Origin of the sequence: Yersinia vastinensis, assembly GCF_902726565.1 — a bacterium.
Lineage (GTDB): Bacteria > Pseudomonadota > Gammaproteobacteria > Enterobacterales > Enterobacteriaceae > Yersinia > Yersinia vastinensis.
Map to the genome: position 1 here is coordinate 173,014 of NZ_CACVAF010000008.1, position 49,957 is coordinate 222,970.

Below are 49,957 nucleotides of genomic sequence, written 5' to 3' on the forward strand. Positions count from 1 at the left end.
AGGGCAGGCGGTGAATAACCGCATTGATAGGATCACTTGCCATGATGTTATTCGAACAACTGAGTGTTCTGGGGTGAGTATGTCTGTTCAAGGTATCGAAGGGGTTTTACAGCAATTGCAAGTCACGGCATTGCAAGCATCTAACTCTGCGAAGGCATTACCCGCAGAGGCCGGCTTTGCTAGCGAATTAAAAGCGGCTATCGGTAAAATCAGTGAAAACCAGCAAACTGCTCGCACTCTGGCGCAGAACTTTGAATTGGGTGTTCCCGGCGTTGGTCTGAATGATGTAATGGTGAATATGCAAAAGTCATCTGTCTCTTTACAACTCGGTATTCAGGTGCGTAATAAGCTGGTTGCGGCTTATCAGGATGTAATGAATATGGGTGTGTGAGTTGGTAAGGTTATTGAATTATATAGTAAAAAACACTATCCGATTTTCTTATGGGGCATGAGTGGGGCATTTCTAGAAAATTTAGCATTGATTAATGTCATTTGTTCATCATTACTGTCTGGCATCCACTCCCCATAAACAGAGAAAACCATCTGTGCTGATGCGTGACCCATCTGTGATGCAATGAATGATGGGTTTGCCCCAGCAGATAACAACCAGCATGCGAAAGTATGACGCGATTGATATGGTTTTCTGGATCTTATTCCTGACCTCCTTAATGCATTGTTCCATATTTGCCCTAATGATTCCGTCGAGTAGTAATCGCCGCATATTTGATTTGAAGATGTAACCTTGGGAATAAAGACGAAAGTGCAACTGTCTTTCCTTGTTTTCCTTGCCTCTCTTGTATGGACCAGTATTTCATATTGAGGCCCCATCCTGGTGTATAGCATTTGACTGCGCAGAGTTTCTTTTGCATGGTCCGTCAACTGAATAATGCGATCTGTTCCTGCGTCAGTTTTTGGCAAAGTAAACTGCTTAACCCGAGTGAGATTTCGTCTTACCATAATTGTGCCAGCTTCTAGGTCTACGTCCTCCCACGCCAACGCACATAGTTCTCCGTGGCGCATCCCGGTATACACCGCCAGTGTCCATAAATTTTTTATTTGTTGATGGGTGCAACCATCAAGCATTCTAAAAAATTCATCCCTTGTTAGCGGATCTGGCTGGGGTTTACTTTTCCTTAATCTAGTTAGTGTGGATGTGGGGTCTGAATTGGCGTACCCATTACTAGCAGCAAACATAAAAGCAGACTTAACACATGCCAGACAGTAATTCACTGTTGGGACTGCCCTGCCTTTAACGGGATTGATCTGATGCCTTCTTGGTAGTTGCATACCATTAAGCAGCTCATTCCTCAATTTAAGGATGTCTTCATTCCTAATGGATGAAGCTTGACGATCAGGTCCAAGCAGAGTGGCTGCGGTTTTAAGCGTTGATGTATACCTGTCATGAGTATTTAGTGAAACCTCTGGCTCCTTCAATGACAGCCATTTGTTAAACAACTCTTGAATAGTGATATTCCGTACCTGTGTTGTTACATACTGAGCCGCACCAATCGAGCCAGGGAATTGCTTTGCATAGTCAAAGTTTCCAGTCTTAATTGCATAACCAATCGACTGTCGCAAATCTGCTGCAGCCTTTCTATTTTTGGGTGTGTCAGGGATCCCGAGGGACTCCCTGCAACGCTTCTTTTGATACATAAACCAAATGCGTAAATATCCTCCATGATGTTCTACGCCAGTTGGATACTGAGTTTTACTCATAAAGTTAACCTCAATGTAATAGGAGACGGTAGGTTAAGCGGTTTTCTTGAGCTTTGCAGCACCAGGTTGTCGTTTTGACTGCCGCTCTATCCACTTATCTATAGCCTCTCTGTTATACATACATTCACTATTGGGCTTTGGATCATCAACAGGAGAGAACAATAAATACTCCCTCCCTTGTAACCATGAATTTTCTCTAGCTCTCTTAATAGTTCCTGGTCGCAATCCGGTAACAGCAATAAGCAAATCCTCTGATACCCATTTGTTAGGCTCGATCTGAATAACATTAGTCATAGCTGGCCTCTTATCTCTTTATCAATCTCATCACCGGCTCCACTTAAACTGACCATTCAGTACTCCGATGGCGAAAAGAAGCCAAGCCAGCTTGTAGCCAAGTGGCTTTATCTTCTCGTAATGGCGCAGAATGATAGGGCGGGTGATGGAGTCTTTGTTTGTGTTAGCCGGCAGAGCGGCTAAGGTGGTTTTAATTTCGTTGTTACAGTTCTTTGCAGCCGATTGGAGAGCGTTCTGTTTTTCTTCAGGAGTCACAACTCACCCCGCACCACTAAACGTATAAATCGTTGCTGCTATTGCGTATCCGATTATGCAAATCCAGAACAGGGTGCCGCTTGATATTTTTGGTAGTTTCATGCTGCTTTACTCCCGGTCAATATTTCCTGCCCAATCGCCTTTAGCTCATCGCGCTTAACCGTGGTGAACATGCAGCGAGGCTTGATGAATGGTCGCCAGATGAATAACAGCGAGCCCTTGTTATTGCCGTTGATTGGTTTGCCAGTGTCAGAGCGAATAAACGATATACGGCCATCGGTAATGAATCGCACCTCATCGACTGATTGCAGTGCTTGGCTAAACCAGCCGACAGATGAATCGGCCGGCACAAGCATCACAATTGGCTGGAGTTGTGCTTTGCATTGCTCGGCGGCCTTGCTTACCCAAGGTGAAATATCGGAATAGGGTGGATTGCACCAGATAGCCCCACAACTCTCCCATGCACTATTCAGTGCATCGCCTTGCTCTGTGATATATCGAGCGCACAGGGCGCTTTTCTGACTGGCTGCCGCATCAAGGTAAAAGCCAAACTCGATGTCTAGTGCGGTGAATATATCGGCGGGGGTCATCCATAAATCTTTCAGGTTGTCCGGTGTGTGGCTGCCGCCAAAGTCACTCATGCCGCCTCCATATATGCTTCTATAAAGACCTTTGCCGCTTCAGCATTGATAGCGTTTCCGTAGGCGCGCAGTCGTCCCACGCGACTGGTAATCCCATCAGCCAGCGGGAATGTGCCGGGTTCAACTGGCCGCCACTTTCCATCTCTGCACAGGAGCCAATCAGCATCTCGCCAGAAGCCGTTAACCGCGCCGCCTGATGCAACTGAAGATGGTCTCGGCTCCCAATTGAATTGATCACTACTGTTGTGAGACTTTCCTGAGTTCCCTTTTTGCCCGTGTTCCGGTTCTGATACCCCAGTCGGGCCTCTGTTGCTAACGGTGTCGGCCATCCCGCTAATGATGCCGCCCACCCCAACTTGTTTGGTGTTGTTCGCCCATCTGAGGACATCTGCACCGAAGTGTCGTTGTTTATCGCTGATACCAGAGGTGTCGGCCACCCAGAAAAGGCGCTGCCTGATGTTCGGCGCACCGAAGCCCGCAGCGCAAAGATCGACCGCTGTTGGGGTGTAGTTCGCACCTTCCAGATCAGCTTGTACAAGGTCGAGCCATGTAAGTCCGTCTTTGCTTGCAACCTGCTCACCAAAAATTGTTGGAGGCCGGCGCTGCTGGATGAGATGAAAGAATGCGGGCCATAGGTGCCGCTCATCATCAAACCCATCTCCTTTGCCTGCCGCGCTGAAAGGTTGGCATGGGCAACTTCCTGTCCAGACTGGCTTATCATCGGGCCATCCTGCTTGTCGCAATGCGTATGACCAAACTCCAACGCCGGCGAAGAAGTGGCACTGTGTGAATTCTCGTAAATCATCGGGTCTGACATCTTCAATGCTCCGCTCGTCAACATAGCCAGGTGCGATGTGACCGGCTTTAATAAGGTTTCTCAGCCATTGGGCCGCGTAAGGGTCAATCTCGTTGTACCAAGCTGTCATGCCGCCTCCATTATCTTTCTCACTTTCGCTTTCACTGACTTCACCGTTTTAACTGGAGTAGGCGGGACAACTTGCCGTGGCACCGGTCTATTTGACTTATCGCCGGTTCGTAGCCGCTGCTTTATTTTCATATCCCACAGGTAGCAGTCTTTATGGTCGCGCCCGTCATCCGGAGCGCGGGACACGGTTAGAATGAGTTCGCTGATATCGTCCATCACGCGGCCTCCGCTAATTTAGTTGGAATGCGCCAGCACTTAATTGAATAGTTGCCGCTGGGCTTTTCAGTACATTCAGCGCCAAAGAATGAATTACTTATTGCGCCGCTTGGATTGGGAAATTCACCATTCCCACGACCTTTAATAAATGCATTTAGTGCGCGTGTGGCGAATTCAACGCAGCCGGGGTCCGGCGCTGATATAGTTACTCGCATAGGGAATCTCCAGTTTATTTAGATGAAGTCCGTTTCCCTTTGATTGCTTTCTCGCAATCTGTCCATACTGATTTAGCGAAGTGTTGACGGGGTATACTGAGGACGTAGCGGCGTTGCTCACCGTTAGGGCCAATAGGCTCGTTGAGCCACTTTTCGAATGAGTCGCTCATGATTTACTCCGAATTATTTACTGCCGATAGACTTCGCTACACATAAGCACAGCATCAGGCCGCCGCTCATGTATCAGCGTTGATATTTGTTGGCATTCAGATTGAGTAGGGTAGATATCTTCGGTTACTGGCTGGGCGGTGCAGGTAAGGCATGAACTGACGAGCAGAACGAAACCTATGAGCATGGTTCCCCCTTAATTGCTGCCAGTTCTGCGCGGAGCTTTCTATTTTCTGCACTAACAGCCGCCAACTCGTTAGTACACATGACAGCCGTTTTTTTCCAACTGCGTAAATCCAATAACTCAGCCGCCATTTGTGTAACGATAGGGCTTTGAGTGCCGCCGATATCGTTTTCACCCGGATTAGCTATTTTCTGTAGTTGCTGCTCAGTTAGCTTGTTCATTGTTCACTCCAATAATCTTCAATCGCGGCGCCCATACGTTGCAGCCATTCCGCAAGTTTTAGCGCAGCCTCCCGTTCCGAACCGAAATCTTTAGGAAACCCGCCCATATCCATACGGGCCGTGAAATGTTGATAGGATAAATCGCCGGTTATAATTAATTCTTGGTCAAGTATCGAATAGCTATTTTTACCCACAATCTTAACGCTATTAGAGGCGTGCTGAGTGAAATACACCGCCTCAGTTTTTCTTGTCTTTCTGTCCAGCGAATAGGATATTAATTGAGAAAAGCTCACTACTCACCCCCTTCAACCGGATTACTGGCTTGACGGTCTAACCTTTCCAGTTCAGCAACTATTAGTGCTGCTGCTCTGATTAAATCACGGCGCGGGTTCTTAGGTTTCCACCACTTATAATCCCAAGGCCAACCGCTAGGCTCTGGTTCGCTTTGGTAATCACCGGGGTTATTTTTGAAAACCCACTGACGGGCATTAACGTGTTTTGCGTAACATGCCGCTGCGCCAGCTAGTTCACCGCTTGAATGTTGATCATCATGGCAAGGTGTCCAGCCTTCAGTGTTAACTTGCCGAAACCTCTCATCTGCGATTTCTTGCAGAACCGGCACAAGTAGCCGCGCCTCTGCTGCCTCTGCGCGTTGTTTCAATTCGGCGTTTTCAGCCTCCAGCGCTTTACGCTTCCTGAATTGAGCCTTTCGACTGGCCTTGATGTTATGAATGGCTAAATCCTTCATATAAAGCTGATGTTCTGCATTCTCTAAACGCTGCTGGAATTCCTGATTATGAAGGTCAAAAAGCTCTTTCTGTGCCGCTTCCAGTTTGGCTATCAGTGCGAGAACTACGCTAGGGTTAGCAGCAGCGATAAATTTCGATACCGCTTCGCTATAGCCGTCGGCGTTTAACGCATCCTCAAATCCCGTCCATCCGTGAAGATTTGCTCCTAACGCTACTTTCTTCAACTCTTCGATGTTATTCATCAGCTCTTACCCCTCAGGCTGGCGGCGAAACTCAATGCTTCTTTGCTAGCCACTGCCCAATGCCGTTCGGCCTCGTAATCACCATTGCTGTCATCTGCCCACGATTTAAATGCTTCCGCCAATTCATCCACACCCTGAGCCTTTATCTCGTTAAGCGTCTGAGTGGTGGTAGTGGTCTTAATTTCATCTTCGAGTTGGTAATCACAGGTTTGATAAGTGTGACCTGCTTCTGATTCGTGAATGCCCTGCGCATCACGCCCCTGCGCAGACTGAATGATGATCCCCCACGCTGTTCTTCCTACTCCATCATCCCATCCATCCCCATCAAGGTAGCCCTCTCGATGAAGTTCAATTTCTTGAAGGCAGACGTCAATGGCGGCTTGCTTATCTCTGAATAAGTCGAACCCATATTCAGAACCGCAGGCAAAGTATGTAGCACCAGACTTCATCACTGCATTCTCAGCAACCAGCGATTGACACTTTTTCTCTAGAACCGCGTAATCACTGAATCTCACAACATCAACGACAAAGCCGTCTTTCGGACTGGCGTCATGAATAAGACTGCTATCGAGTCCGTATACTTTTGCAGACATAGAAAGTCCTCAGCAGATTGACTGCCGGTTAAATGGGGGGGTTAGGCTGCCGAAAGCAGTCGTAGGCATTCTTGACGCCGCGCCACTAACTCTTCCTGAGTTGAGCAGTACGGCGTAGGGTTGGCTGACATAAACTCTGGTTTAAGCCGGTATATAATCCCTTTAGCTGAGAACTCTTTAGCTTCCCAACACTCTTCCGTGAGCAGGTGACGCATATTCATTACATACGTCAGTCCGATATGTATTGATACTGCCTCAAATCCATCACCCAATCCTTTATAGAATGAGTCTTTGTAATTCAACGTACACCCGCCAGTAGCGCCACCAGACAAATAATTCCCGCCACCCACGCTGCCAATTGACCGGTGGAATGAGGTTATATATGCATCAGGGTGGGCGCGGAGGCAGGCCAGTATTTGTTCTGGCTGCATGATGGTTACCTATGAATTTAGAACTGAGGGCCATCACTAAAGAATTGGTCATCACCCTGATAGTTTCCGGAGTGTGTTGGTGCGCTATTTACTTGCTTGCGCTCATCCTTGTCTTTCAGGGTGGTTAACATCTTAGCTATTGTTTCGGCTGGAGCGTTGGCTACATGTTCCTGTAGTGTTCTCTGACTTTGTGCAAAGTAAGGAATGCGAATATCAAAGTTGTAAGTCTCACGACCATCATCTTTTGTTTTCAGCGTTTTTTGCAGCACCAACCCCAGCTTGCGACCTACAAACTCAGGGGCTACATAAACACCTACCTCATTCTTAATCATGGTGAGCTGTTTAACGCCGGAACAACCCATCATTGCATTTATCATGTTTACGCCATGCGTATTGGAGCTTCCATCTTTCTTGACGGTATAAACATTCAGGTAATTAGCTTTTCTGCCGTCATCAGTTTCAACAGAGAATTCAATTGATTTAGCACCACCGGAACTAATCACATATTTAGCTTCTGAGATAGTGAAGATGTAAGCCCCAGACTCATTAATGAAACCGCTTAATCCTGCTGATAAACCCGAATCTTGGTCATAGACGAAAGTTACATTGCTCATGCTGCGTTTCCTTTAATTTGGTGAATATTACTGATGCCGTAGTAATCGCAAATATCCCGATCTACAGTCAGAAGGTCATTTTCAATTTCGTTGGTTTCAAATAGGCCCATCGGTGATTTAACGGTGTCGTACCCGTTGTTTTGAGTGGTAAAAAAGTATTGCCCATCGTGAACGGTGGTTCTCAGAACGATAGTGAACATTCCTTCTACCGTTACTTTCTCATCCAACATCTTGCCAATAGTTTTCATTTTTACTCGACCAAGGTTTGTTTCCTCGGTGTGGGCCATAAAGTAAATTCTCAGATCATCTGGCGCATCCTGTGCCGCTTTGATTATTTCCCACATGTGAAGTCCCATTTTCGCGAACTTATCAAATCCCTTATCGTTCACTGTTTCCATGAACTCAGTGCACATCACATACTGGAAGTCATCAATGATGACTATTTTCTTCCCGTACTTTGTCGCGCCATTAATAACAGCCTTAATCAGTGACCAGTCATGCGTTGCAACAATACTCCCTGTTTTATTCACGCCATCCCATGGCTGCCAGTTAGTAGATTTGAACGGTAGCCGCTTCCTTACGACTTGGATCAGCAAGCAATCATCAGGGTTAAGATTGCGCAAACTGGTAGACTTCCCTGTACCAGATTCACCAAGGATTAATGTTGCGGTACCCACAACTCACCTCCATAAATGATTTACGCTTTTTGGCTGCCGATTCCCTTACTTGCTCAACCAATTCGCCTTTAATCCCCATTGCGTCTAGTGCAATAATTGCCAACTGTTCTGCTGATACTCGACCGCACTCCAATTCATTTTTTACAAATGCCAGAGTATCCATGCTCTTTAGTGATTCGCGTCTGGTTGTTATTAGCACCTTAAATTGCTCTTCCGTCATGCTGCCTCCTGATGCTCAATTGATACCGATACATCCCATTGGTAAATGCGACGCTTGGCAGAGGCGCAGGTTAGCTCTCTGGCTGCTGCGCCATTACTTCCAGCAAGACGGCAAGATTTCGCACTTTCCAGCCAGTGCTTATGCCACCACTTGAGTTCCTTTTTGGTCATAGCGGATTCCCCTTACTGCGTAGAAACTCGACTATCTTGTCCAGCAAGCTCTTGCGAGGTGGTGGGGTGAAGCTTGCTGATGTGAGGCGGTAAGCCGGTGAATGCTGAATTTTGGTCAAATAGTTAGTAGAGCAGCCCAATGCGGTCTGCCCAGCAAATGCATGTTGCATGGGTTACTCCAGTTTAATTAGTAAGTGATACGAACTGAGGAAATGAGGTTCTTAGCGATAGCGGCTACACATTTCTGTGCGCAATCTTCTGGCAGCCCGTTTGCAATTAAGTCGGCTACCGCTTGGCGGTTGATGGTGCGACGGTGTTCGACGTCAGCCGAGCGTTTAGCAGCTTCATCAGCAACGCGCTTTTCTTCTGCTAGCCGGGCATCTTCTTTCTGTTGAGCTTCACGCTTAATGCGATCTGCTTCTTCCTGCGCTTTACGTTGCTCGGCTGCGATAGCTTCCTGTTTCTCGCGCTCGACACGTTCAGCTAATTCCTTGGCGTCACGTTCGGCTTTGGCGGCGGCATCCTTTACGGCCTGTTCAGCTCGTTCCTGAGCCAGCTTTGCATCACGTTCACGCTGTTCTGCTGATTCAATGTCACGCTTGGCTTTTTCTTCAGCTTCGCGTTTCGCTTTCTCTGCTGCCTGTTGAGCAATGAATTCCTCATGAGCCTTACGCAGCCGCTCAACTTCTTCAGCTTTCTCTTTAGCGTCACGGTCGAAAGCGTCATTCATCAGCAATGCCATTTCGTGAGCCACTTCAATTTCTGCCGCTAACTCTTCAGCTTTCTTCTTGGCTTCAGCTTCCTGCTTTAATCGTTCCTGTTCAGCCTCGTATTCAGTGACTGGTTTTCTGATATCAACTGCAATTTTGTCCATCTCATCACGAAACTTTTTGCGGTTGGCATCTATCAGGGCGGGGCGCGCTTTTAGTTCAGCAACCAACTCTTTGGCGCGAACCTCAAATGCTGCTTTTGATTTGCGCACTTGGTCAGCCATCGTGATGTAAACGCCGCGGCCTTTTGTCGTCTTCAGGTCGCCAACTACCGAACCGGCTGTTTTGCGAACGTTATCAATCAGCTCATCAATGAATTTGTCATTGAGCAACGCGACTTCTAAATCTATTTTCTCGACCGGCAGTGTGACGAGTGCCAGTTCCTTTTTTTCTTCTGCCATGCTGATTTCCTTGTGCTACTCCCACGGCAAAATACCCGACTATGCTTTGTCAGTTATTCAGTGGTGGGAGTGGGGAGTTAGTGGGGGAGGGTTATTCGGTTTCTGTTACGGTGCAGCCTTCACTTTCTAACCAAGCAATGACATCTGTTTTACCAATTTCTTCTAACAGGTCAGTGGCACCGTATTCGATAACTATTTCTTTTATTTCTACTGCTTCAACGAGTTCTGCATCACTCAATTCAAGAGTAAGGCCGTCATATCTACCGCGCTCTGTGCTGACAGTCTTGGCTGTTATTGTAAAATCTAAACTCATATCTCACCTACTTAGTTGGAGGGGTTGGCTGTTGATGCTTTTTCTTTTTCCCAAGCTATTTTTTTTGCATGAGAGTCTTCTATCATGCTGATAACCTTTTCCCGCTTATCTCGAGGAAGAGCTAAAAATAACTGGTCAATGCATCCAATAATTCCACCACTGCACTCTCCAGTTATTCCATCGCTCCAATATTTAACCTTAGCGCTGTAATTCGGTTTTTTAGTGCTTGCCATCGTCTTACCCTCTATCAGTGAATTTAGGGAATAAAAAAGGCCGCTTATGCGACCTGTATAATTTGTGCTGGGATATTTACCCACGCCCAGCCGTGGTTTCCCTGCTTTCCACAGTCAAAGGAAATTGATATGTTGGTTATTCCACAGTCAAAATAAGGAAATAGAAATGTCAGATAAATTAAGTCCGCTTAAATATCCAGATTATGCAGCTCACGAAGTGGTTATTGAGATGATAAAAGCAGGAAAAATTTCATACGCTAAAGATGCGATGGATATTTTTACTCACGTTCTTGACCATTATCGTTCTGAACAGAAGCGGATTCTGGCTGAAAATACATCTCGATAAATGCTTCTCTTACCTCTCGGGCCAGTGTCTTAACTGGCTCTGTTCGCTCTTTCACTCCTGCGCCCAACGTAGAAAGCCTGTTTGAAAGTGTCTGAGCTGCTATTAACTGTACTTCACGTGGTAATTCTTCGAATTTCATTCTCTTACCCCTTAACAATGTGAACAGCTTCTTTACGGTTGGTGCGGTTAAACTTATTGAGATGCTTATCAAGCAGGGTTAGTGCTTCATCGAAGTATGCTTTCTGCTCTTCGCTGTAGCCTTTGATATGCCTTTTCTCTTCATAGAGGCACCCACCCGGTGACCATGCAGTAATAGCGCCGAACACCATCACCCTCTGCTTACATAGGCTCTCTTCTGAGTGCGCATTGTTATTAATTGATGTCAGCAATACTGAGTTAGGTTTGTCTGCCATATCTCACCCCTTAATAACGTGATAGCAATCTTCACGAACGTTACGGAAGCCTGCTGCAAACTTAGCTACTTCAGGCAAACATAATCCGCCTTCAATTACCGGCTTACGCTTGAACTCATATTCGAAGAGATACGAAGCGCGAATAATTTGCATCTTGTATGCCTTCACTCGACCAAATGCTGCTTTAGCAATCATCCGTAGCGGAGCAGGTGAGTAACCAGCGCGTCTAACCAGTGATACTGACTGAGCGTTAACCTGATACTTGCGACCGACTGACATAGGGTTAGCGCTGGCATATGCCTGTTGCTTCGCTTTACGCAGCGCATCACGACGGCTGCGGCAATTTTCTTTGATAGTGTGCGGCTTAATCATGTTGTTCTCCTGAGATAGCTTTGGTGGTGTGTGCTGGGGAGGGTTACCCGTATCGACTCGCTTCTGGCTACTCTTATTCGCCCAATTTCTGCAAGCCTCGCCGCTTCACATGCGACACATTCCAGTCCATTGACCTCTGGTCACACACCCCAAACCTATCTCGTTTGGTTATTTGCACTTTTCAGCGCTCGATTGAGTTTTAACTTCCTGTCGTGCTTTTGGCGTCCTGCCGTTTCGATGGAATGATTATCACCATTAGTAATTCGATAGTCAACACTAATGGTGATAATAAATTACTAGTGGTGATTTTGATTTTGATTTTTAAGGTAATTTAATTTAAAAATAATTCAGACGTGACCCTTCGCGCCGGCTATCAGGCGTGAAAAGTGTGCTAAATTGGGTGAAATTTATTCTTTGATGGGTGAGATATGGATAGCGAACAAGAGTTTTTCGAGCAGCAGCGGCCGGAAGTGGCGCAGGTTATCGGTACTGCTGTGATGCAGCTACTAATAGAGAGTGGGGAAGTGTCGAAGGATTCTATAGCAGAGATGATAGAGGTGCTGTATCAGGAGGAACAGGTAACTTTAGCCGTCGAGTTAGCTATTGATATTCTGAGATTACCGCCAGAAGGCTGATTACAGGCATAAAAAAGCCCACACGGGACGCGGTGGGCAAAGGTAAAGACTAAGTTTATATATTTGTAATCCCTGATGTTGTGCTCTTAGCGTAGATGAGTTTCTTTACATTGCAAGATTACAGGCACAAAAAACCCGGCAGCGGGGCCGGGTTAGGTATTATTTTTTAGGCCTAGACCAAGGAAGTTCAATTGATTTTATTGAAGTATGTTTTAGAGTTGATTCAACAGTTAACTTCGTGGCTATTGATACGAAATTATCGAAGAACCAAGAATTTTTAGAGCACTCATCCTCAGTCATGTCTCTATCTGATTCAAAGTCAAAATACAACCGAAGGGCTATTTTAACTTTGAATGCCAAATCGTCTTCATCTTCCCCGTCTTCACTGTAGCCATTTATTGAGGGCGCTGCTTCTATTATAATTTCCCTGTTACCATCATCATCTGCATCTTGCAGTAACTTATAATGGTCGAATAAAACCCTAAACTTCCCACCCTCAGCATCTTTATACTCATTATATTCTGATGAGGTAACCTCGAAGCCTTTGAATATGATTTTATCAAGCATTAGTGATGCGTCCCTTTTTCTACTGTGCCAACCCATTTGGCTGATTCACTTGATCTTTTAACATAGCCAAATGCATCTCTAGACTCTTCAGAGCGTCGCTCAATATGAAAATGAAATTCTTTCTTACCAACCAACTTCTCTTCTATTGAGTTTTTAACTATTTCATTCAGCGAAATACCCGCATCTTTAGCCGCTAGATATGCTTTTTTATGAAGATCTTCACCAATTCTTATATTAAAAGAACCACTCATTGGCTTTTCTGGGGTTTTTCCCACAATAGCGCAAGTTTCAATGTAATCATCCACAGCCTCCTCAAAAGCAGATTTCAACCCAGGCAAATCAGCAGCTTCATATGTTACTAAGTCATTGATACATTCAATCTTTCCATAAAGAACCATATCTTCAATGGAAAATTCAATGCTACCATAGAATCCTTTATATTTCAGCATGTTACTCATGAGCTTCTAACTCTTCTAGCAAAATTTTAACTTCTTTGAGGACATAGGCCTTCACAATGTTACCTGGATGTGGACAGTGAAGAGCCACTATGCGTTTATTTTCATTTATAAATTTTCTTTTTGAACCAGAGCCATTTAGTGTGCTGAACCCATACTGTTTCATTAGGGTGACTAACTCATCCCACGTAAAGTCTTTAGGTAGAGAGAAAAGCCTATCCCTAAGTTTTTTGCTCCTACTCATGCAAAGTATATCCTTCAGACACAGTATAGCAACTGGAAAACAGGTGCAATATGTTAAACATTTTATATACGACGATCAAATTTATTTATCGCTGTATATAACTATTTGTATTAAATTAATTATTTACTTACTTTTACCCACCCCTCTATGGGCTAGCAGTGGGTTAGCTGAATGTCTCTTCGGGCCACTGAGCCTTAACTACCTTCCCGATGATCCGGCAGTTATCATTGCACTCAATGCTTTGGTAGCGAGGATTGGGGTTTAGAGGTTCCAGCCATGGCTTGCCATCCTCCCAAACGAATTTCTTGAATGTTACTTCGGTATCTCCATAGATACCGGCGACACAGAAGTCACCAGGGTCAACATCTTCTGCTGGGTCAACTAAGATCAACATACCTTCTGGAAAGCTCGGTTTGCTTCCTGGTGGTGCCGTCATGGAATGCCCAGAAACCTCCAGCCAAAATGAATCATTGCTCGCCTTTCTGGTCGTATCAACCCAGCATTTTGCGTCAGCCTCACGAAACGATCCTACCGCAGCGAATGCCCCCGCCTGAACTTCAGTAAGAAGCGGGTACGTATAACGCCTTACCTGATTTCCATTTTGGTCTACAGCCTCAAACATTCCGGCTATTTCTCTAGCTAACGAAGGGCTGAACTCATCAACTTTGATTCCTAGTGCCTTTGCAAATTGAGCTGCATGCGTCGCGTTTATAGCGTTAGAACCATTCAATAGTTGAGACACTCCGCTTTGGCCCATGCCCAACTGCTCGGCCAGCGTTTCCTGCGAAAGGCCGAGGTCATTTTTTTTAGCTTCAAAGATTAACTTTAATCTTTCAGCGTCAGCTAACTGCTCGTTTGTTAAAGGCTTCTTTTTCATAGGCTAAATTTATCACCAATAGGAATATCCACCAATCACCATTAGTGTTGACAGTATCATTACTAACAGTGATAATTGATATTGATTCACAAGGAGACCTTTATGGAACGAATCCCGTTAGAAGAGTTTGTGTCCAGTAAAGGCCAAGAGAAGACGGCTGAAATTTTTGGCATTCGACAGAGTGCGATCAGCAAGGCTTTGGCCTTCGGACGGAATATTACGGTCATCATTCATGATGATGGTCGCGTGGAGGCTGAAGAATTGAAGCCATTCCCAAATAACAAACATTTAGCAGCTTAATCACCACCCGCATTAAACACTTCAATCGAGCGCTGAAAAGTGCAAACCAAAAAACTAATCACCAGTGGCATTAGCTCACAGCTTTGTCACGTAACAACATCTAACAAGGGAAGAGTACGCAATGGAACGTGCAAGTAACAGCAAGAGAATTATGGAAGTTGAATCTGAGCTACGAAGCCGAATGGCTATCAAGGGCCAGAGCAAGTTTGCGCGGGATGCTGGCTGGGCCGAATCAAAGGTAAGCCGGTTGAACGTACATGATATGGCAGTGACGTTTGTTCTTCTTGAGAAGATATGGGAGACGAGCGTGATAAGGGAAATCGCAAGGCAGGCTGTGATTGCGGTGACAGGAAAGCAAAAAGCCCCACCTGCACGAACAGGAGAGGCTTCTCAAATAACGCTCAATTTCTGAGGTAACTATACATGAGTTTATCTACGGTAGTAAACCCGACTATGACCAGTCAGGAAATAGCTGATCTCGTTGAGTCTCGTCATGACAAAGTTAAGCAATCAATAGAAAGACTGGCACTTCGTGGAACAATTCAACTCCCCCCATTGGGGGAAGTTAAGAATCATCTTGGGCAATCGGTAGCTGTGTACCAAGTTGGCAAGCGAGACAGCTACATTGTAGTTGCCCAGCTTTCCCCTGAGTTCACGGCTCGATTAGTTGATCGCTGGCAGGAGTTGGAAAATCAGGCGCGCATTCCTCAAAACTTGCCAGATGCTTTACGGCTGGCGGCAGACCTCGCAGAAGAAAAACAGAAACTGGAAAATCAACTTGCTATTGCAGCTCCGAAAGCTCAGTTCGTTGACAGCTACGTCACAGCGACCGGATCTCTTGGTTTTCGCGAAACGTGCAAGCTTCTTCACATCAAAGAACCAGCCTTCCGTAAGTTCCTGCTCGATAGCGAGATCATGTATCTGCTGGCTGGGAAGCTAACGCCTTACGCTCAACACATCGATGCAGGTCGCTTCACTGTTAAAACAGGCGAGAACCTAACAAACGGTCACGCCTTCATCCAAAACAAGTTCACCCCTAAAGGCATCCAATGGATCGCCGGATTACTGGCTGCTCATCAAGTCAAGGATATTGCCGCATGAGTACAGCCAAAGTATTTGATATCAGCGCCGAACGTGAGCGCAGGAGCAACAGGATGGAGAACCAGAAGCTTGGTTATGTCCCGTTGTACCGAAGCATCAAGAAGAAACCTTGGGCCAAAGACGTTTTCCTGCGAACACTGTGGGATAACCTTTTACTGGATGCCGCCAGAAAGCCATTCACGGCGAATTTCAAAGGTCACCAATGGAATCTTCAACCCGGTCAACTGGTCGTTACCTCGGACGATTTAGGGCTTGCGATGTGCGACAGGAAAGGAGTTCCAACAAGTCGTCATGCAGTCGAAAGGATGCTGGCATTTTTCGAGAAAGAGGGAATGATTTCAGTGGTCGGAGAACGTCGAAAAGGGACGTTAATCACCATCATAAATTACGCCGAATATGCCGAAAAAATAGACGATTTACCCGCGCATAACTCCGCGCATATCAGCGAGCATAACAAACCCAGTAATGGCGTGGCTTTGAGTGGTGGTGCCGCGCATATCAGCGAGCAAAGAAGCGCGCATCATGAACAAGAAGGTAATAACAATAATATAAAACCCTTTACGTCAGAGAATTCTAACGAATCCCCTGACACCCCACCTAAGAAGCTTCCTGTAGTTCGTCCTGATGCTGCAATCCAAAGTGGTAAAAATTGGGGGACTGCTGATGACCTTCGGGCAGCGGAGTGGATGTTCAGCGCCGTGCTGATGATTGCCCCCGATGCTAAGAAGCCGTCTTTTGCTGGCTGGGCCAATAGCATCCGCTTGATGCGTGAACGGGATGGAAGGAATCACCGAGACATGTGTGTTCTCTTCAAATGGGCCACGCAGGATAGTTTCTGGTGTGGCAACGTGCTTTGCCCGTCAACGCTACGCGAGAAATGGGACAAACTGGACATCAAGCGCAAGAAGCATCAATCAGGCACCGCCACTGGTAAGCCTGTTATTGATTTTGATAACACTGACTGGATAAACGGGGTATCGGTATGAGAAATGTCGTCACAGCCATCCAGAACCGTGATGGTCAATCATTGCAGCAGATGTACGCCGCTGATAAGCCAAAGCAGCAGGTGCCAGAGCAGGCCGCGCAGATATTCAACGAGCTATTTCGCCAGTTGAAGGCTGCATTTCCAGCGCTGATGACCAGCATCAAAGACCAAAGCGACCTGAACGAGCTACGTCGCCAGTGGGTTTTGGCATTCATCGAAAACGGGATTACCAGTATCGACCAAGTTAACGCTGGAATGAAGATCGCCCGCCAGCAGGCAACGCCGTTCCTCCCGTCGCCGGGCCAATTCATCGCATGGTGTAAGCAGGGTGCCACCCGCGCCGCTGGACTGCCCGATGCGGATGAGCTTTATGACATGGTGATGGACTATGCCAAGCGTCGTGACATGTTCAGCAGTGCCGAAGCATTCCCATGGCCCAGCAATCCGGCCTACTGGATGGTCACAAAGCTTTATTCACAACAGCGAGTGCAGGGGTTATCTGAGCAGGACTTACGGAAACGGTGCGGCAAAGAGCTGGCTGACATGTCGAAGCGCATTGAATCTGGTGAGCCAATCCCCGCGCCGGTGGTGCAAATCCCTAAGCTTCACATCCCGGCCAGCAACGAGAAAGCACTGGATCACATTGCCGAACTACGCGCCAAGCTGAACATGACGAGGAAATCATGAGCGCATTAGGTGCATTTATCAAACAGCAGATAGAGCAGCAAGAACGCCATGAGCAAGCCCTCCGCATTAAATTCCTAAGCAAGTTACCTGAAAACACCTTCCAAGCAATTTACGAAGAGTGCTTTGGCACTGATGAAGACGTTGATTGCTCAGGTGCAAGGTACAACGGAATTTACTACAGCGAGTGGGATATCTATTTCGCATCACATGAGCGTGACAGTGACGCGGAAGTGCTGCTGTAAATCAATTCGAGGAAATCATGATGGACATAACTAAATCGCGGGAAGAGTTTGAGAAGTGGCTTGAAGAGGTTCATGGGCTATATGGCGAAGATATTGATTGGGAGCCAGAGAGAAACTGCTATCGAATTTTTGGCATCCATTTGGCGTGGTGTGCATGGCAAGCATCCAGAGAAAGCATTGTGGTGGATATTCCTGAAGAAATGACCTGTCGTGAGGCGCTTGAACAAGGCCATACGAGTGATTATGCCAACGGGTTTACGGCCGCAATTATTCAATGCTATGCCGTTGTGCGCACTGCCGGTATTCGAATCAAGGGAGAGAGTGAATAAAATGAATATTGAAAATTTCGCCGTACTGGTGAGGCATGAAGGGGTAACCAAGCAGATCCTAATGACCGCAGGTGAGCAGCAGCTATTTAGTCGCATTGTGCTTGGAACGCTGGCTGATACTCACGGAAAGGTTGCGGCAGCGACGATAGAAAGCATTGAACTTCCTGCAAACGAAAAAGCATTCCCGACCACCAAGGGAGAGAGTGAATGAAAAAGCTTAAAGAGGAAATCATCGAGCGATTGAAAGCAGAGCAAGATAGTGGCGACCCAGAAAGCGCCCACAGTAACGCTGATGACGCTCTATGCGACCTGCTAATTAATCTCGGTTACTCAGATGTCGTTGCTGAGTACAACAAAGTCGAAAAATGGTATGCGTGAGGTAAAACCATGAAAGATCTTGATAGTTTTACTGTAGAGAGACTGGAAGAGATTATCGCTGAGGAAGGATATTCAGCAATGATAACGCCAAAAAACGATGAAGTCCGAGCGTTGGCCCGAATCGCGTTAGCTGCAAAGAGGGCTGAGCCTGTTGGTTATCTTTGTGAGTGGGATAACGGTAATCAAGTAATTTATTATGGTGAAGCTGGGGACGCTCTAGATGACGACTGGTCTTCTCAGCCATCTGTGCATAAAAATCTACCCATCTACACCACCCCACAGTTGAACTCTCCGGAGATACCGGAAGGTTGGATTAAGTGCAGTGAACGTAGGCCGGAGCGGGGAACTGATGTTCAGGTTTATTGTTCAGACACTCGCGAACAGTTTGTTGCTTTCCATATTGGAAATGGTGAATTTCAGTATGCGCAACACGAAGATACTTCGATAGCTTGTCGTCCATCTCACTGGATGCCACTACCCGCCGCGCCGGAGAAGCCACTATGACTAATGACATCACCATTTGGTTAATAGCTGGATTATCTTTTCTTGGATACCTCTACATCCTATTTAAAACAGGCGAATGGCTGGCTAGCATCATCTGGAAACAATGGGATAAAAGCCGAAAAGAAGAGCGAAAGCAAAAGGCCATTAACGAACTGTATGACGCTTTCAATCTGAGTGATTTAACCGATGGCGACACGATGAAGGTGGCAACCAAAGGTGGACTAACCATCATGATGATTCGGAAGTGACCAATGCAAATCGATATGGTCAAGAATGCCGGTGGCGTTTTTGTTCCAGCCTTCGATCATGACTTACCAAGGTTAACCAAGTTCAAAAACGGCGAGATTTACACCGCCGACATTAAGTTAACTCGCAACCCCGCCTTCCATCGAAAGATGTTTGCCTTCTTCAACTTCTGCTTTGCTCACTGGGCAGCAGAGAATGCCGGTTATGAATTCACAGATGAATATACCCAGAAAGAGGAATTCAGGAAGGACCTGACTATTCTGGCTGGATTTTTTGACGTCGTGACAACCATCAAAGGCGAGACAAAGGTGAGAGCAAAGAGCTTGGCTTACGCGAACATGGAGCCTGACGAGTTCGAACGCTGCTACAACGCAATGGTTAACGCCGCAATAAAACACCTGTTCGGGCGCACGACTGACAAGAACGTTATCAACCAACTTTACAGTTACTTTTAACCCCAACTTACCGCCAGCCAGATACCCACATATGACCCGGTACCTGTATTGCTGCGCGCCAAATTCGACAGAGTAAGGAGAACGCGATGAATGATATTTACCAAAAAATAAACGGGGCCGACTACCGACGAATATTTGTCGTTGGCGATTTACACGGCTGCCTGAATAAGCTTAATGAGAAATTACTCTCAGTAGATTTCGATGAGAGCAAAGATTTGCTGATATCCGTAGGCGACCTGATTGACCGTGGTGAGCAGAACGTCGAATGTCTGGACTTGATAACTCAGCCTTGGTTCCGTGCGGTTCGTGGCAACCATGAGCAAATGGCGATTGATGCACTGGCCAGCGAAGAATACTCACACTGGCTGGCAAACGGCGGTATTTGGTATTTCCATCTCGATACCGACGAAAAACTACTGATCACCAGTTTGATTAAACAGGTTGCAAATCTTCCGTTAATTATCGAAGTCACCACAGACTCCGGAAAATACGTAATAGCCCACGCTGATTACCCATCTGACAGTTATCACTTCGGCAAGCCGGTAAGTGAGCAGCATGTTATTTGGAATCGTGAGCGGGTGAGTTATGCGATGGACGGAGAAGGGGAAGAAATAGCGGGGGCCAAACAATTCATATTCGGTCACACACCAATGAGTAAAGCCAGCCAGTTTAAAAATCAACTCTACATCGACACCGGTGCAGTGTTTGGGTTTGGGCGTGAATTGACGATGATCCAAATTCAAGGGGAATAGCCATGCCTGAGCTCCCCCAATCAATCTGCGTGTATTGCCTTGGCGAGCTAAAGCCTGATGAGGTTTACGCATGTGAGAAGTGCGCTGAAGAGAATGCACCTCCGGAATTGAAGGAGACCGCCGATGATAACCGGCAAGCCGAAGAATAAACCGGCAAAGCTAAAGAAGTGCAAGGTCTGTCCCACCAAGTTCACCCCTAGAAACTCCCTCCAAATAGTCTGCTGTGGTCACTGTGCTTACCTCTACCAAAAGCGTCAATCTGAAAAGAAAGCGGCTGATAAGGCATTGGAAGAAAGAAAAGCATGGAGAGAGCGCAAGGCTAAGTTGAAGCCATTGAAGCATTGGGAGGATATGACTCAGCGAGCGGTGAATGACTACATCACCAAGGGCCGAGACGTTGACGAACCGTGTATTAGTTGCGGAACTTATCAGGCATTTGAATGGCACGCAGGGCACTTCAGGACGATAGCTAAAGCATCCCAAATTCGATATGACGAGGACAACATAAATAAACAATGCAGTGCGTGTAATACCCATCAGTCAGGAAATATCACGCCGTACCGCATCAATCTTGTAAAGAAAATCGGCCCTCAGCGCGTTGAGGCGCTCGAAAACAACAATACCCCTCACCGATATACCCGCGAAGAACTCGACGGCATCAGAAGTCTGTACCGAGCGAAATTGCGTGAGCTTAAAAAACTTCAGGAGGCCGCATAGATGAATCTTTCCGAAGCAATATCAAAAGCCAGGGAATGGAAGAATAAGCGCCTATTGGATGGCAAATACGATAACTACTCAGTTGTTCAGTTTACTTCAGGGTTGCGAGTGATCCGCGACGACCGGCTTAGAAGTATGCATCGGGTTGTATTTTGCACTGACCGCGACAAGTTCGGCGGTACGGTTAACACTGACGAGCAGAGGGTAGCATGAACGTAACGCAATTAAAGCTCACCAAGGATCAGCATGATTGGGTTAACGGCTGGCTTGAATTATGGGGTTCATGGGTTTACTCGGGGAGATTAGAGAAGCGCATGAGCAGCGTTATAGCGCAGTACATGGCGACAGTTGAACCGCAGGGCAGCCCATCAAGGCCGATGTGTAATGACGATGACGGAATGTTGATTTCTCAGGTCGTAGATTCCGTTATGTGCATTAACACAAAGGCCCTTGGTATTCTGATTAGTTATTACTCTCATGGGGCATCAAAGCGATCAATTGCATCGTACTACTTCGCGACCGCAAAACCCCGCAAGATGTCAACGCGAGGTGGGGATAGGTTGAAAAAACCGTCATTGGGTACGTGTAGAAATGAAGTTGACCAAATACTGGAGGCTGCACTCTGGTTATTGTATCAACCACTGCAAAAAGCATTTATCTCCCGCAAACGTGTAGCTAAAATAAAGAAAGTTGCATAAACGTGTTGACATCTTGTAGCCAATTAGCCACTATTAGAGGGTAAGGTGCCGTATCTGTCTTAAGTCGGTGCCGCAAGCACAAAGAAGGCTCAGTTTAACGACTGGGCCTTTTTGCTTTTCTGCATTCGCATGGGTACTGGATTGGTTAATCCAATCGTTGTGAAACAGTATCCAGCCGAATGTCTGGAATATCACGCCGTGGGGCGTATAACTTATTTGCCACAACAATCCATTCGCCTTTAATCCATACTTGGACTTTTTGTCTGTCAACGCCCATGTGTCGAGCGAATTCGGATTGATTTCCTGAAAAGGTCAGTCTGATGTATTCGATTAGAGGCATATCAAACAGCCTTAATTTCTGGATTAACGATTAAGTACGAAGTGCCATGTTCGTCATCCATTTCTACTGCATCGAAACCGAGATATGCAGCAGCGCGTCCACGAAGGCGTTGCATTTCCCAACTACATGCTCCGCGACGAATGACGCATGAACGCGGGTAAAAAATTTCATCGAATTCATCCGTTTCTTCACCGTCTGCTAGTGCATAAGCTAAGGCTTTGATAGTTTCATCATCAACGTCGCAAGCGTAGACTTCAGAGCCAAGGAATTTAATGATTTCTTCAATGCGTTCGTTCAGGGCTGCATTGTCGGCTATCTTTTCGTCATCAACTTCATAAGCGTGAACTGTTTCACCGTCACCGTGAGCTTTTGCAACACTGGCGTATGTACTGGCAAATAAACCATCAAATACATTATCGCCATCACCCAAGGCAAGGGCGCCCACCTTGATGACTGGTGCTGTAGTGTCCCAAGAGCCGTGGAATAATTTCATTTCGCTTACCTCGTTTCGTTGTCTATGTGATTAATGTAATCGAAAAAAGACTACATGACAAGTGATGAGAATCACAAATATTAAACAGGGCTGCGCTAATGCGTGGCCTTTTTGCATTTAGCCCTCCGCCAGCGCCAATCACCCTCAAACAAACTCCGTGTCTGAATGGATCACGGCGGTGGGCTATTCCCTACACAACAGCAAATACACGCCCAGGCCAACTGGCAGGGGGAGACTATGAGAATGGACAAATATTCAAGCGGCTCGTCCTACTGGTTCGGCGGTATAACCACGATGCTTGGCGCGATGTCATTAAACGAATGGGCGCTGTTGATTGGTATTGCCTGCACCATTGGAACATTTGGTGTGAACTGGTACTACAAGCGTAAAGAATTCCAACTGCGGGAGAGAGCCAATGTCTCCAGCACTCCGCAATAAGATAATCGGCGTTGCTGCTGCTGGCGCACTGGCTATTGCCGGAGCGTTGCTTGGCGGTGATGATGGGTTGGAGGGCCGCAAGCATGTGGCTTACTACGATGTCGTTGGTGTGCTGACTGTATGTGATGGCCATACCGGTAAAGACATTATCCCCAACAAACAATATTCAGATGCTGAGTGCGATGCTTTATTGCAGAAAGACTTGGCACCGGTACAGCGCACTGTTGATGACGCGGTAAAAGTTCCACTGAGCAAATACCAGAAAGCGGCTCTCTACTCGTTCACCTATAACGTTGGTCAGAGCGCATTCACTAAATCAACCCTCCTTAAAAAACTCAACACAGGCGACATTAAAGGCGCTTGCGATGAGTTACGCCGCTGGACATATGCCGGTGGCAAGCCGTGGAAGGGATTACAGAATAGGCGTGAGATAGAGAGGGAATTATGTTTAGCGGGATGAAGAACATATTCACTTACCTGCCAGCGGTTCTGTTAATTATCCTGGCTGGCTTATCGCTTCACTATTATCACGAAGCTGAGGAGTGGCACGCCAAGGCAGATAAAGCAGAGAAAGAGCGTGACGAAGCTCAGTTCATTCTCAGTAATCAGGTCCGCATGGTTAACATCATCAACGATATCGCCAAGGCTAACGAGAATGAAAAAAACCGCATTAGCAATGGTGGTGAGGTACGAGCTGCTGCGATTAAAAAAGAAATTGGCGGGGATGAGTGTGCTATTCGCCCTGTTCCTGCTGCCGCTGCTGACTTCTTGCGGAAACACGCCAGTCAAATACGTTCAGGTGCCACAGGTACCGATACCAGCAAGCTTACTTTCTGACTGCATCCCTCCAGAGATACCCGAGATATTAACTTGGGGTAACAGCTTATTACTGAATGACACCCTGTTAACGGTGATAGAGCAGTGCAACGCAGATAAGGCGAGCATTCGGCAAATTGAATCAGCCAGACAGAATTCCCCCGACAAGGAATAGATAGCTTCTTAGCCTCGCAATAGCGGGGCTTTTTTTATCCCTAACGCTGTCGCAAGCGTATCCAACCAAGAGCCTACAGAAAGCAAACCTGAGAACAGCCGTATAGGTGCGGACCTCTCTTGGGCGGCTTTTCTGTGCGAACAGGCTTGCTTTCTATAGGTGTCCGAAATGAAAAAAGAGTTCACCCCAGAGTATTTACTCTCCCTTACAGGAAGAGTTCCGCTAATTGAGCGCCTTAATAGGAAAGTTATTATTAACGAACGTGGATGCCACGAATACAGCAGCAATCTTGATAGGTGTGGATATGGAAGATTTAAGGTTGGAAAACATCAGCTAGGTGCGCATAAGGTTATGTATTTATTGACGGTTGGTAATTATGACCAAATAAATAAAGAGCTTATGCATATTTGTGACAACCCCGCCTGCATTAATCCTGAGCATTTAAAGCCAGGGACACATAAAGAGAATATCCAAGATTGCATAATGAAAGGAAGGCATACCAGTCAAAGATATCCCTCCCATATTCGTGTGAGACCTCCAAAAAGGAAAGCAAAGCCAAGGAAGACTATAAAATCATCAACAGCAGTTATTTCATTTTTCTCCTCTCGTAAGTTAGCTATTTCAAATGGCGATAAAACTTATATTGGGTCTAACTGCGCCAAGCATCACCTTGGAATTAGGAAAACAAATAACGGTGCATGCATTTATTGCATGGACGAGTATCGGTTAAGTAAGAAAAAATCTCGCGACAATAAATCGAGGTGATCCCGCCTGTTTCACTGGGCCTATCTTGGCGGCTCGGAAAGACGAGAAGTGGTGTAGCAACGCCGAGAGGAGTAGCAAAGCCGCGAACAAAGAACATGAAGGCTCAGTTTAACGACTGGGCCTTTTTTTGTACCTGCAATATCTCCGCGCATTCACCGCGCATTTCAAACGAGAGTCTTTCAGAAAGCTGAGCCTGAGAATTGCCGCTATAAGGTAGCGACCTTCTCTCGGGCGGCATTCTGGTGAACAGGCTCATCTTTCTAAAAGGTAATCGCTATGAAGCACCTAATTAAAATCGCAAATGGTCAGCCTGTTGTAAGCAGCAAAGTTGTCGCTGATGAATTTGGTCGTGAGCATAAAAACCTCATGCAAAATCTGCGTTCACTTATTGATAGCGGCCATTTAGGTGAGCTTGATTTCAAGCCCTCCTCTTATACCGACAGACAGAACAAAAACCAACCATGTTATGAGTTGACAGAGCGCGGGTTTCTGATCGCCATGCCATTCATTGGTGGTGATAAAGCAAGAGATGGGCAGGTTCGTCTGGTTGATAGTTTTATTGCTTACCGGGAAAAAGCTAAACGTGAAGCAGCTATTCAGGCCGAGCGTGATTTAGCTAGGGTTGAATACCGGCCAATGACCAATGCGATCAAGATCAGCAAAGAAGCGGAAGGGAAAGAGGCTGAGCATTATCACTTCAGCAATGAAGCTAACCTGATAAACCGCATTGTGCTTGGCGCAACTTCTGCGAAGTTCAGGAAAGAGAATGAAATCGGAAAGGCTGAGGCGATTCGTGACTATCTGACTGCTGAGCAAATCCGGGCCATTACTGAGCTTCAGCGGGCAGATACGGTATTCATCAACATGGGATGGGACTTTGAAAAGCGCAAGTCTGAGCTGACCAGGATGTTTGAGCGAAACCACAAAACACCGCTCATTGAAGAACAACACCGGTTGGCGGCCTGATCATGACGGCAAACAAATACGATGAGGATTGCTTCTCTGAAATGTCGGCAATGCTTGATATCGCCTGCCAAAACTTAGCCGTTGGCAGGATAGATGAAGGCAGAAAAATGACTGAACTTGCCAAGCGTAAACTGGACGAGTTTAGAGATGACACATTCCCGATTAAGCCGGAATAACAGGATTGAGAGCCACTTTCACAACGGCTCTCAATTTATAAAACTCTGCAAAAGGTGCTTATATAGTGCCTTTGACAGAATCTTATAGAGGTCACTTATTTTATCGGTTAGAAATTTCACGGGGTTTAATCAACTCCCACGAAAACCAGTAGCAGGATATTCTGATATGGCTAAAACCAAGTGGCCTAAACCACCTAAATATTCAGTCCCTTTATTTAACTGCGCTGAAATAGTTCTCCTCCGGGAGAAAGAAGAGGCAATTGAATATCTGTATAGGCTGGGCCTTAGTTTCGATTTAAACGGATTTAACGGTTTTGCATACAGCCATCATCGGGAAGGGAAAACTCCAATCATGATTATTGCCGTATTCGTGCATGAGCCACAGATACTTGCGCATGAGGCATGTCATACCGCATTTGATATTTGCAATCATGTTGGAGTGCCAACACCTAACGATGGTATGAACGAAACCTTCTGCTATCTGGTACAGCAGATAGTGAGCGCATTCCTTCCTTACCTTAAACAGGAATAACAAATGACCAAACCAGACTGGGAGGCCATCGAATCGGCGTACCGAGCTGGCTTGATGTCTCTGCGAGAAATAGCCTCACAACACAACATCAGTGAAGGTGCTATACGCAAGCGAGCAAAGCGTGATGATTGGTCGCGTGACTTATCGGCAAAGATAAAAGAACGTGCCGAAGATTTGGTACGCAAAGAAGAGGTACGCAAGCAGGTACGCACTGAAACAACGCTAACCGAACGCGTACTCATTGAAGCTAGCGCTGAGGTCATTGCTAACGTCAGAATGGAGCATCGTGGTGACATTCGGCGGGCCAGAGAAATCACCAACGCTCTGTTTGATGAGCTTGGAGCCGAGTGCGCAGACATTGAATCACTTCGCAAGTTAGGTGAGCTAATGCTTCAGCCTGATGAAAATGGACGCGACCGGCTGAATGAAGTGTATCAGTCGATAATTGCACTACCTGAGCGAGTGAAAGCAGTTAAGGCACTCAGCGACGCCATGAAGAACCTTATTGGCCTTGAGCGACAAGCCTACGATATCGGCGACGACAAAGGCGACAACGTTGTTAGTAAACTCTCCGACCTGATGGATTCATTGTCTCAGGGGGCTTAATGAAACCTGAGCACCTCAAGCTGCTAGCAGATAAAGACTGGCGGCTGAATAACCTTTACTGGATCACCGATAAAGAAGGTAAGCCAATCCGCTTCAGGATGACTCCTGAACAGCGCGAATACTTCGAAGGTATACACACTCGCAATATCATTCTTAAAGCTCGTCAGTTGGGCTTCACTACTGAGGTTTGCATTATTCAGTTGGATGCCGCGCTGTTTGAGTCTGCTAAATGCGCCTTGATTGCCCATACACTGAATGACGCCAGGCGGCTGTTTCGCGAAAAGGTAAAATACGCCTACGACAAGCTGCCCAATGAAATCAAAGCAGCCAATCCGGCAAGTAATGATTCCGCGGGCGAGTTGGTATTTAACAAAGGCGGGTCACTCTACGTCAGCACCTCATTCCGTGGCGGCACGCTGCGTTACCTGCACGTTTCAGAGTTCGGCAAGATATGCGCCAAGTATCCTGATAAAGCGCGTGAGATTGTCACTGGTGCGTTTGAGGCAGTATCGACTGGTTGCTTTGCTACGATAGAAAGCACTGCTGAAGGCCGTGCTGGTTACTTTTTCGATTACTGCCAGACGGCTGAGAAAGCTCAGTTGCAGGGTAAGAAATTATCCCCGCTGGACTGGAAGTTTTTCTTCTTCTCATGGTGGAAGAACCCACAGTACGCAATTGACCCGGTTGAGGCTTTACCGCAACGGCTGGTTGATTACTTCTCTGAGATAGAAGCTAAACACGGAATTCACCTGAACGAGCGCCAGAAAGCTTGGTACTACGCCAAAGAGAAGACGCTCGGCGACGATATGAAGCGGGAATATCCAACTATCCCCGCCGAAGCATTCCAGCAATCAGTCGAAGGTGCTTACTACGCCAAACAGTTCCGCTGGCTCTACACCAACAAACGAATCTGCAAATTACCTGATAACTCACACCTGCCGGTTCATACGTTCTGGGATATTGGCGTGGGCGACTCTACAGCCATCTGGTTCGTGCGTGAGGTCGGCGAAGAGTTCCACATCATCGACTACTACGAAAACTCAGGCGAAGGTCTGCGGCACTACATGAAGGTGCTGAAAGATCGGGGTTATACGTATGGGGACCACTGGGGGCCGCATGACATCGAAAACCGTGAATTCGGCTCTGATGCCAAGTCTCGTAAGGAATTAGCGCGGGAAGGTTATGAAATCGACGGGCAGATTTATTCCATGATATTCAAAGTGGTGCCTAAAACTGGCGTTGATACCGGTATTGAGTCAGTGCGCGAAATCCTACCTAAGTGTGTTTTTGATGATGAGAAGTGTGCTGAAGGGATTGCTCATCTTGAGGGATACAGGAAGGAATGGGACGACAAGCGCGGATGCTGGAAAGACAAACCACTTCACGATCACACCTCTAACGGCTCTGATGGGTTCCGTTACTTTGCTGTAGCGAAGAACAACCATAAAAAGCCAACCGGCAAAGTCACTCAACTACGGATGTAACCCATGCCAGATATTTCAACACCCAATCTCGATTATGGGAACATGACCGAGGCGTGGGACATTAATGACGCTCTGATGGGCGGCACGCTTTATATGCGCCAGCTCGGAGAGCAGCATTTACCCAGATGGCCGAATGAAGATAGTGATAGCTACAAGCAGCGGCTATCTGTGGCTACATTGCTACCTGCCTATGAAGAAACGATTAAGAATAACGTTGGGCGGGTATTTTCTGAGCCGACACAACTTAGCGAGACTACGCCTGATGTAATTATTGATTACACCAAGAATTTTGACTTGGAAGGAAATCGCTTAGATGTGTGGTCGCAGGAATACTTCAGCCTCGCCCTACAATACGGCCTTGCACATGCTCTGGTGGATTATCCCCGCGTAGGTGATATCAAAACAAAAGCTGAAGAGAAAGCGACTGGCGCACGTCCTTATGCTGTTTTGATTAATCCGCGTCAGGTTATCGGCTGGAAGTCAGAAACCAAGGATGGGAAAGTCAGGCTTACAGAGTTACGGATAAAAGAAATTGTTGTCGAAGATGCTGAAAATTACGCACAGCACAAGATTGAGCAAATTCGCAAACTTACTCCTGGTGCAGTTGAGTTACATCGTAAGTCAACAGGCAATAGTGCTGATGGTGGTGATATATGGGTCATTCATGATACTTGGGAAACATCACGCAGTGATATTCCATTGGTTACTTTGTACACCAAACGAACAGGTTTCATGTGCGCGACGCCGCCGCTCATTAGTCTGGCACTACTGAATGTTAAACACTGGCAGAGTCAAAGCGAGCAAGACAACATTCTTCATGTTGCCAGAGTGCCATTGCTGACGGTGTTTGGATTGGAAGATGGGCAAGAATTAACGATTGGCGCATCAAATGCTACTAGGTTCTCTGACCGCTCCAAGCAAGGGCTTGAGTATGTAGAGCACACGGGTTCCGCTATTAACTCAGGTAAAGACTCGCTGAATAGCTTAGTTGAGCAAATGCGACAAGCTGGGGCCAAGATGCTCCGCGCAGAGAACACTTCAACGAAAGCAGTGGATCAGGTCACTGAGGAGCGGATGCAGGAGCAGTCTCCGCTCTATACGATGTCCAATTCTCTTGAAGATGCACTGGATAATATTCTGCAAATCATGGCGGAGTGGTCGGGTGAGAATGACGGTGGCAGTGTTGATATTCGTACGGAACTGGAAACAGCAGAGCAGGCGTTTAATTCGACCTCTGCGTTAGCTATACAGGCATTGCGTCAAGGCGGGGATATTCGACCTATTGATGCGGTTCGAGCCCTGCAAGTTCTCAAGATTATCGATCCCGATGCTAAGCCGGATGAAGTATTGGACGAGCTTAATAACTTAGGCCCAACCATCGCAGGTAGCTAAATGGCAACAATTAACGAAAGGCTGCGTGATGAAACAATAGCACATAGCCTGTTTCAATCTCGTTATGGTGCTGGTGTTGCCCGTGAAATGGTTAAGGTGCTCAACGAGAGCGACGCAGAGCTATCTGCTCGATTAATTGTGGCTCTCGATGGGGTTAATCCAAACAGTATTACTGTGAAACGCTTAGAGAGTTTACTGGCTAGTGTGCGCCAAGTGAATAAACAAGCTATTAATGCGATGTATGCCTCTTTGTCCGATGAACTATTGGACTTTGCCAAGCATGAGGCCGGTTATCAGTTGAGTTTGTTTGACTCGCTATTGCCGGGGTCAGTTTTAAACCGATTCCCGTTAGCAGCAATTACCCAAGAGCAGGTTTATGCCGCGGCAATGGCTCAGCCGTTCCAAGGGCGATTATTGCGAGACTGGGCGGAAAATATCGAAGCTGACCGGATGACCCGCATTACCAATACAGTGAAAAACGGCTACCTGGCTGGCGATACGGTTGAACAGATGGCGCGGAAAGTACGCGGCACCAGAGCAAGAAACTATCAAGATGGTGTAATTGAAGCGGGACGGAAGAACGTCACGGCGGTAGTGAAAACGGCTGTCACTCACTTGGCTGCTGTCGCGCGGGATAAGTTTGCTGATAACAACAGCAATATTATCGACGCCAAACAATGGCTCAGTACATTGGACAATAAAACCTCTCACGATTGCATTATCCGTGATCGCCTCAAATATACGCTGGAAGGTAAACCCATCGGGCACAAGGTTCCATATCTTCAGGGGCCGGGACGCATTCATTTCTGCTGCCGTTCGATGGAGACTTTAATCACTAAGTCATGGCGTGAGCTGGGGATCGATATCGACGAAATGGACGAAGGCACTCGAGCTAGCATGGATGGGCAAGTACCAGCTAGCACAACTTATAGTGAGTGGTTGCAACGGCAATCTTACCGCCGACAAGTTCAGGTACTGGGAGAGACTCGCGCCAGACTGATGAGAAACGGTGGCATGCGTACAGATGAATTCTTTACTGATACAGGCGAGTGGCTGACGTTACAGCAACTTAGAGATATCGACGATAGAGCGTTTTATGACGCAGGCTTGTAAAAACCATGTTTTAACAATTGCAGTAAACGGTAGTCAACTAAACAAAAAATCTGAGCCTCGTCATTGTGCGGGGCTTTTTATTACCTGTCGTTAGCGGATGCGATACGGCGAGCGGGTCGGATGACCTTTTTAAAATGGCCGGAAGGCTTGGAGATTAACCATGAAATTGAAATTAGATGCAGATGGAAAAGTAGTTGTTGAGAACGGAATGCCGGTTTATGTCCATGACGACGGCAAAGAAATCCCATTCGATGCTTCTGCTGCACTGAGCAAAATCACTGCGCTAAACGGCGAGGCTAAAACTCATCGAGAAGCGAAGGAAGCGGCGGAAGCCCAACTCGGTAAATTCTCTGGCATCGACGACCCAGCTAAGGCGATTGAAGCCCTGCAAACCTTAACCAAAATCGACCAGAAGAAACTGATTGATGCGGGAGCGGTAGATCAGGTTAAAGCGGAAATTACCAAGGCATTCCAAACCCAACTGGATGACGCAAACGGCAAGAATAAGACTTTGGAGGATCAGCTTTATAAAGAGATGATTGGTGGGCGTTTCGGTAGTTCCACATTCATCAAAGATAAAGTCGCTATTCCAGCAGACTTTGTTCAGGCGCGCTTTGGCCAGTCATTCAAGATTGAAGATGGCAAGGTTGTGGCTTATGACCCATCAGGCAATAAGGTGTTCTCTCGCACTAAGCCTGGTGAACTTGCTGACTTCGATGAGGCGCTGGAGTTTTTGGTCGAACAGTACCCGCAGAAAGATCACATCCTCAAGGCATCCGGCAACAATGGTGGCGGCTCACAACAGCAGACGCAGCATCAGCACGGACAAAAAACACTGAAACGCACCGCGTTTGACTCAATGGGTATGGCAGAGCAACGCGCCGCACTCAAAGACGGCGTGGCGATCGTAGACTAATTGGAGCTATAAAATGGCAGCAACAAATACCCTAACGGGCCTCATCCCAACAATTTACACCGCGTTGGATATCGTTTCGCGTGAGCAAACGGGCTTTATCCCCGCAGTAGCTCGAAATACTAAGGCAGATTCAGCCGCAAAAGGGCAAACAGTATCAGCACCAGTCGCACCAGCAGCCAAGACAGTTGATATTGTCCCTGGTCCGACAGCATCAGGTGATGCAGGGCAAGAGATTGGTAATGTGGATGTTGTGATCACCAAATCCAAAATGGCACCGGTCCAATGGAACGGCGAAGAGCAACTAGCTATTGGTCCGGCAGGGACATACAACACCATTCTTGCCGATCAGTTCAAACAAGCGTTTCGAGCACTTGCGAATGAGGTCGATGCTGACCTTGGCGCATTGTATTACGGTTCGTCTCGCGCAGTCGGTACTGCGGGTACTACACCGTTTGGTATTGCTGCTGATTTGTCTGACTTCGCGGATTCTCGTCGCGTATTGGAAGATAACGGCGCGCCTACAACTGACCTACAAATGGTACTTGGTTCAGCAGCTATCTCTAACATTCGCGGTAAACAATCAGTTCTGTTTAAAGTGAATGAAGCCGGTACTGAAGAGCTTCTGCGTGAAGGTATCATCGGTCGAATTGAAGGGTTCAATCTGCATAACTCAGCCGGTGTTAAGCGAGTTACTGCAGGTAGTGGCGCGGGCTTCTTAGTCAATAAGGTTGGTGGTCATGCAGTCGGTGATCGTCTGATCTCCGTTGATACGGGAACTGGTACGGTGAAAGTGGGGGATGTAGTCACCTTTGATGGTGATGACCACAAATACGTAGTGTCCGTTGCCACTTCATCAGTTATCACCATTGCTGCACCTGGCTTGATGAAAGCGCTGGCAGATAATGCGGCCGTGACTGTAGGTGGTAATTACACCGCAAACATGGCATTTGACCGCAATGCATTCCTGTTAGCCTCACGTACTCCGGCAATGCCTGATGGTGGCGACACTGCTGATGACGTGATGAATGTTACCGACCCTGTGTCTGGCATTACATTCCAGATCGCACTGTATCGTCAGTACCGTCAGGTGCGTTATGAGGTTGGTTTGGCATGGGGCGTCGCGTCGGTTAAGCCTGAGCATAGCACTATCATTTTGGGCTAATTATCAAGGGGCTTCGGCCCCTTTCTTATTTGGAGTAATAAATGGCCGGATTGACGAAAGAGCAGCGTGAAGCAAAGAAACTGATTGCTAATGTGGCAGACCCAGCGGCAACTAATCTCCCTGTTGAACCTGTTGAACCTGTTGAACCTGTTGAACCTGTTGAACCTGTTGAACCTGTTGAACCTGTTGAACCTGTTGAACCTGTTGAACCTGTTGAACCTGTTGAACCTGTTGAACCCATCACATTTATTCGTATGAATCGTGAATCACCAATGCTGCCTGGTGGACCAACTGAAGCAGATGTTCACCCTGAATCAGTAGAGTTATGGTTGCTGGACGAATGGCGTATTAGCGAGTAAGGGCGGCTTATGTTGGTTACTAACCCTGATTCTCCTAGCTTCAATAGTTACGCAAGTGTCGATGACTTGAGAGCTTTGGCCGCGTCTCGCGGATATGACGTACCGGTGGATGACGAATCCTGTGAACAATTACTGTTGCAGGGAATGGACTACCTTGCAGGTCTTATATGGAAAGGGAGCCGGGCGGTAGCTGAACAACCTTTGTTCTGGCCGCGCATTGGGATTGTGGTCGATGGTTACCTGCTGCCTAAAGACGTCATTCCAAAGCAGGTTATACAGGCGCAATGCAGGCTGGCAATTGAAGCGCAGGAAATAGACCTATCTCCAGCATTTGCCGGTGGCGGTGAAGTGACTCAAGAGACAGTAGTTGGCGCGGTTAGCGTTTCATATGCAGAAGGTTCCAGCGGTTCATCCCCGAGCTTTACTTGGTTAAACGGGTTGTTGCGCGGAATGATAACCAGCACAAACCAAGTTCGCATGGTGAGGGGGTAATATGTCGGAATTGAAAATAGTTCCATTCATCAAAGACAGCACAGCAGAACACAACAAAGCCAATGTCATCAGATTACTAAAAGAAGCGCTAGCATTTGCCGAAAATGGCAGCCCCCAGAGCCTTGCGGTGATAATGATCAGCAATGGCGATGTTATGGATTGTTATCACCATGGTGGCGCGCCATACATGATGGTAGGTGCGATTGAATCACTTAAAACTGACTATATTCACGCTCAGATAGAAAGGCGATGATATGGCTATCAATTACCCACGAATGCGAGCGACAGCAACACGATTGATTACTGAGAATGGAGCGACCTACCAATTATCTCGTGGTGGTGGCGTCGAGTTCGTTGGAGGTGTTGAGGTTGAAATTCCTCTGGAAACATCCTCCATTGTTGGTGTTATTTCCAGTTACTCTCCCGGCGAGATTGACGGCACATTAATCCAAAACGGTGATGTGAAAATGTCGGCAACTGCTGATATTGAAATTCGCATCGGCGATCTGATTATGGTTGATGGCAAAAAACACCGAGTCATTAAACCTAATCCAGTAAAACCCGCTGCATTGTTGATTTGTTATAAACCACAACTGAGGGCGTGATATGGCTGACAACTCCAGCTTCATGACTTCAATTAATGCGTTTATTGAAAAGGGTAAGCGTAATCAGGAATTGGTAGTTCAAAAAGCGGGTATCAAAATTCTTAATCGGTTGGTCACGATGTCGCCGGTTGGAAATCCTGAAATATGGAAGGTGAATCAGACAGCGAAGTCATATAACGACGCTGTTTTTGATGCCAACGAAGCTAAACGACTCGACTCTTCTAATTTGACCAAGACAGGAAAATTAAAGAAAAGTGCCAAAGTTAAAGCACCAGAATGGGATATCTATTCGCCACCAAACTACACAGGCGGGCGATTTAGAGGTAACTGGCAGGTCGGGCTAGATGTTCAACCGGACGGTGAAACAGGGCGAATCGATAAAAGGGGCAACATGACAATGGCTGTGGGCAATTATATGCTTGAGCAGTTCAAGGTCGGCACTAAGGCTATCTACTTCACCAACAACGTCCCTTACGCTCTGAAATTAGAACTGGGGCATTCCAGTCAAGCTCCTAGCGGATTAGTGAGAATTACCGCGCTAGAAGCAAAAAAATATTTTGATGAGGCTGCGAGTGAAGTGTCTAAATAATCTTGTTTTTTCTCTTTGATGATTTTCTGAAATACGGAGGTTCACCGCAACCAACAATGCGAACATGCTTCCATGCAATGCCGTTATTAATGTTTGATATGGTAACGGGGTTGACGTTAAAGGATGTAGCTATACTTTTTTGGCTTTCTCCGGCGATCAATTTTTGAATTATCTCAATTGCCATTTCTTCATTAATTTTTGCATTAGGGTGAGACGAGCCTTTGCTTGAGTAATCTGGTTTGATGGTTGAGCAAACATTGCTCAGTTCTGGCAATACATCTTTCCAGCGACGCCCATATTTAATACTGGATATCGTGTTTTTATCTACATTGAACTTTATAGCCAAATCGCTAGTAGATGCCCCAGATATTATGGAACGCTTGATATCTTCAACATCACACTCTTTCAAGATGGACAGCGGATGATTACTACCCTTTCTCGGATTCCACCGACCATTAATTGTTGCATGCTGCATATTTCCTAAGTGAGTAGTCCACTCTAAGTTTTCAAAGTTATTGTTTGTTCTATCTGAATCGATGTGGTTAACAATATTACAGCCATTTGGTTTTATGCAGAACGCTTCAGCTACTAGTCTATGTACGTGCGCCTGAAAAATCTTGCATTCATTTTGCAGGAGGACGAATGGGTATCCCGCTCGTAATGCAGGCTTAAGTGTAACTCCAATTCTTTTTGTAATAATACCATTCCTGTGGAGGCAGATACGGTCAAGTGAGCGAACTGACCCTTTATTTGATACCTCGTAAAGGTGTTCATAATTAGGGATTGGCTTCCATATTTCTTCCATAAATACCTCGATAGTTAATTTCAATCATAAGTATACGGTAAGTTATTAGAGGAAGCTAATGAGTACTCAACGAATCACTGCCTTGCTTGAGAAACGGCTTGGCGAATGGGCTGCGATTAAAAGTATTCCGCTAGCTGCCGAGAACGTTAGCTTTGATGATACTGGCGATATGTATCTGCAATCGCATGTCATGCCAGCCACGACAGACACTATCGATCTGGCTCAGGTATCACGCGTATTTAAAGGCGTGTATCAGATTAATATCAACGCTAAGGCCGGTAGTGGTAAATCCAAATCTCATTCTATTGCCGCTGAATTGATAGAATTGTTCAACCTCAATACTGAGCTGACGGACGGAGTGGTGACCTGCTATATCAACAGCGTTCCCAGCCAGTTTCCCGGCATTACTAACGACATCACATATACAACACCAATCAGCATGAGCTATCGCGCTGACATCATTTAAACCTCAATAAGTCCCACATCTACCGGCCTATGCCGGTTTTTTTATATCCAAAATCGGAGAATTACCATGGGCTTTGCTCTACCAAATGGCGCGGGTATCTACCTGGCTAAAACATATGAAACCGAGTTAGCAGTAACGGCCGTTTCTAATGCTGTTGACGCAGTGCTGACTGTGGCGACGGATCACGGCATCGCTGAAGGCGATATTGTGCAACTTACATCCGGTTGGGGTGCATTGAATGATCTTGCTGCTAAGGTGACAGCATCAACCTCCACCACGTTAACCCTTGGCTCAATTGATACATCCAACACAGACCGCTTTGCTGTGGGCGGTGGTGTGGGGACGGTTAAGAAAGTCTTGAGCTGGATTGAAATTCCGCAAATCACCGAAGTGGCGAACAGCGGCGGTGACCAACAGATGATTCAAATCCAGTTCCTGAGTGATACCCGCCAGCGCAACCTGAACACGTTTAAGGCGGCTCAATCTCAAACCTTGACGTTGGCGCATGATTCCAGTCAGCCAGTCTACCCGGTATTGCGTGCCGCCGATGAAACAGAGCAAACTTTGGCAACCTACATGTATGTGCCGAAAGCCAAAGAGAATCGCTATTCAACGGTGAAAGTGTCATTTAACGACATCCCAACCACCGCGATTAATGCCATTGAAACGGTGGCCGTAGTGTTTAACCTGCAATCTCAGGCGATGACCTTCTATAAATCTGGCACTACCGTAGCGGTTACTGGTGTCACTTTAAACAAGACCACCACTTCTCTTGCTGTGGCTGCCACTGAAACCTTGACGGCAACCATTGCTCCATCAAACGCAACTAACAAAACTGGTACATGGTCATCATCAGCGCCAACTAAAGCCACGGTTGACCCAGTTACTGGCGTTGTCACCGGTATTGCTGCTGGTAGTGCCAATATCATTTACACCACCGCAGATGGTGCCAAAACAGCCACTTGCGCCGTCACCGTAACTGCATAAGGAACATGACCCATGGCAGTAAAATTTACCTTGGTGCCGTCACCAACATTCAAAGCCGATGTGAAAATCCCTCGCGCCGGCCTAGATGACGGCGAATTAACATTTACCTTTAAGCATTTGCCACTGAATGAAGTATCGAGCATAGAGAAAACTGAAGGGCAGACGGGATTAGATTTCGCAGAAAAGATAATCGAAGGCTGGGCGCTTCCTGAGCCATTCAATCGTGAAAATCTTGAAGTGCTCGCGAATAACTACCCGAAAGCTATCGAGAATGTCATCAGTGCGTTTTATCGCGAACTGCTCGGTAATCGCGAAAAAAACTAACCTCGGTTGCCACCGCTCTCTACACCCCTGAACCCACCCGCGAAGAACTGGCAGGTAATGGACTAACCCCTGATGATTTCGACGATGTCATTATCGAGATTTGGCCGGATGTCTGGCCTGCTTTCAATGTGATTAGAGCAATGTCCACTCAGTGGCGCACCGGAATGTCTGGGCCTACTGGGCTGGACTATGGCTGTTTATCACAAGTCATGGATTGGGTTGGCGTAGAGAGTAAAGCAACCGTATTTGATGACATAAGGCACATGGAGAGCGTTGCGCTGTCCGTTATTCACAAGCGGAGCAAGTAAATGGCAGATATCGCAACAATATCACTACGCGCTGACACGTCCAGCTTAGAGCAGGGCGATAAAGCGTTAGACCACTTCGGGCAAACAGCGGAGAAGGCCACCAAACAAGCTGATGGTTTGAATGATGCCTTCAAAGCTGGCGCACAGAGTCAAAAGCAAAATAATGAAAGTCTAAAGCAGCAACAGCAAGCGCTTCAGGATTTATTGGCGAAAATTAATCCCGTCAATAACGCACTGAACAAGCTTGATGATATGCAGTTGCAGCTCTCAAAGTTCCGCTCTCAGGGGATTGTTGACGACAGAACCTACCGAGAATCTGCGGTGGCGATAGGGCGCGCGCGACAGGAGCTAACCGCAGCAGCGGAAGCGAGTACTAAGGCAGGAAGGGCAGCAGCAGAGCAGGCAGCAGCAGACCGTGCAGCCACAACAGCAAAAGAAAACTTCATCACTCGCTTACGTGAGCAAGCTGAACTTCAGGGGAAAACGGCTTCAGAGGTTCAGGCATATAAAGCTGCGCAAATGGGGGTTACAGAGCAAGCCGCGCCATTTATCGCGAAGCTGAAAGAGCAAGAGGATGCATGGAAGAAAGGTACTGTCTCTGCTGGTCAGTATCGTATGGCTATGCGCCAACTACCCATGCAATTCACCGATATCGCCACCTCAATTGCCGGTGGTATGCCTCTATACATGATCGCCATTCAGCAGGGCGGTCAGATTAAAGATAGCTTTGGTGGTATTGGTAATGCGCTTAAAGCTATGGCATCCCTGATCACTCCAACCACTATTCTGTTAGGTGGGGCAACGGCTGCCGTTGCAGCTATGGGGTATGCATACTTTCAAGCTGAGAAGCAAAATAGTGCCTTCAATAAGGCGATTATTACTACTGGGGGGTATTCAGGTGTAACCGCCAGTCAACTGAAGGATATGGCTTATAACATCAGTCAGTCTGGCAGTGTTTATAGTGATACAGCGGAGGCTTTAACGAAGCTTACGGCGGCCGGTGTCAAGACATCGGTAAACCTCCAAGACGCAGGGAAGTCGATTGTAGAATTCAGCCGATACTCCGGGCAATCAATTGACGATTTGGTAGGGCAGTTTGCTCGTTTATCTGATGACCCAGTTGGTGGTTCAGTCGCACTGACTGAGAAGCTTCATTATCTGACCGCAGCGCAATATCAGCATATTGCCGCTCTTGCTGAGGAAGGAAACACAGCGCAAGCAGTGACGGCTGCTACTGAAGCTCTTAGCGGGGCAATGGCGCAAAGGGCCGCAGAGATAAAGAACTCTATGGGTACTTTGCCATCATTTTTTGATGAGATAGGTAAAAGCGCATCAAAAATGTGGGATGGGATCTGGGGACTTGGTCGCGACCCATCCGAGGCTGAGGCAAGAGCTAAGCTTGTTGCCAAAATAGGCTTTGCTGAAAATGATCCACGCCGCGCCAATGGTGGCTCACCTACAGTATCCAATGAAACGTTATCTCAGTGGAAAGCAGAGCTGGCATCACTGGATGCAGTTGAGAAAAAGCAGACCAACATATCCCAAATAAACCAAGAAGCGATAAAGGCGCAGCAAGAGGTTAATAAGCTTATACAGCAGGGGCTGACCTCGGCAGAAAAAAGGGAAAAAGGGGAAAAGGAATTAAATCGCTGGATAGAAGCGAATAAGAAAGCTCATGCAGAAGACGCAACAGTAGCGTTATTCACTGAAGCTGAAATTGCCAAAGCTCGCGCTGGGATTGAAAAGCAGAACAAAGATCCCAAAACACCAAAAACCAAAGCCTACCAAGATGATGCGGCCACTAAAGCATTACTGGATAGTCAGGCGCGTGTTGCCGCTTTGCGTGAGCAGGCAACCGTCACATTAACCATGACGGATCAGGAAAAGCAGCTAGCTAAATTCACCCAGCAAATTGCTGACCTGAAAAGCAAAACCATCCTCACTGCTGACCAAAAATCACTTCTGGCCCGTTCTGGTGAAATCACTGCCAGTATGCAGCTTGAAGCCCAACTTTCACGCGAAAACGTTGAGAGCAAGAAGGCCACTGAAGCCCTGAAAAAGATGGAAGAGTATACAGCTTCCATTGCAGCAAAGAATAAGCAGAACAAAGATCGCTTTGGTCTGACTTCTAAGCAGGCAGGAAGGGTGGATCAGGAAGCTCAGCTTGATAACACTTTCCGTAAGGATACCAAGGGTATTAATGATGCTGAACAACTGGCGAAAATCACAGCAGAGTACAACAAGGCAAAAGCTGAGTTGCATGCTGGATTTGAACAGGAGGATTTGAACGAAGGTGACTGGTTAGCGGGTATGACTCAGGGGCTAGAACAGTACGGTGAAACCGCCAATAACGTTTTCTCTGCTACCGCTCAACTGGCCCAAACCACAATGGGTAGCATGACATCCATGGCGACCCAGATGATGACAACCGGCTCAGCTAACGTTAAGCAGTTTGCTACCAACTTCCTGACCAGCATTGTCGATATCATCAACCGGTTGCTGATTGCTCAAGCTATTCAGGCTGCGATGGGGTGGATTAGCGGTGCTGCATCGGCTGGCGCAGGGGCAGCAAGCGGGGCGGCCAGTAGTGCCAGTACGGGCGCTATGGGGATGTCTACCAGTTTCAGAGATTATGACGTCGGCGGCTATACTGGCGACGGCGGAAAGTTCGAACCGAAAGGCGTGGTGCATGGCGGGGAGTTTGTCTTTACCAAAGAAGCCACAAACCGAATTGGTATCGATAATCTCTACAAGATGATGCGGGGCTATGCCGATGGTGGGCTGGTAAGTAATACGGTTACTGCTACCGCACCAATGCTTGGCATGCAAGGCGGCGGGACGGCCATATCAGTTGATTTGAGAGGGATGACAATAACCACCCAAGGAAATCAACAGCAGGATGCTGGCACAAATAATGGTGAGTTAGTTAGTAAGGCTGCAAGGAATGAAGTCATCGCTATTGTTACGCAGCAGCTCGATCGCGCGATGGGGCAAAGTGGACGTATCACCAATTTTGTTACTAACCGAGCGGGGCGTTAAGAATGGCTATTGAAGTTTTCCTTTGGCGAACCCAAGGCGTTCCTGAAGGTAGTTTTAATCAGCGGGTCAGAAGCGCTCAGTTCGGTGATGGCTACAAGCAAGTCGCTGGTGACGGCATCAACCCAGAAACGCAGTCATGGCCGCTAACATTTCAGGGCTTAGAAAAAGACATGATGCCAATTCTGGCGTTTGTTCGCAGACACACCACCAAGTCCTGCCAATGGACGGCCCCTTATGGTGTTGTGGGCCTGTGGCGAGTCACCGCTGACTCCATCAAGGCCGTACCCGTCGGCGGTAACGTTATGTCAGTTTCCTTCACTTTCGAGCAATCCTTCAAGCCTTAATATCGAGTAATCAAACATGACAATAAATACTGACTTGCAACGACTGGAGCCGGGTAACCGCGTTCGTCTGTATGAAGTGGATGGCTCTCAATTTGATGGGCCATTGTTGCGCTTTCATGCCGATACGTTACCCCATACCCCAGAAGAGATTGCGGCGGCCGGTGGCGACGAAACCAAACTACCAGCTAAATCTATCTGGTGGCAGGGAGAAGAGTATTCAGCATGGCCGGTGCAGGTTGAAGGCATTGAAATGTCCAGCGATGGGCAAAGTGCGCAGCCCAAGTTATCGGTCGCAAACCTTGATGGAACTATCACCGCACTGTGTCTGGCCTTTGACGATATGGTGCAGGCAAAAGTCATTGTTCACGACACGTTTAAACACTATCTGGATGCTGTGAATTTTCCCGAAGGGAATCCCGAGGCTGATCCGGAACAGGAGAAAGTGCAGGTTTACTATATCGACAGTAAATCGACGGAAACCAACGAGGTTGTTGAGTTTACGCTCTCTAGCCCAGCGGACTTACAGGGATTACTGATCCCTACCCGACAAATTCACTCCCTCTGTACGTGGTGTATGCGCGGTGACTATCGTTCTGGAAATGGCTGTGATTATACAGGGACGCTGTATTTCGATGAGAAAGGCAACCCCACAGACGACCCGAGCAAAGATAAGTGCTCTGGTCTACTGGTCGATTGCAAAAAACGATTTGGAGCCGATAACCCATTGCCGTTTGGTGGGTTCCCCGGCGCGGCCCTGATCAAGAGGTAGATATGAGAGATAAAACGCTTAAAGCGATATTGGCCCATGCCGAGGCTGAATACCCCAAAGAGTGCTGTGGTGTTGTGGCGCAGAAGTCGCGAGTGGAAAAATATTTCCCGTGCAATAACTTGGCTACAAACCCGAATGAACAGTTTCACCTCGATCCCGCTGGCTATGTGGTGGCTGAAGATTGGGGGGTCATCACTGCAATCGTACACAGCCACCCCGACGCTACCACTCAGCCATCCGAATTGGACATGGCCCAATGTGATAATAACGAGCTGCCTTGGCACATTGTAAGCTGGCCCGAGGGTGATTTGCGGACTATCCAGCCGCGCGGTGACCTCCCGCTAATCGGCCGCCAGTTCGTATTGGGGCATACCGATTGCTGGGGCTTGATAATGTCCTACTTCAAGCAAACGCATGGCATTGAGTTGAACGACTATCGCGTTGATCGGCATTGGTGGGAGTCTGGTGCAGAAAATTTCTATATGGATAACTGGTATGAATGCGGCTTCCGTGAATTCAGTGGCTCAGCACAACCGGGCGACCTGATCATCATGCAAGTATCCGCGCCAGTCGCTAACCATGGGGGGATTCTGCTGGAAGATGGCATGCTACTTCACCATCCATACGGGCAACTTAGCCAGCGCGTGCCATATGGTGGTTATTGGCAAGAAAGGACCATGAAGGTGGTTCGTTATAACGGCCTGTAATTTAAGTCCGCCTACTTGGTGTTTATATTTAGATGGAAGAATAAATGAAAATAGAAAGCATCGTTTTTTTAAACGACCACATGACCCTTGACTGTGATCGTGAAGAAGATGTGTTCTGGCTCCAAATATCTGCATCGTTGGGCTGGATTTGCTTTACCCGGATCAGGAGTGGTGAATCAACGTTTGTAGCCACTGAATTACGTTTGGCGTCTGATTCAACCCCTTGCTTACCAATTCAAGGGCGATGTGTTTTGTGGTCTCGTAAGGCAGCTCTCGAAGCTGAGACAAAAATTTCTTCTTATCGGGAGAGTCTGGAGCATTTTGGTTAATAAAATCTGCTATTTGTTGGAACGCTTCGTTGTGAAACCTGACTGTCGTTACCTTCAAAATGGCGCTAAGTCCTTCATCACCTAAAAGAAAATCAACACCATCCTTTGTTGCCTTGAGGGAGTTTAGAAGTAGATTTAAATCATAATGTATCTCACCGTATCTGGTTTCCAGAAGCCCATGCTCGAACAAGTAATGGATGTTGGCAATACTGGATTCTGCATCAGTAAAAATACCTTTATCCTTAAAATTACAGGCTTCTGTTGGTAGCGGATAGGACTTAACGGCCTCCTGAAGAATAATAAGCTGTATTTCCCTGCTGAATTTGTTCACTGGTTTTTCCGGTTATCTAATTAACCATTCAAGATAAGTGCAAATCATTTTTACCGATATCCTGACATTTGATCAGTGATCTGGCGCGTCCGTGCGCCGGTGGGGGTTATTTAATTTTTATCTTATATAAAGGCACTTCAAGATAAACTGCCTTTATCAAGGTAACCTTACCTGTATCAATATCGTCTTGATGTAAGTGCATCATTGGATATCTGATATCAATTGCTGAAAGAGATACGCTTCCTATCCCTTTATCCATAAACACCTGTTTGAATGTCGAAAAGCCATTATCTAGTAGGGCAATCACAAAATCTTGGTTATTCACCTTTTGTTGTGGATCAAAAGTTACTATCGACCCCTCAGGGAAGCTAATCCCTGTGTTTGTGCTTTTCGCCATTGAATCACCCTGTATCTCTATGGCAAAGGCAAAATCGCTGACACCTATTTTACACGGATGTAGTTTATGAGTTTTAAGTTCCCATTTACTAAGCCAGCGAGGAACCATTGCTGGGTCAATCAATGGTATTTGCTTCAAGTTTACAGCAGGGATATACGTCCCAAGGTTTGGTGGCTCGCCTTTTCCAGAGGCTAGCCATTCAGGTGATGTACCTAATGCAATAGCCAATTTATTCAGGGTTTTTTCTCTAGGCTTAGCCTCACCACCTTCATATGCGGCAATTTGTCGTTGTACAACACCGGCAAGGCTTGCAAGCTCAGATTGTGTTAACCCAATGGTTGATCTTGCTGTGGCAACACGCTTAGGGAAGAACGAATCAAAACTCATAAACTCATTATCCAAAATAACTTGACTCATAAAATATAATGACCAATACTTGCGATCATTGATATGAGTTTTCATGTGTTAAATAGAGAGGAGTTCATAATGTCCGAAAATGTTTCATCTATCAAGCCGCGTCAAGTGCGTTTTGTTGAAGAGGTAGACCAACGCATTCAAGAGTCAGCGAAGCGTTGTCATAGAAGCATTCAGTCAGAAATTGCTTACCGGATGGAATTACTTATGAAGTTAGAGGATCGCGGTGATGTTGTTATCCAGTAGAAATGGCGAAGCCTCGAAGTGCGAGAACACAAACGAGGCTTCTATTTTGTCAGCAACCTTAAGCGAGTCAACCGACATGAAAAGTATAGCGAATAATCAACTGACATTCCACAACACTAAGTTCAATGCTGTGCAAGATAAGGGGCAAATTTGGTTAACCTCTTCCGAGTTGGCAAAAGCGCTGGAGTACTCAAGCAGCAAGTCCATCAGCACTTTATTTTCACGTAATGCCGATGAGTTTAGTCCAGTAATGACTCAGGTCATCGAAATGATGACCTCAGGAAATTACCGCAAAAAGGTTCGTCTGTTCAGTATTCGTGGTGCACATTTAATTGCGATGTTTTCTACCACTCCGGTAGCCAAGGAATTTCGTAAATGGGCATTGGATGTGCTGGATAATGAAGTTGAGCACTCACCTATCACTAAGCAATTTTCAGATGATGAATTACTTAAAATGGCAAACATGTGGTTGTGGGCTGATAGAGCAAGAAAGATGAGCAAAATCATTTACCCAGCATTACTACAGATGGAGTCTACCCATTCGGGTAACTTCTATGACTTGGCGTATGAGACTCGCTACGTAATAGAAGAGTCAAGAAAGGTGTTGGTAAGGGAAGTTGCCCATATTCAACCGAAAGGGCGCGCCGCGGAAAGAGGTAATAGTCTGCTGTGCAAACTGAGAGGTGCTACTGGAAAGGAAATCCACTAATTTTGCCAGAACACAGGCAATAAAAAACCGCCAGTTACGAGCTGGCGGTCATGTCAAATAAAACTGCGAGGTCTTTAATGACTGATTTAACTTTAGCAAATAAATCTCTGCCTGTCATCGCTGGTGTTGAGATTAACACTGATACCGAAGGGCGCTTTAACCTGAACTCATTACACAAGGCCAGTGGTAAGGGTGAAGATAAATCGCCGAGCCAATGGATGCGTAGGGCTACTACTAAAGCACTGGTTAATGAGCTAAGTGTAAATTCGCACTTAGGTTATGAAGTAATCAAATCAGTTAAAGGTGGCATCGCTCCAGGCACCTTCGCCCACGAACTTCTTGCTGTCGAATATGCTGGGTGGATTTCACCATCATATCGCCTGAAGGTTAATCAAACTTTCCTCGACTACAAGGCAGGAAAACTGAAACCAGCATTCGACCCGATGGCAGCATTAAATGACCCTGAGTTTTTGCGCGGTACCTTGCTCACATACAGCGAGAAAGTTATCGCACTTGAGCATAAGGTTGAAGAAATGACGCCGGATGTTGAAGCCCTAGAGCGAATTGCTAAGTCAGATGGCACTATGTGCATCACTAATGCCGCGAAACATTTGCAGGTTCAGCCAAAGTTTCTTTTCAAACTGATGTCAGAAAATCATTGGATTTATCGCCGTACCGGTGGGAGAACGTGGTTGGCATATCAAGAGCGAATCCAGCAAGGAGTGTTAGAGCACAAGGTGACCACCGTATCGAGGGGAGATGGTAGTGAAAAGGTGGTAGAACAGGTTCTTGTTACCGCTAAAGGACTAACCAAACTTTCAAAAATGCTTGGCATCAATGGTGTGGCAGCTTAAATAGCACCAAAATAATTTAACGAGTAACCAAAGCCCAACCCACTTAACTGTGGGTTTTTGCGTTGTTTTGCACCATCCCCCTGCTATCATGTAACGAACTGTTATGGATGGGGATAATGGAGTGATAATAGTAAAGTCTGATTTAGCTCAGTTCCTTACAGAAAAAGGTGTTCCATCTGAATGCACTCAATGCGGGCATGACTATAACAATACTTTTGTTTCACCGTTGGCAAAGGTTGCTGATGCTGAAATCTTCATTTTTGAAAATCGCTCTCTCTTAGACAGCGACGGCACAACAGCCATATTAAAGTACTATCCTGTTTATTGTGATAATTGCGGCTATGTTCGGATGTTTAATGCAGATCACATTAGTCAATGGATATTAGATAGAGACCAACAGAAACCAAATGGTGGCAAAGATGAATAATGTCACTAATATTGGCACCCCCATATCGGGCAAGGGTGGCTGGGGTGGGAATGGCTCCGGTCAGGATGATGGCGGAGGTGGAGGAGATATGCATATACGTGTCGCCAAACTTGAATCAGATGTAGAGCATATAAAAAAATCATTAGATGAGGTTAAGTCTGATGTCCGCGAGATTAAGCGTGATATTAGGTCTGAGTTTAATGAAGTCAAATGCGACTCAAAAACTGATTTTAGATTACTTTTTGGTGCGATAATAGCTGTAGCCCTTGGTTTGTCAGGGTTAATGGCTAAAGGTTTTCACTGGCTTTGATGGGGATAGGGATATGTTCAAAGGGGTTATTGCAGGTTTATTGCTAATGGTTTTTGTTTCTTGTGGCGTTTTTGCTAGCTCAGATAAAACTGTAATAAAAGATGTGGCCACATCAGTATGTCAGGGGCGAAGTACTGGGGTTGAATTGTGTGAGCGCATTGTAAATACAGCTATTATTAAAGCCTATGAAGCTGGGTATATAAAGGCTGGTTGTGCTGTTGGTGTTGAGGAAGAAGGTTGCGAGCAAAATAAGAAAATTGAAGAAGAGATAGAAAGCATTCCGACAAATAAATAATAAGGTTAAGAATGAAAAATATAATCATTGGGTTGGTTGTTATAGTTCTAACTGCATGTTCTAGCATAAGTGAAATGAGAGAGCGTGGCCCGCACTCAGAATTTAAGAGCAAGAAAGATGCTCAGGATCTTGCCACTTGCATCACCATGGAATGGCAGAAATTTAAAGTAGTTGGCGGTGGTGCTACAGACGTCAGTATGAGCTTGCTACCAAATGGGTTCTCAGTATTTACCCCAAACCAAACAGAAGTAGCAGATGTAGAAAATATAGATAATGGTTCTACAGTTAAGTTTTTTGTTCAAACAGGATTATTTGACTGGAGAATTAATCAGAGAGTTGATGGAATTAAAAAATGTATCTAACAACTATGTAAAAAAATCGAGGTCGCTTAGGCGGCCTTTTTTATTGGAGATAATATGACTGTATTTGCGCAAGAAGTAATGACACCAATCAAACTAAGTGGCTCATTAGCTAAGATGTTCGGTCGCGACCATCAACGATTAGTTGGTAGCTCTGGCGAAGTTATTAAGGCCTTATGTGTAACTATTCCTGGCTTTGAGCAATACCTGATGACGGCCAAGCAGCGAGGGCTAACGTTTGCTGTATTCAAAAATAAGAGAAATATCGGTAAGGATGAGTTGGAGCTTGCCAGCGGCGGCCAAGAAATTCGCATTGTGCCTGTAATTATAGGGAGCAAACGGGGTGGGCTGTTCCAGACCATACTCGGTGTAGCTTTAATCGGCATGGCAACATTTATGAGTGGAGGCTTGGCGGTGGCGTTTGGTGCGGGTGGAGTATGGGGTGGTGCAATGGCAATGATGGGCGCATCGATGGCTCTTGGCGGCGTAATCCAGATGCTATCACCGCAGCAGAGTGGGTTAGCTATGAGGCAATCGCCGGACAACAAACCAAGCTATGCATTCGGCGGCCCAGTTAACTCTACAGCTCAGGGTAACCCTGTGGGCGTACTCTACGGCAAGCGTCGAATTGGCGGGGCGGTTATCTCGGCGGGTATTTATGCTGAAGATCAAATGTAAGAGTGGTTACTTTAATTAACGCCGAAAGGCAGGAGTGAGTTATGACGCAAGAACAGCGAATTGAAGAATTAGAAAATGAAGTTAGTTCTCTTAAGAATGTAGTTACAAATCTGGTTGGTGGTAATTTCTCAATTAATGAGGGGGAGGTTTTTATCGCTAATGCTTTTATTCAGCCAGATACAGTATCAAACGTATCAGCTATTATTGAAAATGCTGAAGCTAATGCTCGCCAGTACTCAGTGCGGGTTGGAGTCAATCAAGTCACGAGTGATAACTCTATAGCTTTGGCGTCCACTCAACGATTAAAGTTGCGTTTTGATGTTTTATCACCAGTGCGGGATATGCGCGTAGCACCAGACTACGAAGACCGAGTTGAGAAAAGTAAAGACTTCAGCTTCGGTATGATAAAAACATTATATTCTAAAGTTCACGTGAGTGGCTTTACTGACGATGAAAGTGATCGCTCCACATTAACAATACATTATGTTGAAGATTATACCGATGAAAGTACCTTTAGTGGTGTTATGGCACGAGCAGAAGAATATGCTCGCCATTATTGCCAAAAGTTGGGGTTAGGCGCGGAATAACCGCGCCATGATATCACTCCTCTAGTTTATCCAGTTTATCGAATATTTCTCTAGCTTTAGCGTTTATCGAATAAGCATAAGCCGATTCCGCCAATTCCTTAGCGTTCTTACCGTCATGTGAAGACCCATAAATTAATTCCAATGCCTTCATGTTGTAGCCAAAGAATTCCTGTGCGGTTTTCCCTGATGACTTGGCAATAATGGCGAGATAGAAAGGCAGTGCTTTATCAATGACATCAGCATGTAGATCAAATTGTGGCAGCACGCTATCAAGCTGCTGGCTCAGTGGTTTCATAAAATCATGACCTTTTAACATTTTAATTTCCTTATCCCAGAGTAAATCAGCCATTCCTCCGATAGATAACACTCAAGCCGCGCATGGCTAGAGTGGGCTGACCTTACACAATAGAAGATCAGCCGGTAATCGCCATTGAGTTGATCAATAAACACACCAATGCCCACGAAAGGTGGGCTTTTTTATGGGTGAAATATGGCACGTAAACCGATTAAAGGCCGCAAAGGTGGGAGTAGCAATGCCACAACACCAGTTGAATCACCGGATAGCATTCAATCGACCGCAAGAGCAAAGTTATTAATTGCCCTCGGTGAGGGGGAGTTTGCAGGGGGCCTGGATGGAACCAATATTTATCTTGATGGAACTCCGATTAAGAACTCTGACGGCACCAGTAACTTTACAGGTGTAACGTGGGAATATCGTCCCGGCACTCAGGCTCAAGACTACATCCAAGGCATGCCAAATGTTGAGAATGAGATAACGGTTAACACAGAGCTGAAATCAGATACGCCATGGGTTCGATCCATCACAAACACTCAGTTGTCGGCTACACGTATTCGTCTAGGGTGGCCTTCATTGCAACGGCAGGCCGATAACGGTGATGTGGGTGGGTATCGTATTGAATATGCGATTGATATTTCTACTGACGGCGGGGCTTATTCAACGTTACTCAATACTGCGATAGACGGTAAAACAACAACGTTGTATGAGCGTTCTCATCGAATCAATTTACCTAAAGCCTCGACCGGCTGGCAAATTCGTTCTCGCCGAATTACTGCCAATGCTAACTCAGGCCGCATTGCCGACAAGATGAATGTTGAGGCTATTTCTGAAGTCATCGATGCTAAATTGCGTTATCCAAATACAGCACTTCTCTATATCGAATTCGATGCAACTCAATTTCAGAATATCCCAGTTATTTCGTGTGAGCCAAAAGGGAGGATTGTTCGTATTCCTACTACTTATGATCCAGTGACTCGTACCTATTCCGGTGTGTGGGATGGTTC

At 46.5% G+C, this 49,957-nt stretch carries 89 protein-coding genes (1 of these 89 cut by a window edge); 56 read left to right on the forward strand and 33 right to left on the reverse strand.

What is annotated here, in order from left to right; all coding sequences use genetic code 11:
• The first annotated feature begins 79 nt into the window (after positions 1-79).
• Positions 80-391 carry a flagellar hook-basal body complex protein FliE gene (fliE, locus tag HUZ92_RS13805; protein WP_050098336.1) on the forward strand — a complete coding sequence of 104 codons (312 nt, stop codon included), beginning with the start codon at positions 80-82 and terminating at the stop codon, positions 389-391.
• A gap of 35 nt (positions 392-426) precedes the next feature.
• Here fliE and HUZ92_RS13810 read toward each other — a convergent pair whose 3' ends face one another.
• The 21 genes from HUZ92_RS13810 to HUZ92_RS13910 all read right to left on the reverse strand — a co-directional run bounded on the left by HUZ92_RS13810 (position 427) and on the right by HUZ92_RS13910 (position 10,248).
• Positions 427-1,716, reverse strand: a complete 1,290-nt coding sequence (locus tag HUZ92_RS13810; protein WP_145579740.1) for a site-specific integrase — start codon at positions 1,714-1,716, stop codon at positions 427-429.
• Positions 1,717-1,749: 33 nt separating this feature from the next.
• Positions 1,750-2,010 carry an excisionase family protein gene (locus tag HUZ92_RS13815; RefSeq protein WP_050295529.1) on the reverse strand — a complete coding sequence of 87 codons (261 nt, stop codon included), beginning with the start codon at positions 2,008-2,010 and terminating at the stop codon, positions 1,750-1,752.
• Between the two features lie 30 nt (positions 2,011-2,040).
• On the reverse strand, positions 2,041-2,265 hold the full coding sequence (locus HUZ92_RS13820) for a hypothetical protein (protein ID WP_145579741.1): 225 nt from the start codon (positions 2,263-2,265) through the stop codon (positions 2,041-2,043).
• A gap of 98 nt (positions 2,266-2,363) precedes the next feature.
• Positions 2,364-2,906: a phage N-6-adenine-methyltransferase gene (locus HUZ92_RS13825; protein ID WP_145579742.1), complete on the reverse strand. Its 543-nt coding sequence runs from the start codon at positions 2,904-2,906 to the stop codon at positions 2,364-2,366.
• Entirely contained in the window at positions 2,903-3,832 is a 930-nt protein-coding gene (locus HUZ92_RS13830; RefSeq protein ID WP_145579743.1) for a DNA cytosine methyltransferase, read from the reverse strand. The genes HUZ92_RS13825 and HUZ92_RS13830 overlap by 4 nt, the downstream gene beginning before the upstream one ends.
• Positions 3,829-4,047, reverse strand: coding sequence for a hypothetical protein (locus HUZ92_RS13835; protein WP_050101177.1), 219 nt, complete (start codon positions 4,045-4,047; stop codon positions 3,829-3,831). The genes HUZ92_RS13830 and HUZ92_RS13835 overlap by 4 nt, the downstream gene beginning before the upstream one ends.
• The gene (locus tag HUZ92_RS13840) at positions 4,047-4,262 is read right to left on the reverse strand and encodes a hypothetical protein (RefSeq protein WP_050145311.1); all 216 of its coding nucleotides are present in this window, start codon (positions 4,260-4,262) and stop codon (positions 4,047-4,049) included. Before HUZ92_RS13840 ends, HUZ92_RS13835 begins: the two co-directional genes overlap by 1 nt.
• A gap of 14 nt (positions 4,263-4,276) precedes the next feature.
• A complete protein-coding gene (locus HUZ92_RS13845; RefSeq protein ID WP_174846838.1) occupies positions 4,277-4,432 on the reverse strand; it encodes a hypothetical protein in 156 nt (51 codons plus the stop codon).
• Positions 4,433-4,607: 175 nt separating this feature from the next.
• A complete protein-coding gene (locus HUZ92_RS13850) occupies positions 4,608-4,835 on the reverse strand; it encodes a hypothetical protein (RefSeq protein ID WP_145579744.1) in 228 nt (75 codons plus the stop codon).
• Complete coding sequence (locus HUZ92_RS13855; protein ID WP_145579745.1) at positions 4,832-5,128, reverse strand: hypothetical protein; 297 nt, start codon at positions 5,126-5,128, stop codon at positions 4,832-4,834. The genes HUZ92_RS13850 and HUZ92_RS13855 overlap by 4 nt, the downstream gene beginning before the upstream one ends.
• Positions 5,128-5,826: a hypothetical protein gene (locus HUZ92_RS13860; protein WP_145579746.1), complete on the reverse strand. Its 699-nt coding sequence runs from the start codon at positions 5,824-5,826 to the stop codon at positions 5,128-5,130. The genes HUZ92_RS13855 and HUZ92_RS13860 overlap by 1 nt, the downstream gene beginning before the upstream one ends.
• Positions 5,826-6,419 carry a hypothetical protein gene (locus HUZ92_RS13865; RefSeq protein WP_145579747.1) on the reverse strand — a complete coding sequence of 198 codons (594 nt, stop codon included), beginning with the start codon at positions 6,417-6,419 and terminating at the stop codon, positions 5,826-5,828. Before HUZ92_RS13865 ends, HUZ92_RS13860 begins: the two co-directional genes overlap by 1 nt.
• A 41-nt stretch (positions 6,420-6,460) precedes the next feature.
• Positions 6,461-6,850 (reverse strand): hypothetical protein, encoded by a 390-nt coding sequence (locus HUZ92_RS13870; RefSeq protein WP_145579748.1) that lies wholly within the window; start codon positions 6,848-6,850, stop codon positions 6,461-6,463.
• Positions 6,851-6,867: 17 nt separating this feature from the next.
• Positions 6,868-7,464, reverse strand: coding sequence for a DUF669 domain-containing protein (locus HUZ92_RS13875; RefSeq protein ID WP_145579749.1), 597 nt, complete (start codon positions 7,462-7,464; stop codon positions 6,868-6,870).
• Positions 7,461-8,141 (reverse strand): AAA family ATPase, encoded by a 681-nt coding sequence (locus HUZ92_RS13880; protein ID WP_145579750.1) that lies wholly within the window; start codon positions 8,139-8,141, stop codon positions 7,461-7,463. Before HUZ92_RS13880 ends, HUZ92_RS13875 begins: the two co-directional genes overlap by 4 nt.
• Positions 8,113-8,361, reverse strand: coding sequence for a hypothetical protein (locus HUZ92_RS13885; RefSeq protein WP_145579751.1), 249 nt, complete (start codon positions 8,359-8,361; stop codon positions 8,113-8,115). Before HUZ92_RS13885 ends, HUZ92_RS13880 begins: the two co-directional genes overlap by 29 nt.
• Entirely contained in the window at positions 8,358-8,531 is a 174-nt protein-coding gene (locus HUZ92_RS13890; RefSeq protein WP_174846839.1) for a hypothetical protein, read from the reverse strand. Before HUZ92_RS13890 ends, HUZ92_RS13885 begins: the two co-directional genes overlap by 4 nt.
• Complete coding sequence (locus HUZ92_RS13895) at positions 8,528-8,701, reverse strand: hypothetical protein (RefSeq protein WP_174846840.1); 174 nt, start codon at positions 8,699-8,701, stop codon at positions 8,528-8,530. Before HUZ92_RS13895 ends, HUZ92_RS13890 begins: the two co-directional genes overlap by 4 nt.
• Positions 8,702-8,718: 17 nt before the next feature.
• On the reverse strand, positions 8,719-9,702 hold the full coding sequence (locus tag HUZ92_RS13900) for a cell envelope biogenesis protein TolA (protein ID WP_235896989.1): 984 nt from the start codon (positions 9,700-9,702) through the stop codon (positions 8,719-8,721).
• Positions 9,703-9,793: 91 nt separating this feature from the next.
• Positions 9,794-10,015, reverse strand: a complete 222-nt coding sequence (locus HUZ92_RS13905) for a hypothetical protein (RefSeq protein ID WP_145579752.1) — start codon at positions 10,013-10,015, stop codon at positions 9,794-9,796.
• 11 nt (positions 10,016-10,026) lie between these two features.
• Entirely contained in the window at positions 10,027-10,248 is a 222-nt protein-coding gene (locus HUZ92_RS13910) for a hypothetical protein (RefSeq protein ID WP_145579753.1), read from the reverse strand.
• Between the two features lie 166 nt (positions 10,249-10,414).
• On the opposite strand from HUZ92_RS13910, the gene HUZ92_RS13915 reads away from it, so the two are divergent.
• The gene (locus HUZ92_RS13915) at positions 10,415-10,594 is read left to right on the forward strand and encodes a hypothetical protein (RefSeq protein ID WP_071828178.1); all 180 of its coding nucleotides are present in this window, start codon (positions 10,415-10,417) and stop codon (positions 10,592-10,594) included.
• A 143-nt stretch (positions 10,595-10,737) separates the two neighbouring features.
• Here HUZ92_RS13915 and HUZ92_RS13920 read toward each other — a convergent pair whose 3' ends face one another.
• Positions 10,738-11,007 (reverse strand): hypothetical protein, encoded by a 270-nt coding sequence (locus tag HUZ92_RS13920; protein WP_145579754.1) that lies wholly within the window; start codon positions 11,005-11,007, stop codon positions 10,738-10,740.
• A 3-nt stretch (positions 11,008-11,010) separates the two neighbouring features.
• Positions 11,011-11,379 (reverse strand): hypothetical protein, encoded by a 369-nt coding sequence (locus HUZ92_RS13925; protein WP_145579755.1) that lies wholly within the window; start codon positions 11,377-11,379, stop codon positions 11,011-11,013.
• Positions 11,380-11,807: 428 nt separating this feature from the next.
• Here HUZ92_RS13925 and HUZ92_RS13930 point away from each other — a divergent pair, with 428 nt between their 5' ends.
• Positions 11,808-12,014 (forward strand): hypothetical protein, encoded by a 207-nt coding sequence (locus tag HUZ92_RS13930; protein ID WP_050144656.1) that lies wholly within the window; start codon positions 11,808-11,810, stop codon positions 12,012-12,014.
• Between the two features lie 159 nt (positions 12,015-12,173).
• Here HUZ92_RS13930 and HUZ92_RS13935 read toward each other — a convergent pair whose 3' ends face one another.
• The 4 genes from HUZ92_RS13935 to HUZ92_RS13950 form a co-directional block, all read right to left on the reverse strand.
• Positions 12,174-12,581, reverse strand: coding sequence for a hypothetical protein (locus tag HUZ92_RS13935; RefSeq protein ID WP_057643885.1), 408 nt, complete (start codon positions 12,579-12,581; stop codon positions 12,174-12,176).
• Positions 12,581-13,039, reverse strand: a complete 459-nt coding sequence (locus HUZ92_RS13940) for a type II toxin-antitoxin system HicB family antitoxin (RefSeq protein WP_128451995.1) — start codon at positions 13,037-13,039, stop codon at positions 12,581-12,583. Before HUZ92_RS13940 ends, HUZ92_RS13935 begins: the two co-directional genes overlap by 1 nt.
• The gene (locus HUZ92_RS13945) at positions 13,032-13,280 is read right to left on the reverse strand and encodes a type II toxin-antitoxin system HicA family toxin (RefSeq protein WP_057643890.1); all 249 of its coding nucleotides are present in this window, start codon (positions 13,278-13,280) and stop codon (positions 13,032-13,034) included. Before HUZ92_RS13945 ends, HUZ92_RS13940 begins: the two co-directional genes overlap by 8 nt.
• A 163-nt stretch (positions 13,281-13,443) precedes the next feature.
• Entirely contained in the window at positions 13,444-14,157 is a 714-nt protein-coding gene (locus HUZ92_RS13950) for a LexA family protein (RefSeq protein ID WP_145579756.1), read from the reverse strand.
• 102 nt (positions 14,158-14,259) lie between these two features.
• On the opposite strand from HUZ92_RS13950, the gene HUZ92_RS13955 reads away from it, so the two are divergent.
• From HUZ92_RS13955 to HUZ92_RS14030, 16 genes are all read left to right on the forward strand, one after another.
• On the forward strand, positions 14,260-14,457 hold the full coding sequence (locus HUZ92_RS13955; RefSeq protein ID WP_049615505.1) for a Cro/CI family transcriptional regulator: 198 nt from the start codon (positions 14,260-14,262) through the stop codon (positions 14,455-14,457).
• Between the two features lie 121 nt (positions 14,458-14,578).
• Complete coding sequence (locus HUZ92_RS13960) at positions 14,579-14,869, forward strand: CII family transcriptional regulator (RefSeq protein WP_128451978.1); 291 nt, start codon at positions 14,579-14,581, stop codon at positions 14,867-14,869.
• Between the two features lie 11 nt (positions 14,870-14,880).
• A complete protein-coding gene (locus tag HUZ92_RS13965) occupies positions 14,881-15,558 on the forward strand; it encodes a phage antirepressor KilAC domain-containing protein (protein ID WP_235896990.1) in 678 nt (225 codons plus the stop codon).
• 53 nt (positions 15,559-15,611) lie between these two features.
• Positions 15,612-16,544, forward strand: coding sequence for a replication protein (locus HUZ92_RS13970; protein ID WP_174846851.1), 933 nt, complete (start codon positions 15,612-15,614; stop codon positions 16,542-16,544).
• Positions 16,541-17,230: a replication protein P gene (locus HUZ92_RS13975; protein ID WP_054878763.1), complete on the forward strand. Its 690-nt coding sequence runs from the start codon at positions 16,541-16,543 to the stop codon at positions 17,228-17,230. The genes HUZ92_RS13970 and HUZ92_RS13975 overlap by 4 nt, the downstream gene beginning before the upstream one ends.
• Positions 17,227-17,472 (forward strand): hypothetical protein, encoded by a 246-nt coding sequence (locus tag HUZ92_RS13980; protein WP_145579758.1) that lies wholly within the window; start codon positions 17,227-17,229, stop codon positions 17,470-17,472. The genes HUZ92_RS13975 and HUZ92_RS13980 overlap by 4 nt, the downstream gene beginning before the upstream one ends.
• 17 nt (positions 17,473-17,489) lie before the next feature.
• Complete coding sequence (locus HUZ92_RS13985; protein WP_145579759.1) at positions 17,490-17,801, forward strand: hypothetical protein; 312 nt, start codon at positions 17,490-17,492, stop codon at positions 17,799-17,801.
• Between the two features lies 1 nt (position 17,802).
• On the forward strand, positions 17,803-18,012 hold the full coding sequence (locus HUZ92_RS13990) for a hypothetical protein (RefSeq protein ID WP_057631582.1): 210 nt from the start codon (positions 17,803-17,805) through the stop codon (positions 18,010-18,012).
• Complete coding sequence (locus HUZ92_RS13995; RefSeq protein WP_174846841.1) at positions 18,009-18,179, forward strand: hypothetical protein; 171 nt, start codon at positions 18,009-18,011, stop codon at positions 18,177-18,179. Before HUZ92_RS13990 ends, HUZ92_RS13995 begins: the two co-directional genes overlap by 4 nt.
• A 9-nt stretch (positions 18,180-18,188) precedes the next feature.
• Entirely contained in the window at positions 18,189-18,683 is a 495-nt protein-coding gene (locus HUZ92_RS14000) for a DUF551 domain-containing protein (protein ID WP_145579760.1), read from the forward strand.
• Complete coding sequence (locus HUZ92_RS14005) at positions 18,680-18,931, forward strand: DUF4752 family protein (RefSeq protein WP_050139955.1); 252 nt, start codon at positions 18,680-18,682, stop codon at positions 18,929-18,931. The genes HUZ92_RS14000 and HUZ92_RS14005 overlap by 4 nt, the downstream gene beginning before the upstream one ends.
• A gap of 3 nt (positions 18,932-18,934) precedes the next feature.
• Positions 18,935-19,384 carry a DUF1367 family protein gene (locus tag HUZ92_RS14010; protein WP_145579761.1) on the forward strand — a complete coding sequence of 150 codons (450 nt, stop codon included), beginning with the start codon at positions 18,935-18,937 and terminating at the stop codon, positions 19,382-19,384.
• Positions 19,385-19,470: 86 nt separating this feature from the next.
• Entirely contained in the window at positions 19,471-20,136 is a 666-nt protein-coding gene (locus HUZ92_RS14015) for a metallophosphoesterase (RefSeq protein WP_145579762.1), read from the forward strand.
• Positions 20,137-20,138: 2 nt separating this feature from the next.
• On the forward strand, positions 20,139-20,285 hold the full coding sequence (locus HUZ92_RS14020; RefSeq protein WP_174846842.1) for a hypothetical protein: 147 nt from the start codon (positions 20,139-20,141) through the stop codon (positions 20,283-20,285).
• Positions 20,260-20,853 carry a recombination protein NinG gene (locus HUZ92_RS14025; protein ID WP_145579763.1) on the forward strand — a complete coding sequence of 198 codons (594 nt, stop codon included), beginning with the start codon at positions 20,260-20,262 and terminating at the stop codon, positions 20,851-20,853. Before HUZ92_RS14020 ends, HUZ92_RS14025 begins: the two co-directional genes overlap by 26 nt.
• Before the next feature lie 209 nt (positions 20,854-21,062).
• A complete protein-coding gene (locus tag HUZ92_RS14030; protein WP_145579764.1) occupies positions 21,063-21,551 on the forward strand; it encodes an antiterminator Q family protein in 489 nt (162 codons plus the stop codon).
• 145 nt (positions 21,552-21,696) lie between these two features.
• Here the strand turns inward: HUZ92_RS14030 and HUZ92_RS14035 are convergent, their stop codons facing one another.
• Both HUZ92_RS14035 and HUZ92_RS14040 read right to left on the reverse strand, forming a co-directional pair.
• Positions 21,697-21,891 (reverse strand): hypothetical protein, encoded by a 195-nt coding sequence (locus tag HUZ92_RS14035; RefSeq protein ID WP_145579765.1) that lies wholly within the window; start codon positions 21,889-21,891, stop codon positions 21,697-21,699.
• A gap of 1 nt (position 21,892) precedes the next feature.
• Entirely contained in the window at positions 21,893-22,384 is a 492-nt protein-coding gene (locus HUZ92_RS14040; protein ID WP_145579766.1) for an AcrIF11 family anti-CRISPR ADP-ribosyltransferase, read from the reverse strand.
• 237 nt (positions 22,385-22,621) lie between these two features.
• Here HUZ92_RS14040 and HUZ92_RS14045 point away from each other — a divergent pair, with 237 nt between their 5' ends.
• From HUZ92_RS14045 to HUZ92_RS14130, 19 genes are all read left to right on the forward strand, one after another.
• The gene (locus tag HUZ92_RS14045) at positions 22,622-22,822 is read left to right on the forward strand and encodes a phage holin family protein (protein WP_145579767.1); all 201 of its coding nucleotides are present in this window, start codon (positions 22,622-22,624) and stop codon (positions 22,820-22,822) included.
• The gene (locus HUZ92_RS14050; protein WP_145579768.1) at positions 22,800-23,282 is read left to right on the forward strand and encodes a lysozyme; all 483 of its coding nucleotides are present in this window, start codon (positions 22,800-22,802) and stop codon (positions 23,280-23,282) included. Before HUZ92_RS14045 ends, HUZ92_RS14050 begins: the two co-directional genes overlap by 23 nt.
• Positions 23,279-23,659 carry an exotoxin gene (locus tag HUZ92_RS14055; RefSeq protein ID WP_235896991.1) on the forward strand — a complete coding sequence of 127 codons (381 nt, stop codon included), beginning with the start codon at positions 23,279-23,281 and terminating at the stop codon, positions 23,657-23,659. Before HUZ92_RS14050 ends, HUZ92_RS14055 begins: the two co-directional genes overlap by 4 nt.
• Complete coding sequence (gene lysC, locus HUZ92_RS21105) at positions 23,547-23,813, forward strand: Rz1-like lysis system protein LysC (RefSeq protein ID WP_145579770.1); 267 nt, start codon at positions 23,547-23,549, stop codon at positions 23,811-23,813. The genes HUZ92_RS14055 and lysC overlap by 113 nt, the downstream gene beginning before the upstream one ends.
• Positions 23,814-23,981: 168 nt before the next feature.
• Entirely contained in the window at positions 23,982-24,578 is a 597-nt protein-coding gene (locus HUZ92_RS14060) for an HNH endonuclease (protein WP_050881089.1), read from the forward strand.
• 276 nt (positions 24,579-24,854) lie between these two features.
• A complete protein-coding gene (locus tag HUZ92_RS14065) occupies positions 24,855-25,544 on the forward strand; it encodes a Rha family transcriptional regulator (protein ID WP_050094815.1) in 690 nt (229 codons plus the stop codon).
• 2 nt (positions 25,545-25,546) lie between these two features.
• The gene (locus HUZ92_RS14070; RefSeq protein ID WP_156305553.1) at positions 25,547-25,720 is read left to right on the forward strand and encodes a hypothetical protein; all 174 of its coding nucleotides are present in this window, start codon (positions 25,547-25,549) and stop codon (positions 25,718-25,720) included.
• A 166-nt stretch (positions 25,721-25,886) separates the two neighbouring features.
• On the forward strand, positions 25,887-26,252 hold the full coding sequence (locus HUZ92_RS14075; RefSeq protein WP_145579771.1) for a hypothetical protein: 366 nt from the start codon (positions 25,887-25,889) through the stop codon (positions 26,250-26,252).
• A gap of 3 nt (positions 26,253-26,255) precedes the next feature.
• Positions 26,256-26,858: a hypothetical protein gene (locus HUZ92_RS14080; RefSeq protein WP_145579772.1), complete on the forward strand. Its 603-nt coding sequence runs from the start codon at positions 26,256-26,258 to the stop codon at positions 26,856-26,858.
• On the forward strand, positions 26,858-28,342 hold the full coding sequence (locus tag HUZ92_RS14085) for a terminase (protein ID WP_145579773.1): 1,485 nt from the start codon (positions 26,858-26,860) through the stop codon (positions 28,340-28,342). The genes HUZ92_RS14080 and HUZ92_RS14085 overlap by 1 nt, the downstream gene beginning before the upstream one ends.
• 3 nt (positions 28,343-28,345) lie before the next feature.
• A complete protein-coding gene (locus HUZ92_RS14090; protein ID WP_145579774.1) occupies positions 28,346-29,734 on the forward strand; it encodes a DUF4055 domain-containing protein in 1,389 nt (462 codons plus the stop codon).
• Positions 29,735-30,847 carry a hypothetical protein gene (locus tag HUZ92_RS14095; protein WP_145579775.1) on the forward strand — a complete coding sequence of 371 codons (1,113 nt, stop codon included), beginning with the start codon at positions 29,735-29,737 and terminating at the stop codon, positions 30,845-30,847.
• Between the two features lie 160 nt (positions 30,848-31,007).
• Positions 31,008-31,763 (forward strand): DUF6651 domain-containing protein, encoded by a 756-nt coding sequence (locus HUZ92_RS14100; RefSeq protein ID WP_019209143.1) that lies wholly within the window; start codon positions 31,008-31,010, stop codon positions 31,761-31,763.
• Positions 31,764-31,776: 13 nt separating this feature from the next.
• Positions 31,777-32,925 (forward strand): P22 phage major capsid protein family protein, encoded by a 1,149-nt coding sequence (locus HUZ92_RS14105; protein ID WP_145579776.1) that lies wholly within the window; start codon positions 31,777-31,779, stop codon positions 32,923-32,925.
• A gap of 41 nt (positions 32,926-32,966) precedes the next feature.
• Positions 32,967-33,284, forward strand: a complete 318-nt coding sequence (locus HUZ92_RS20780) for a hypothetical protein (protein WP_217450636.1) — start codon at positions 32,967-32,969, stop codon at positions 33,282-33,284.
• Positions 33,285-33,293: 9 nt separating this feature from the next.
• Positions 33,294-33,776, forward strand: a complete 483-nt coding sequence (locus HUZ92_RS14115) for a DnaT-like ssDNA-binding protein (protein ID WP_145579777.1) — start codon at positions 33,294-33,296, stop codon at positions 33,774-33,776.
• 1 nt (position 33,777) lies between these two features.
• Positions 33,778-34,029 (forward strand): hypothetical protein, encoded by a 252-nt coding sequence (locus tag HUZ92_RS14120; RefSeq protein WP_042569851.1) that lies wholly within the window; start codon positions 33,778-33,780, stop codon positions 34,027-34,029.
• Between the two features lies 1 nt (position 34,030).
• Complete coding sequence (locus tag HUZ92_RS14125) at positions 34,031-34,381, forward strand: hypothetical protein (RefSeq protein ID WP_145579778.1); 351 nt, start codon at positions 34,031-34,033, stop codon at positions 34,379-34,381.
• Between the two features lies 1 nt (position 34,382).
• Positions 34,383-34,970, forward strand: coding sequence for a hypothetical protein (locus HUZ92_RS14130; protein WP_145579779.1), 588 nt, complete (start codon positions 34,383-34,385; stop codon positions 34,968-34,970).
• On the opposite strand, the gene HUZ92_RS14135 is transcribed toward HUZ92_RS14130, so the two are convergent.
• Complete coding sequence (locus tag HUZ92_RS14135; protein WP_145579780.1) at positions 34,963-35,775, reverse strand: NUMOD4 domain-containing protein; 813 nt, start codon at positions 35,773-35,775, stop codon at positions 34,963-34,965. The genes HUZ92_RS14130 and HUZ92_RS14135 overlap by 8 nt on opposite strands.
• A gap of 58 nt (positions 35,776-35,833) precedes the next feature.
• Here HUZ92_RS14135 and HUZ92_RS14140 point away from each other — a divergent pair, with 58 nt between their 5' ends.
• The 8 genes from HUZ92_RS14140 (at position 35,834) to HUZ92_RS14175 (ending at position 42,719) form a co-directional block, all read left to right on the forward strand.
• Positions 35,834-36,241 (forward strand): DUF4128 domain-containing protein, encoded by a 408-nt coding sequence (locus tag HUZ92_RS14140; protein ID WP_145579781.1) that lies wholly within the window; start codon positions 35,834-35,836, stop codon positions 36,239-36,241.
• Between the two features lie 66 nt (positions 36,242-36,307).
• Positions 36,308-37,228, forward strand: a complete 921-nt coding sequence (locus HUZ92_RS14145; protein ID WP_145579782.1) for a phage tail tube protein — start codon at positions 36,308-36,310, stop codon at positions 37,226-37,228.
• A 12-nt stretch (positions 37,229-37,240) separates the two neighbouring features.
• Positions 37,241-37,552, forward strand: a complete 312-nt coding sequence (locus tag HUZ92_RS14150; protein ID WP_145579783.1) for a phage tail assembly chaperone — start codon at positions 37,241-37,243, stop codon at positions 37,550-37,552.
• A gap of 47 nt (positions 37,553-37,599) precedes the next feature.
• Positions 37,600-37,860: a DUF1799 domain-containing protein gene (locus tag HUZ92_RS14155; protein WP_019082949.1), complete on the forward strand. Its 261-nt coding sequence runs from the start codon at positions 37,600-37,602 to the stop codon at positions 37,858-37,860.
• Complete coding sequence (locus tag HUZ92_RS14160) at positions 37,861-40,899, forward strand: phage tail tape measure protein (RefSeq protein WP_174846843.1); 3,039 nt, start codon at positions 37,861-37,863, stop codon at positions 40,897-40,899.
• A 2-nt stretch (positions 40,900-40,901) separates the two neighbouring features.
• Positions 40,902-41,243 carry a phage tail protein gene (locus HUZ92_RS14165; RefSeq protein WP_050537082.1) on the forward strand — a complete coding sequence of 114 codons (342 nt, stop codon included), beginning with the start codon at positions 40,902-40,904 and terminating at the stop codon, positions 41,241-41,243.
• Positions 41,244-41,259: 16 nt separating this feature from the next.
• On the forward strand, positions 41,260-42,012 hold the full coding sequence (locus tag HUZ92_RS14170) for a phage minor tail protein L (RefSeq protein ID WP_145579784.1): 753 nt from the start codon (positions 41,260-41,262) through the stop codon (positions 42,010-42,012).
• A 2-nt stretch (positions 42,013-42,014) separates the two neighbouring features.
• Positions 42,015-42,719: a C40 family peptidase gene (locus tag HUZ92_RS14175; RefSeq protein ID WP_145579785.1), complete on the forward strand. Its 705-nt coding sequence runs from the start codon at positions 42,015-42,017 to the stop codon at positions 42,717-42,719.
• Positions 42,720-42,881: 162 nt separating this feature from the next.
• Here the strand turns inward: HUZ92_RS14175 and HUZ92_RS14180 are convergent, their stop codons facing one another.
• Positions 42,882-43,379, reverse strand: a complete 498-nt coding sequence (locus HUZ92_RS14180; RefSeq protein ID WP_050535696.1) for a hypothetical protein — start codon at positions 43,377-43,379, stop codon at positions 42,882-42,884.
• A 106-nt stretch (positions 43,380-43,485) separates the two neighbouring features.
• Entirely contained in the window at positions 43,486-44,193 is a 708-nt protein-coding gene (locus HUZ92_RS14185) for a helix-turn-helix domain-containing protein (protein ID WP_050535697.1), read from the reverse strand.
• Between the two features lie 69 nt (positions 44,194-44,262).
• Here HUZ92_RS14185 and HUZ92_RS14190 point away from each other — a divergent pair, with 69 nt between their 5' ends.
• The 9 genes from HUZ92_RS14190 (at position 44,263) to HUZ92_RS14230 (ending at position 48,655) form a co-directional block, all read left to right on the forward strand.
• Positions 44,263-44,436, forward strand: coding sequence for an Arc family DNA-binding protein (locus tag HUZ92_RS14190; protein WP_145566397.1), 174 nt, complete (start codon positions 44,263-44,265; stop codon positions 44,434-44,436).
• A 76-nt stretch (positions 44,437-44,512) separates the two neighbouring features.
• Entirely contained in the window at positions 44,513-45,145 is a 633-nt protein-coding gene (locus HUZ92_RS14195) for a P22AR C-terminal domain-containing protein (protein ID WP_145566407.1), read from the forward strand.
• Between the two features lie 77 nt (positions 45,146-45,222).
• Positions 45,223-45,999, forward strand: a complete 777-nt coding sequence (locus HUZ92_RS14200; RefSeq protein ID WP_174846844.1) for a phage antirepressor KilAC domain-containing protein — start codon at positions 45,223-45,225, stop codon at positions 45,997-45,999.
• 103 nt (positions 46,000-46,102) lie between these two features.
• Positions 46,103-46,426 carry a hypothetical protein gene (locus HUZ92_RS14205; protein ID WP_145567710.1) on the forward strand — a complete coding sequence of 108 codons (324 nt, stop codon included), beginning with the start codon at positions 46,103-46,105 and terminating at the stop codon, positions 46,424-46,426.
• The gene (locus tag HUZ92_RS14210) at positions 46,419-46,736 is read left to right on the forward strand and encodes a hypothetical protein (protein WP_235896992.1); all 318 of its coding nucleotides are present in this window, start codon (positions 46,419-46,421) and stop codon (positions 46,734-46,736) included. The genes HUZ92_RS14205 and HUZ92_RS14210 overlap by 8 nt, the downstream gene beginning before the upstream one ends.
• 13 nt (positions 46,737-46,749) lie before the next feature.
• Positions 46,750-47,031 (forward strand): hypothetical protein, encoded by a 282-nt coding sequence (locus HUZ92_RS14215; RefSeq protein WP_050081191.1) that lies wholly within the window; start codon positions 46,750-46,752, stop codon positions 47,029-47,031.
• Between the two features lie 146 nt (positions 47,032-47,177).
• On the forward strand, positions 47,178-47,393 hold the full coding sequence (locus tag HUZ92_RS14220; RefSeq protein ID WP_174846854.1) for a hypothetical protein: 216 nt from the start codon (positions 47,178-47,180) through the stop codon (positions 47,391-47,393).
• A 54-nt stretch (positions 47,394-47,447) separates the two neighbouring features.
• The gene (locus HUZ92_RS14225; RefSeq protein WP_145579787.1) at positions 47,448-48,068 is read left to right on the forward strand and encodes a tail assembly protein; all 621 of its coding nucleotides are present in this window, start codon (positions 47,448-47,450) and stop codon (positions 48,066-48,068) included.
• Between the two features lie 41 nt (positions 48,069-48,109).
• Complete coding sequence (locus tag HUZ92_RS14230) at positions 48,110-48,655, forward strand: hypothetical protein (RefSeq protein WP_145579788.1); 546 nt, start codon at positions 48,110-48,112, stop codon at positions 48,653-48,655.
• Between the two features lie 13 nt (positions 48,656-48,668).
• Here HUZ92_RS14230 and HUZ92_RS14235 read toward each other — a convergent pair whose 3' ends face one another.
• On the reverse strand, positions 48,669-49,004 hold the full coding sequence (locus HUZ92_RS14235) for a hypothetical protein (protein WP_235896993.1): 336 nt from the start codon (positions 49,002-49,004) through the stop codon (positions 48,669-48,671).
• A gap of 141 nt (positions 49,005-49,145) precedes the next feature.
• Between HUZ92_RS14235 and HUZ92_RS14240 the strand changes: the two genes are divergently transcribed.
• Positions 49,146-49,957, forward strand: partial view of a TipJ family phage tail tip protein gene (locus tag HUZ92_RS14240; RefSeq protein ID WP_145579790.1) — the 5' end (the start) only. Its footprint extends 2,389 nt past the window's final position; the window shows 812 of its 3,201 coding nt (coding positions 1-812); it begins with the start codon at positions 49,146-49,148; its stop codon lies off the right edge, out of view.

Bases quoted from the DNA above. Each gene is read 5' to 3' on its own strand.
- HUZ92_RS14150 (WP_145579783.1), top strand. From the start codon at position 37,241: ATGGCAGTAAAATTTACCTTGGTGCCGTCACCAACATTCAAAGCCGAT.
- HUZ92_RS14215 (WP_050081191.1), top strand. From the start codon at position 46,750: ATGTTCAAAGGGGTTATTGCAGGTTTATTGCTAATGGTTTTTGTTTCT.
- HUZ92_RS13945 (WP_057643890.1), bottom strand. From the start codon at position 13,280: ATGAGTAGGAGCAAAAAACTTAGGGATAGGCTTTTCTCTCTACCTAAA.
- HUZ92_RS13935 (WP_057643885.1), bottom strand. From the start codon at position 12,581: ATGCTTGATAAAATCATATTCAAAGGCTTCGAGGTTACCTCATCAGAA.
- HUZ92_RS14210 (WP_235896992.1), top strand. From the start codon at position 46,419: ATGAATAATGTCACTAATATTGGCACCCCCATATCGGGCAAGGGTGGC.
- HUZ92_RS14045 (WP_145579767.1), top strand. From the start codon at position 22,622: ATGAGAATGGACAAATATTCAAGCGGCTCGTCCTACTGGTTCGGCGGT.
- HUZ92_RS14205 (WP_145567710.1), top strand. From the start codon at position 46,103: ATGGATGGGGATAATGGAGTGATAATAGTAAAGTCTGATTTAGCTCAG.
- HUZ92_RS14190 (WP_145566397.1), top strand. From the start codon at position 44,263: ATGTCCGAAAATGTTTCATCTATCAAGCCGCGTCAAGTGCGTTTTGTT.
- HUZ92_RS13825 (WP_145579742.1), bottom strand. From the start codon at position 2,906: ATGAGTGACTTTGGCGGCAGCCACACACCGGACAACCTGAAAGATTTA.
- HUZ92_RS14050 (WP_145579768.1), top strand. From the start codon at position 22,800: ATGTCTCCAGCACTCCGCAATAAGATAATCGGCGTTGCTGCTGCTGGC.
- HUZ92_RS13985 (WP_145579759.1), top strand. From the start codon at position 17,490: ATGATGGACATAACTAAATCGCGGGAAGAGTTTGAGAAGTGGCTTGAA.
- HUZ92_RS13840 (WP_050145311.1), bottom strand. From the start codon at position 4,262: ATGCGAGTAACTATATCAGCGCCGGACCCCGGCTGCGTTGAATTCGCC.
- HUZ92_RS14010 (WP_145579761.1), top strand. From the start codon at position 18,935: ATGCAAATCGATATGGTCAAGAATGCCGGTGGCGTTTTTGTTCCAGCC.
- HUZ92_RS14120 (WP_042569851.1), top strand. From the start codon at position 33,778: ATGTCGGAATTGAAAATAGTTCCATTCATCAAAGACAGCACAGCAGAA.
- HUZ92_RS14230 (WP_145579788.1), top strand. From the start codon at position 48,110: ATGACGCAAGAACAGCGAATTGAAGAATTAGAAAATGAAGTTAGTTCT.
- HUZ92_RS13995 (WP_174846841.1), top strand. From the start codon at position 18,009: ATGAAAAAGCTTAAAGAGGAAATCATCGAGCGATTGAAAGCAGAGCAA.
- HUZ92_RS13835 (WP_050101177.1), bottom strand. From the start codon at position 4,047: ATGGACGATATCAGCGAACTCATTCTAACCGTGTCCCGCGCTCCGGAT.
- HUZ92_RS13870 (WP_145579748.1), bottom strand. From the start codon at position 6,850: ATGCAGCCAGAACAAATACTGGCCTGCCTCCGCGCCCACCCTGATGCA.
- HUZ92_RS13980 (WP_145579758.1), top strand. From the start codon at position 17,227: ATGAGCGCATTAGGTGCATTTATCAAACAGCAGATAGAGCAGCAAGAA.
- HUZ92_RS14170 (WP_145579784.1), top strand. From the start codon at position 41,260: ATGACAATAAATACTGACTTGCAACGACTGGAGCCGGGTAACCGCGTT.
- HUZ92_RS14065 (WP_050094815.1), top strand. From the start codon at position 24,855: ATGAAGCACCTAATTAAAATCGCAAATGGTCAGCCTGTTGTAAGCAGC.
- HUZ92_RS14025 (WP_145579763.1), top strand. From the start codon at position 20,260: ATGATAACCGGCAAGCCGAAGAATAAACCGGCAAAGCTAAAGAAGTGC.
- HUZ92_RS14130 (WP_145579779.1), top strand. From the start codon at position 34,383: ATGGCTGACAACTCCAGCTTCATGACTTCAATTAATGCGTTTATTGAA.
- HUZ92_RS14095 (WP_145579775.1), top strand. From the start codon at position 29,735: ATGGCAACAATTAACGAAAGGCTGCGTGATGAAACAATAGCACATAGC.
- HUZ92_RS13930 (WP_050144656.1), top strand. From the start codon at position 11,808: ATGGATAGCGAACAAGAGTTTTTCGAGCAGCAGCGGCCGGAAGTGGCG.
- HUZ92_RS14060 (WP_050881089.1), top strand. From the start codon at position 23,982: ATGAAAAAAGAGTTCACCCCAGAGTATTTACTCTCCCTTACAGGAAGA.
- HUZ92_RS14185 (WP_050535697.1), bottom strand. From the start codon at position 44,193: ATGAGTCAAGTTATTTTGGATAATGAGTTTATGAGTTTTGATTCGTTC.
- HUZ92_RS13940 (WP_128451995.1), bottom strand. From the start codon at position 13,039: ATGAGTAACATGCTGAAATATAAAGGATTCTATGGTAGCATTGAATTT.
- HUZ92_RS13860 (WP_145579746.1), bottom strand. From the start codon at position 5,826: ATGAATAACATCGAAGAGTTGAAGAAAGTAGCGTTAGGAGCAAATCTT.
- HUZ92_RS13950 (WP_145579756.1), bottom strand. From the start codon at position 14,157: ATGAAAAAGAAGCCTTTAACAAACGAGCAGTTAGCTGACGCTGAAAGA.
- HUZ92_RS13965 (WP_235896990.1), top strand. From the start codon at position 14,881: ATGAGTTTATCTACGGTAGTAAACCCGACTATGACCAGTCAGGAAATA.
- HUZ92_RS14040 (WP_145579766.1), bottom strand. From the start codon at position 22,384: ATGAAATTATTCCACGGCTCTTGGGACACTACAGCACCAGTCATCAAG.
- HUZ92_RS13990 (WP_057631582.1), top strand. From the start codon at position 17,803: ATGAATATTGAAAATTTCGCCGTACTGGTGAGGCATGAAGGGGTAACC.
- HUZ92_RS20780 (WP_217450636.1), top strand. From the start codon at position 32,967: ATGGCCGGATTGACGAAAGAGCAGCGTGAAGCAAAGAAACTGATTGCT.
- HUZ92_RS13910 (WP_145579753.1), bottom strand. From the start codon at position 10,248: ATGGCAAGCACTAAAAAACCGAATTACAGCGCTAAGGTTAAATATTGG.
- HUZ92_RS14220 (WP_174846854.1), top strand. From the start codon at position 47,178: ATGGAATGGCAGAAATTTAAAGTAGTTGGCGGTGGTGCTACAGACGTC.
- HUZ92_RS13960 (WP_128451978.1), top strand. From the start codon at position 14,579: ATGGAACGTGCAAGTAACAGCAAGAGAATTATGGAAGTTGAATCTGAG.
- HUZ92_RS13925 (WP_145579755.1), bottom strand. From the start codon at position 11,379: ATGATTAAGCCGCACACTATCAAAGAAAATTGCCGCAGCCGTCGTGAT.
- HUZ92_RS14100 (WP_019209143.1), top strand. From the start codon at position 31,008: ATGAAATTGAAATTAGATGCAGATGGAAAAGTAGTTGTTGAGAACGGA.
- HUZ92_RS13915 (WP_071828178.1), top strand. From the start codon at position 10,415: ATGTCAGATAAATTAAGTCCGCTTAAATATCCAGATTATGCAGCTCAC.
- HUZ92_RS14140 (WP_145579781.1), top strand. From the start codon at position 35,834: ATGAGTACTCAACGAATCACTGCCTTGCTTGAGAAACGGCTTGGCGAA.
- HUZ92_RS14090 (WP_145579774.1), top strand. From the start codon at position 28,346: ATGCCAGATATTTCAACACCCAATCTCGATTATGGGAACATGACCGAG.
- HUZ92_RS13890 (WP_174846839.1), bottom strand. From the start codon at position 8,531: ATGACCAAAAAGGAACTCAAGTGGTGGCATAAGCACTGGCTGGAAAGT.
- HUZ92_RS13955 (WP_049615505.1), top strand. From the start codon at position 14,260: ATGGAACGAATCCCGTTAGAAGAGTTTGTGTCCAGTAAAGGCCAAGAG.
- HUZ92_RS14005 (WP_050139955.1), top strand. From the start codon at position 18,680: ATGACTAATGACATCACCATTTGGTTAATAGCTGGATTATCTTTTCTT.
- HUZ92_RS13815 (WP_050295529.1), bottom strand. From the start codon at position 2,010: ATGACTAATGTTATTCAGATCGAGCCTAACAAATGGGTATCAGAGGAT.
- HUZ92_RS14125 (WP_145579778.1), top strand. From the start codon at position 34,031: ATGGCTATCAATTACCCACGAATGCGAGCGACAGCAACACGATTGATT.
- HUZ92_RS14080 (WP_145579772.1), top strand. From the start codon at position 26,256: ATGACCAAACCAGACTGGGAGGCCATCGAATCGGCGTACCGAGCTGGC.
- HUZ92_RS14070 (WP_156305553.1), top strand. From the start codon at position 25,547: ATGACGGCAAACAAATACGATGAGGATTGCTTCTCTGAAATGTCGGCA.
- HUZ92_RS14015 (WP_145579762.1), top strand. From the start codon at position 19,471: ATGAATGATATTTACCAAAAAATAAACGGGGCCGACTACCGACGAATA.
- HUZ92_RS13885 (WP_145579751.1), bottom strand. From the start codon at position 8,361: ATGACGGAAGAGCAATTTAAGGTGCTAATAACAACCAGACGCGAATCA.
- HUZ92_RS13895 (WP_174846840.1), bottom strand. From the start codon at position 8,701: ATGCAACATGCATTTGCTGGGCAGACCGCATTGGGCTGCTCTACTAAC.
- HUZ92_RS14035 (WP_145579765.1), bottom strand. From the start codon at position 21,891: ATGCCTCTAATCGAATACATCAGACTGACCTTTTCAGGAAATCAATCC.
- HUZ92_RS13975 (WP_054878763.1), top strand. From the start codon at position 16,541: ATGAGAAATGTCGTCACAGCCATCCAGAACCGTGATGGTCAATCATTG.
- HUZ92_RS13875 (WP_145579749.1), bottom strand. From the start codon at position 7,464: ATGAGCAATGTAACTTTCGTCTATGACCAAGATTCGGGTTTATCAGCA.
- HUZ92_RS14200 (WP_174846844.1), top strand. From the start codon at position 45,223: ATGACTGATTTAACTTTAGCAAATAAATCTCTGCCTGTCATCGCTGGT.
- HUZ92_RS14075 (WP_145579771.1), top strand. From the start codon at position 25,887: ATGGCTAAAACCAAGTGGCCTAAACCACCTAAATATTCAGTCCCTTTA.
- HUZ92_RS13905 (WP_145579752.1), bottom strand. From the start codon at position 10,015: ATGAGTTTAGATTTTACAATAACAGCCAAGACTGTCAGCACAGAGCGC.
- HUZ92_RS14105 (WP_145579776.1), top strand. From the start codon at position 31,777: ATGGCAGCAACAAATACCCTAACGGGCCTCATCCCAACAATTTACACC.
- HUZ92_RS14000 (WP_145579760.1), top strand. From the start codon at position 18,189: ATGAAAGATCTTGATAGTTTTACTGTAGAGAGACTGGAAGAGATTATC.
- HUZ92_RS14175 (WP_145579785.1), top strand. From the start codon at position 42,015: ATGAGAGATAAAACGCTTAAAGCGATATTGGCCCATGCCGAGGCTGAA.
- fliE (WP_050098336.1), top strand. From the start codon at position 80: ATGTCTGTTCAAGGTATCGAAGGGGTTTTACAGCAATTGCAAGTCACG.
- HUZ92_RS13970 (WP_174846851.1), top strand. From the start codon at position 15,612: ATGGAGAACCAGAAGCTTGGTTATGTCCCGTTGTACCGAAGCATCAAG.
- HUZ92_RS13920 (WP_145579754.1), bottom strand. From the start codon at position 11,007: ATGGCAGACAAACCTAACTCAGTATTGCTGACATCAATTAATAACAAT.
- HUZ92_RS14085 (WP_145579773.1), top strand. From the start codon at position 26,858: ATGAAACCTGAGCACCTCAAGCTGCTAGCAGATAAAGACTGGCGGCTG.
- HUZ92_RS14235 (WP_235896993.1), bottom strand. From the start codon at position 49,004: ATGGCTGATTTACTCTGGGATAAGGAAATTAAAATGTTAAAAGGTCAT.
- HUZ92_RS14225 (WP_145579787.1), top strand. From the start codon at position 47,448: ATGACTGTATTTGCGCAAGAAGTAATGACACCAATCAAACTAAGTGGC.
- HUZ92_RS13810 (WP_145579740.1), bottom strand. From the start codon at position 1,716: ATGAGTAAAACTCAGTATCCAACTGGCGTAGAACATCATGGAGGATAT.
- lysC (WP_145579770.1), top strand. From the start codon at position 23,547: ATGAGTGTGCTATTCGCCCTGTTCCTGCTGCCGCTGCTGACTTCTTGC.
- HUZ92_RS14020 (WP_174846842.1), top strand. From the start codon at position 20,139: ATGCCTGAGCTCCCCCAATCAATCTGCGTGTATTGCCTTGGCGAGCTA.
- HUZ92_RS13850 (WP_145579744.1), bottom strand. From the start codon at position 4,835: ATGAACAAGCTAACTGAGCAGCAACTACAGAAAATAGCTAATCCGGGT.
- HUZ92_RS14165 (WP_050537082.1), top strand. From the start codon at position 40,902: ATGGCTATTGAAGTTTTCCTTTGGCGAACCCAAGGCGTTCCTGAAGGT.
- HUZ92_RS14135 (WP_145579780.1), bottom strand. From the start codon at position 35,775: ATGGAAGAAATATGGAAGCCAATCCCTAATTATGAACACCTTTACGAG.
- HUZ92_RS14195 (WP_145566407.1), top strand. From the start codon at position 44,513: ATGAAAAGTATAGCGAATAATCAACTGACATTCCACAACACTAAGTTC.
- HUZ92_RS14055 (WP_235896991.1), top strand. From the start codon at position 23,279: ATGAAGAACATATTCACTTACCTGCCAGCGGTTCTGTTAATTATCCTG.
- HUZ92_RS13830 (WP_145579743.1), bottom strand. From the start codon at position 3,832: ATGACAGCTTGGTACAACGAGATTGACCCTTACGCGGCCCAATGGCTG.
- HUZ92_RS13845 (WP_174846838.1), bottom strand. From the start codon at position 4,432: ATGAGCGACTCATTCGAAAAGTGGCTCAACGAGCCTATTGGCCCTAAC.
- HUZ92_RS14030 (WP_145579764.1), top strand. From the start codon at position 21,063: ATGAACGTAACGCAATTAAAGCTCACCAAGGATCAGCATGATTGGGTT.
- HUZ92_RS14145 (WP_145579782.1), top strand. From the start codon at position 36,308: ATGGGCTTTGCTCTACCAAATGGCGCGGGTATCTACCTGGCTAAAACA.
- HUZ92_RS13865 (WP_145579747.1), bottom strand. From the start codon at position 6,419: ATGTCTGCAAAAGTATACGGACTCGATAGCAGTCTTATTCATGACGCC.
- HUZ92_RS14160 (WP_174846843.1), top strand. From the start codon at position 37,861: ATGGCAGATATCGCAACAATATCACTACGCGCTGACACGTCCAGCTTA.
- HUZ92_RS13900 (WP_235896989.1), bottom strand. From the start codon at position 9,702: ATGGCAGAAGAAAAAAAGGAACTGGCACTCGTCACACTGCCGGTCGAG.
- HUZ92_RS14115 (WP_145579777.1), top strand. From the start codon at position 33,294: ATGTTGGTTACTAACCCTGATTCTCCTAGCTTCAATAGTTACGCAAGT.